Origin of the sequence: Streptomyces sp. ADI96-02 (assembly GCF_003846185.1) — a bacterium.
In the GTDB taxonomy this organism is placed as follows: domain Bacteria; phylum Actinomycetota; class Actinomycetes; order Streptomycetales; family Streptomycetaceae; genus Streptomyces.
In genome coordinates this window covers 5951100-6008770 of the sequence record NZ_ML123034.1, presented here as the reverse complement: position 1 = coordinate 6008770, position 57671 = coordinate 5951100, and the positions used below count along the sequence as shown (strand labels likewise).

Annotated in this window: 44 protein-coding genes and 1 pseudogene (1 of these 45 only partly in view); 13 read left to right on the top strand and 32 right to left on the bottom strand. The window is 74.0% G+C overall.

Going from position 1 to position 57671, the window contains the following annotated elements:
- Positions 1 to 878, top strand: partial view of a DUF2254 domain-containing protein gene (locus EES43_RS26315; protein WP_124271046.1) — the 3' portion only. It extends 427 nt beyond the left edge of the window; only the last 878 of its 1305 coding nucleotides appear in the window; the start codon falls outside the window, past its left edge; the stop codon is at positions 876 to 878.
- Between the two features lie 101 nt (positions 879 to 979).
- Here the strand turns inward: EES43_RS26315 and EES43_RS26310 are convergent, their stop codons facing one another.
- From EES43_RS26310 to EES43_RS26235, 16 genes are all read right to left on the bottom strand, one after another.
- Positions 980 to 2056, bottom strand: coding sequence for a sugar phosphate isomerase/epimerase family protein (locus EES43_RS26310; RefSeq protein ID WP_124271045.1), 1077 nt, complete (start codon positions 2054 to 2056; stop codon positions 980 to 982).
- Between the two features lie 59 nt (positions 2057 to 2115).
- Complete coding sequence (locus EES43_RS26305; RefSeq protein ID WP_124271044.1) at positions 2116 to 3537, bottom strand: nucleotide pyrophosphatase/phosphodiesterase family protein; 1422 nt, start codon at positions 3535 to 3537, stop codon at positions 2116 to 2118.
- Positions 3534 to 4709, bottom strand: a complete 1176-nt coding sequence (gene eboE / locus EES43_RS26300; protein WP_124271043.1) for a metabolite traffic protein EboE — start codon at positions 4707 to 4709, stop codon at positions 3534 to 3536. The genes EES43_RS26305 and eboE overlap by 4 nt, the downstream gene beginning before the upstream one ends.
- A gap of 4 nt (positions 4710 to 4713) precedes the next feature.
- Positions 4714 to 5562, bottom strand: a complete 849-nt coding sequence (locus tag EES43_RS26295) for a TatD family hydrolase (RefSeq protein ID WP_124271042.1) — start codon at positions 5560 to 5562, stop codon at positions 4714 to 4716.
- Positions 5562 to 6233: an EboA domain-containing protein gene (locus EES43_RS26290; protein ID WP_124271041.1), complete on the bottom strand. Its 672-nt coding sequence runs from the start codon at positions 6231 to 6233 to the stop codon at positions 5562 to 5564. Before EES43_RS26290 ends, EES43_RS26295 begins: the two co-directional genes overlap by 1 nt.
- Positions 6227 to 7084, bottom strand: a complete 858-nt coding sequence (locus EES43_RS26285; protein WP_124271040.1) for a sugar phosphate isomerase/epimerase family protein — start codon at positions 7082 to 7084, stop codon at positions 6227 to 6229. The genes EES43_RS26290 and EES43_RS26285 overlap by 7 nt, the downstream gene beginning before the upstream one ends.
- Complete coding sequence (locus tag EES43_RS26280) at positions 7081 to 8223, bottom strand: SCO3242 family prenyltransferase (RefSeq protein ID WP_241192729.1); 1143 nt, start codon at positions 8221 to 8223, stop codon at positions 7081 to 7083. Before EES43_RS26280 ends, EES43_RS26285 begins: the two co-directional genes overlap by 4 nt.
- A gap of 95 nt (positions 8224 to 8318) precedes the next feature.
- Positions 8319 to 9467 carry an inositol-3-phosphate synthase gene (locus EES43_RS26275; protein WP_124271039.1) on the bottom strand — a complete coding sequence of 383 codons (1149 nt, stop codon included), beginning with the start codon at positions 9465 to 9467 and terminating at the stop codon, positions 8319 to 8321.
- Positions 9468 to 9558: 91 nt separating this feature from the next.
- The gene (locus EES43_RS26270; protein ID WP_124271038.1) at positions 9559 to 13278 is read right to left on the bottom strand and encodes a ThuA domain-containing protein; all 3720 of its coding nucleotides are present in this window, start codon (positions 13276 to 13278) and stop codon (positions 9559 to 9561) included.
- 299 nt (positions 13279 to 13577) lie between these two features.
- Positions 13578 to 14582: a sugar phosphate isomerase/epimerase family protein gene (locus tag EES43_RS26265; protein ID WP_124271037.1), complete on the bottom strand. Its 1005-nt coding sequence runs from the start codon at positions 14580 to 14582 to the stop codon at positions 13578 to 13580.
- A 127-nt stretch (positions 14583 to 14709) separates the two neighbouring features.
- Positions 14710 to 15939: a Gfo/Idh/MocA family protein gene (locus EES43_RS26260; protein ID WP_124271036.1), complete on the bottom strand. Its 1230-nt coding sequence runs from the start codon at positions 15937 to 15939 to the stop codon at positions 14710 to 14712.
- A gap of 70 nt (positions 15940 to 16009) precedes the next feature.
- Positions 16010 to 17047 carry a substrate-binding domain-containing protein gene (locus tag EES43_RS26255; protein ID WP_124271035.1) on the bottom strand — a complete coding sequence of 346 codons (1038 nt, stop codon included), beginning with the start codon at positions 17045 to 17047 and terminating at the stop codon, positions 16010 to 16012.
- A 78-nt stretch (positions 17048 to 17125) separates the two neighbouring features.
- Positions 17126 to 18178 carry an ABC transporter permease gene (locus tag EES43_RS26250; protein WP_124271034.1) on the bottom strand — a complete coding sequence of 351 codons (1053 nt, stop codon included), beginning with the start codon at positions 18176 to 18178 and terminating at the stop codon, positions 17126 to 17128.
- Positions 18175 to 19698: a sugar ABC transporter ATP-binding protein gene (locus EES43_RS26245; RefSeq protein WP_124271033.1), complete on the bottom strand. Its 1524-nt coding sequence runs from the start codon at positions 19696 to 19698 to the stop codon at positions 18175 to 18177. The genes EES43_RS26250 and EES43_RS26245 overlap by 4 nt, the downstream gene beginning before the upstream one ends.
- A 353-nt stretch (positions 19699 to 20051) precedes the next feature.
- Positions 20052 to 21233, bottom strand: coding sequence for an ROK family transcriptional regulator (locus EES43_RS26240; RefSeq protein WP_124271032.1), 1182 nt, complete (start codon positions 21231 to 21233; stop codon positions 20052 to 20054).
- Positions 21234 to 21369: 136 nt separating this feature from the next.
- Complete coding sequence (locus EES43_RS26235) at positions 21370 to 22329, bottom strand: beta-ketoacyl-ACP synthase III (protein ID WP_124271031.1); 960 nt, start codon at positions 22327 to 22329, stop codon at positions 21370 to 21372.
- A gap of 259 nt (positions 22330 to 22588) precedes the next feature.
- Here EES43_RS26235 and fdhD point away from each other — a divergent pair, with 259 nt between their 5' ends.
- The 3 genes from fdhD (at position 22589) to EES43_RS26220 (ending at position 26432) form a co-directional block, all read left to right on the top strand.
- Positions 22589 to 23476, top strand: a complete 888-nt coding sequence (gene fdhD / locus EES43_RS26230) for a formate dehydrogenase accessory sulfurtransferase FdhD (protein ID WP_124271030.1) — start codon at positions 22589 to 22591, stop codon at positions 23474 to 23476.
- Between the two features lie 228 nt (positions 23477 to 23704).
- A complete protein-coding gene (locus EES43_RS26225; protein ID WP_124272162.1) occupies positions 23705 to 25504 on the top strand; it encodes an AMP-dependent synthetase/ligase in 1800 nt (599 codons plus the stop codon).
- A 91-nt stretch (positions 25505 to 25595) separates the two neighbouring features.
- Positions 25596 to 26432 (top strand): aldo/keto reductase, encoded by an 837-nt coding sequence (locus tag EES43_RS26220; RefSeq protein ID WP_124271029.1) that lies wholly within the window; start codon positions 25596 to 25598, stop codon positions 26430 to 26432.
- Positions 26433 to 26529: 97 nt separating this feature from the next.
- On the opposite strand, the gene EES43_RS26215 is transcribed toward EES43_RS26220, so the two are convergent.
- On the bottom strand, positions 26530 to 27492 hold the full coding sequence (locus EES43_RS26215) for a class I SAM-dependent methyltransferase (RefSeq protein ID WP_124271028.1): 963 nt from the start codon (positions 27490 to 27492) through the stop codon (positions 26530 to 26532).
- Positions 27493 to 27699: 207 nt separating this feature from the next.
- Here EES43_RS26215 and EES43_RS26210 point away from each other — a divergent pair, with 207 nt between their 5' ends.
- Positions 27700 to 28659 carry a LysR family transcriptional regulator gene (locus EES43_RS26210; RefSeq protein ID WP_124271027.1) on the top strand — a complete coding sequence of 320 codons (960 nt, stop codon included), beginning with the start codon at positions 27700 to 27702 and terminating at the stop codon, positions 28657 to 28659.
- 50 nt (positions 28660 to 28709) lie between these two features.
- Here EES43_RS26210 and EES43_RS26205 read toward each other — a convergent pair whose 3' ends face one another.
- On the bottom strand, positions 28710 to 29015 hold the full coding sequence (locus EES43_RS26205) for a 4a-hydroxytetrahydrobiopterin dehydratase (RefSeq protein ID WP_124271026.1): 306 nt from the start codon (positions 29013 to 29015) through the stop codon (positions 28710 to 28712).
- 92 nt (positions 29016 to 29107) lie between these two features.
- On the opposite strand from EES43_RS26205, the gene EES43_RS26200 reads away from it, so the two are divergent.
- Entirely contained in the window at positions 29108 to 29917 is an 810-nt protein-coding gene (locus EES43_RS26200; RefSeq protein WP_124271025.1) for a helix-turn-helix domain-containing protein, read from the top strand.
- A gap of 471 nt (positions 29918 to 30388) precedes the next feature.
- Here EES43_RS26200 and ligA read toward each other — a convergent pair whose 3' ends face one another.
- Both ligA and EES43_RS26190 read right to left on the bottom strand, forming a co-directional pair.
- Positions 30389 to 32503 (bottom strand): NAD-dependent DNA ligase LigA, encoded by a 2115-nt coding sequence (ligA, locus tag EES43_RS26195; RefSeq protein ID WP_241192538.1) that lies wholly within the window; start codon positions 32501 to 32503, stop codon positions 30389 to 30391.
- 130 nt (positions 32504 to 32633) lie between these two features.
- A complete protein-coding gene (locus EES43_RS26190) occupies positions 32634 to 34922 on the bottom strand; it encodes a phage holin family protein (protein WP_124271023.1) in 2289 nt (762 codons plus the stop codon).
- 342 nt (positions 34923 to 35264) lie between these two features.
- Here EES43_RS26190 and EES43_RS26185 point away from each other — a divergent pair, with 342 nt between their 5' ends.
- Positions 35265 to 36047, top strand: a complete 783-nt coding sequence (locus tag EES43_RS26185) for an MBL fold metallo-hydrolase (RefSeq protein WP_124271022.1) — start codon at positions 35265 to 35267, stop codon at positions 36045 to 36047.
- The gene (locus tag EES43_RS26180; RefSeq protein ID WP_124271021.1) at positions 36044 to 36691 is read left to right on the top strand and encodes a DedA family protein; all 648 of its coding nucleotides are present in this window, start codon (positions 36044 to 36046) and stop codon (positions 36689 to 36691) included. Before EES43_RS26185 ends, EES43_RS26180 begins: the two co-directional genes overlap by 4 nt.
- A gap of 100 nt (positions 36692 to 36791) precedes the next feature.
- Here EES43_RS26180 and EES43_RS26175 read toward each other — a convergent pair whose 3' ends face one another.
- Positions 36792 to 37997, bottom strand: a complete 1206-nt coding sequence (locus tag EES43_RS26175; protein ID WP_124271020.1) for an aminotransferase class I/II-fold pyridoxal phosphate-dependent enzyme — start codon at positions 37995 to 37997, stop codon at positions 36792 to 36794.
- A gap of 270 nt (positions 37998 to 38267) precedes the next feature.
- Here EES43_RS26175 and EES43_RS26170 point away from each other — a divergent pair, with 270 nt between their 5' ends.
- The 3 genes from EES43_RS26170 (at position 38268) to EES43_RS26160 (ending at position 41105) form a co-directional block, all read left to right on the top strand.
- Positions 38268 to 39773 carry a bifunctional phosphatase PAP2/diacylglycerol kinase family protein gene (locus EES43_RS26170; protein ID WP_124271019.1) on the top strand — a complete coding sequence of 502 codons (1506 nt, stop codon included), beginning with the start codon at positions 38268 to 38270 and terminating at the stop codon, positions 39771 to 39773.
- Between the two features lie 103 nt (positions 39774 to 39876).
- The gene (locus tag EES43_RS26165; protein WP_124271018.1) at positions 39877 to 40686 is read left to right on the top strand and encodes a methyltransferase domain-containing protein; all 810 of its coding nucleotides are present in this window, start codon (positions 39877 to 39879) and stop codon (positions 40684 to 40686) included.
- 65 nt (positions 40687 to 40751) lie between these two features.
- Entirely contained in the window at positions 40752 to 41105 is a 354-nt protein-coding gene (locus tag EES43_RS26160; protein ID WP_124271017.1) for a VOC family protein, read from the top strand.
- A 24-nt stretch (positions 41106 to 41129) separates the two neighbouring features.
- Here the strand turns inward: EES43_RS26160 and EES43_RS26155 are convergent, their stop codons facing one another.
- From EES43_RS26155 to EES43_RS26110, 10 genes are all read right to left on the bottom strand, one after another.
- Positions 41130 to 43121, bottom strand: coding sequence for a DUF5107 domain-containing protein (locus EES43_RS26155; RefSeq protein WP_124271016.1), 1992 nt, complete (start codon positions 43119 to 43121; stop codon positions 41130 to 41132).
- A 163-nt stretch (positions 43122 to 43284) separates the two neighbouring features.
- Positions 43285 to 43854 (bottom strand): GNAT family N-acetyltransferase, encoded by a 570-nt coding sequence (locus EES43_RS26150; protein ID WP_124271015.1) that lies wholly within the window; start codon positions 43852 to 43854, stop codon positions 43285 to 43287.
- A gap of 36 nt (positions 43855 to 43890) precedes the next feature.
- A complete protein-coding gene (locus tag EES43_RS26145; protein ID WP_124271014.1) occupies positions 43891 to 44130 on the bottom strand; it encodes a LapA family protein in 240 nt (79 codons plus the stop codon).
- A gap of 143 nt (positions 44131 to 44273) precedes the next feature.
- A complete protein-coding gene (locus tag EES43_RS26140; RefSeq protein ID WP_124271013.1) occupies positions 44274 to 46076 on the bottom strand; it encodes a CocE/NonD family hydrolase in 1803 nt (600 codons plus the stop codon).
- 128 nt (positions 46077 to 46204) lie between these two features.
- Entirely contained in the window at positions 46205 to 47170 is a 966-nt protein-coding gene (locus EES43_RS26135) for a S66 peptidase family protein (protein ID WP_124271012.1), read from the bottom strand.
- Positions 47167 to 49179 (bottom strand): S9 family peptidase, encoded by a 2013-nt coding sequence (locus tag EES43_RS26130; protein WP_124271011.1) that lies wholly within the window; start codon positions 49177 to 49179, stop codon positions 47167 to 47169. Before EES43_RS26130 ends, EES43_RS26135 begins: the two co-directional genes overlap by 4 nt.
- 25 nt (positions 49180 to 49204) lie before the next feature.
- Entirely contained in the window at positions 49205 to 50548 is a 1344-nt protein-coding gene (locus tag EES43_RS26125; protein WP_124271010.1) for a M20/M25/M40 family metallo-hydrolase, read from the bottom strand.
- On the bottom strand, positions 50541 to 51374 hold the full coding sequence (locus EES43_RS26120; RefSeq protein WP_124271009.1) for a M55 family metallopeptidase: 834 nt from the start codon (positions 51372 to 51374) through the stop codon (positions 50541 to 50543). Before EES43_RS26120 ends, EES43_RS26125 begins: the two co-directional genes overlap by 8 nt.
- Positions 51375 to 51527: 153 nt before the next feature.
- Positions 51528 to 53960, bottom strand: a complete 2433-nt coding sequence (locus tag EES43_RS26115; protein ID WP_124271008.1) for an MFS transporter — start codon at positions 53958 to 53960, stop codon at positions 51528 to 51530.
- Between the two features lie 218 nt (positions 53961 to 54178).
- The gene (locus EES43_RS26110) at positions 54179 to 54622 is read right to left on the bottom strand and encodes an SRPBCC family protein (RefSeq protein WP_124271007.1); all 444 of its coding nucleotides are present in this window, start codon (positions 54620 to 54622) and stop codon (positions 54179 to 54181) included.
- Positions 54623 to 54794: 172 nt separating this feature from the next.
- Between EES43_RS26110 and EES43_RS31595 the strand changes: the two are divergent.
- Together EES43_RS31595 and EES43_RS26100 are read left to right on the top strand one after the other, a co-directional pair.
- Positions 54795 to 55234, top strand: a pseudogene (locus EES43_RS31595) (hypothetical protein); the annotation flags it as partial.
- Positions 55235 to 55372: 138 nt separating this feature from the next.
- The gene (locus EES43_RS26100; RefSeq protein ID WP_124272161.1) at positions 55373 to 56971 is read left to right on the top strand and encodes an alpha/beta hydrolase; all 1599 of its coding nucleotides are present in this window, start codon (positions 55373 to 55375) and stop codon (positions 56969 to 56971) included.
- Positions 56972 to 57040: 69 nt separating this feature from the next.
- Here EES43_RS26100 and EES43_RS26095 read toward each other — a convergent pair whose 3' ends face one another.
- Positions 57041 to 57637, bottom strand: coding sequence for an adenylosuccinate lyase (locus EES43_RS26095; RefSeq protein ID WP_124271006.1), 597 nt, complete (start codon positions 57635 to 57637; stop codon positions 57041 to 57043).
- Positions 57638 to 57671: the final 34 nt, after the last annotated feature.

The window sequence follows — 57671 nt, the reverse complement described above, 5'->3', positions numbered from 1 at the left end:
GCGATCCGGTCCGGGCCGTCTCGGTGCCGCTGGTGCAGAGCATGCTCACCCTGGCGCTGCTGGGGCTGAGCCTGCTGCTGTTCGTCCTCTACGTCAGCTCGACGCTGCGGCTGCTCCAGGTGGGGCCCGTCGTGGACCGGATCGCCCGCGACTCCTTCCGGGTGCTGCGGCGGATGCCCGGGGGGCCTCGCGAGGCGGAGCCGCTGGGGCCGGAGACCGCGCGCGTCATGCACGAGGGGCGGGCCGGCGTGCTGCGGGACGTGAACACCGCCCGGCTGGTGCGGGCCGCGCGGCGGCAGGACGTCGTACTGCGGCTGATCCCGCGGATCGGCGACTTCGTGGTGCCGGGCACTCCGGTGCTGGCCGTCCACGGCGGGGCGGTGCCGCCGCCGCACGCGCTGCGGTACACGGTGCACGTCGGGGTGGAGCGCACCCTGCACCAGGACCTCACCTTCGGCCTCCGCCAGCTCTCGGACATCGCGCTGCGGGCCCTGTCCTCGTCCGTGAACGATCCGACGACCGCCGTCCAGTGCCTGGACCGGATCGTGCAGTTCCTCGCGGCGGTGGTCCGCCTGCCGCTGGGCGCGGTGCACCACCGGGACCGGGCCGGGCGGGTACGGCTGGTGCAGGACGGGCCCGGGTGGGAGGACCTGGTGGATCTCGCCTTCGAGGAGATCCGCTGGTGCATGGCCGGCAGTCCCCAGGTGATGCGCCGGCTTCTGGCGGGGCTCGACGATCTGCTGCTGCTCGCTCCCGAGGACCGCAGGAAACCCCTGGTCAGACATCGTGCGCTGCTCGTCCAGGCGGTGGAGCGCACGGTGCCGGTGGCGGCGGACCGCGGCTTCGCGCTGCTGCCCGACCACCAGGGCATCGGGTGAGTAGGGATGACCGGGCCCGGCCCGCCCCGCGGCCACGGGTGTGCGGGCCGTGGGCGCGAGGCCGGGTCGGGTCGGGTCGGGTCGGGGCGTTCTCCCGTACGTCAGTCGCCGCAGCGCGCCTCGCGCAGGGAGTGCAGGTGTGCGCTGGACTTCCGGGCGAAGGCCAGCGACTCGACCGGGTTGTCGTGCTCGGTCTGCCAGTGGTGGTAGCTGCGGCCGTGGTGGGTCCGGTCCGTGACCGTGGACAGGAACGTCCGGTAGTCGATGTCCCCGTCGCCGACGTCCGACATCCGGTAGCCGTCGCGGGTGGTCTCGTCGCGGACGCCGTCCTTGACGTGGAAGAGCGGGTAGCGCTCCGGATGCTTCAGGACGTACCCGAGCGGGTCGAGCGGGGCCGGGGAGCCGTCCGCCCGCTTGCTGAAGCGGAACTGGGCGCAGTAGGCCCAGTAGACGTCCATCTCCAGGTGCACCAGGTCGGGGTCGGTCTCCGCGAGCAGCACGTCGTAGAGCCGGATCTTCGGCTGGTCGGTCGCGAAGGAGAACTCCTCGGCGTGGTTGTGCTGGTAGAACTTCATGCCGCGCTTGCGGGCGGCGGCCCCGTACGTGTTGAACTCCTCCGCCGCTCGCTTCCAGCCGTCCACCGTGGCGCCGTAGCGGAAGGGGCCGGAGGCCGTGCCGATGTGCTTGAGGCCGAGGGCCTGGGCGTCGTCCAGGACCTTCTCCAGGTTCTGGGCGAAGGTGTAGGCCGCGGGGTTGCCGTCGTCGTAGTAGCCGACGTGGCTGCCGATCGGGTTCAGGCCGTGGTCCCGGGCCAGCCGCTTGAGCCGCGCGAGGGTGATGGGGCCGGCCGAGCCCTGGGTGTAGCCGGCGAACTCGATCTCGTCGTAGCCGTACTTCTCCAGCTCGGCGAAGACCGGGGCGAAGCCGAGGGTGGAGACCTTGTCGCGGAGGCTGTAGAGCTGGATGCCGAGGCGGCCGGGCGGCAGGACGAGACGGCCCCTGCCGTGCCCGTGGCGCGTGCCGTGGCCCTTGCCGTGGACCCGGTCGCGGCTGTCGGCCTGGGCGGTCGCCGCGCCGACGACGGTGGCCGCGGTGGCTCCCGCGGCTACGCCGAGGACGTTGCGGCGGCTCAGTCTGCGGGCGAGTTCGGTGTCCTTCGGGGTGCGGCTCGTGTTCACGTGACTCCCTCGATGTGACCTGGTGGTGCGGACGGGCGCCGGTACGCGACGGAGGACCGTCAGCGCAGTCCGGCGAGCTGGAGGAGCAGGGACTTCACTTCGGTGGCCCTGACCCGGCCGGTGAACGCTCTCGGAGTGGAGCAGAGGATGAGCGGACCTTCGTCGTCGCTCGCCGGGAGGCGGCCGTGGCTGCCGCGGACGGGCGAGGGGTCGAGCGGGACGACCGCCATGCGGTAGCGCAGGCCGAGTTTCTTGCGGGCGACCGCCGTGGCGGCCCTGACCCGTACGTACGGGTCCTGCGGGTCCATGAAGAGTTCGACCGGGTCGTAGCCGGGTTTGCGGTGGATCTCGACGAGCTGTGCGAAGTCGGGGGCGCGGGCGTCGTCGAGCCAGTAGTAGTACGTGAACCAGGCGTCCTGCTCGGCGACGGCGACGAGTTCGCCGGAGCGCGGGTGGTCCAGGTGGTTCGCCTTCTTGCCCGCGTCGTCGAGGAGCAGGTCGATTCCGGGCAGGTCCGCGAGCGCCGCCCGGGTCGCCTCCAGGTCCTCCGGCCGGCGTACGTAGACGTGGGCGAGCTGGTGGTCGGCGACGGCGAAGGCGCGGGAGGCCATCGGGTCGAGGTACTCCATGCCGTCCTGGGTGTGGACCTCCAGCAGGCCCGCCCGGCGCAGCGCCCGGTTGATGTTGACGGGCCGCTCCACGCGGGTGATCCCGTACTCGGAGAGCGCGACGACGGTGCGGCCCTCCGCGCGGGCGTCGGCCAGGAGCGGGGCCACCGCCCGGTCGAGGTCGGCGGCGGCCCGGTGCGAGCGCGGGTCGTCGGGGCCGTGGCGCTGGAGGTCGTAGTCGAGGTGCGGCAGATAGCAGAGGGCGAGGTCGGGCGTGCGGGTGGCGACGATGTGCCGGGTGGCATCGATGATCCACTGTGAGGAGACGAGGTCGGCGCCGGGTCCCCAGAAGTGGAAGAGGGGGAACGTGCCTAGTTTGCCGGTGAGTTCGTCGTGCAGGGCGGGCGGCCGGGTGTAGCAGTCGGGTTCCTTGCGGCCGTCCGCGTAGTAGACCGGGCGCGGGGTGACGGTCCAGTCGGTGTCGGCGCCCATGGCGTACCACCAGCAGATGTTGGCGACCGTGTAGCCGGGGTGGGCGCGGCGGGCGGCGTCCCAGAGCCTGTCGCCCTCGACGAGTCCGTTGTGCTGGCGCCACAGCAGGACGTCGCCCAGCTCGCGGAAGTACCACCCGTTGGCGACGATGCCGTGTTCGGCGGGCATGGCGCCGGTCAGGAACGTGGACTGGGCCGCGCAGGTGACGGCGGGCAGCACGGTGGAGAGCGGCGCCTGCGTCCCCTCGCGCGCCAGGGCGCGCAGGTTGGGCATGTGGGCGAGCAGGCGCGGGGTGAGGCCGACGACGTCGAGGACCAGGAGCGGTGTGGGGCGCTCGGTCGGCGCATCCGCCTCGGTCGTGCCGGTGTCGGGCGCGTTCACGGCAGCTCCTTGAGGCCGAGGTCGACCAGGAGGTCGCGGGCGAGGGTGAGTTCGGCGGCGATGCCGTCGGCGAGCTGGGCGCGGTTGCGGGGGCGCAGGGCGGGCGGGAGCGCCTGCCAGGTGTACGTCTCCACCTCCAGGTGGCGGGTGAGCGGCTCGGGTCCGCCGACCAGTCGGGCGAGTGTGGCGGCCAGCACGGGCAGGGTGGAGGTGAGCGGGGGCGCGGGGGGTGCGTGCAGCGGGACGTGGAAGTGGGCGCGCCACGGGGTGCTGTCGGGGAGGGAGCGGCCGGCGAGCGCTTCGTCGAGGTCGTCGGTCCCGCGCAGTCCGGCGGTGGTGCGGGTGCGCGTCTGGTGGAGGAAGCGGGGTTCGGCGAACGCGGCCAGTGCGGCGCGTACTTCGGGCAGGTGTGGGTGTTCGGCGTGCAGGGCCGCGGAGAGCTGGGACTTGACCACCGGGACGCCGGCCGCCGTCAGCGCGTCGAGGGCGGTGTCGGGGTCCTCGAAGGAGGTGGCCAGGTGGCAGGTGTCGACGCAGACGCCGATGCGGTCGTGGCCGATGCCGATGAGCGGGCCGATGGCGTCGGCGGTGGTCTCCACGGTGCAGCCCGGTTCCGGTTCGAGGCCGATCCGGATCGATCTGCCGGTCAGTTCGGCGAGGGCGTCCAGGCGCTGGGCGAGGGTGGTGAGGGCAGTGCGCGCGGTGCGGGCCGCCCCGGGGTCGGTGTCGTACGGGGTGCGCCAGGCCAGCGGCAGGGTGGAGACGGTGCCCTCGGTGACGTCGTCGGGGAGCAGGGCGGCGAGCAGGCGGGCCAGGTCGGTGGTGTGGGCGAGCCGTTCGGGGTCGGTCCAGTCGGGCCGGTACACGCGGTACTTGACCTCGTCGGAGCCGAACCCTTCGTACGGGAAGCCGTTGAGGGTGACCACTTCGAGGCCGCGGGCGTCGAGTTCGGTACGCAGCGAGCGCAGTTGGGCCGGGTCGTCGGTCAGGGCGCGGGCGGCGTCCCGGGCGAGCCAGAGGCCGATGCCGAGCCGGTCCCTGCCGAGGCGGCGGCGGACCGGTTCGCAGTGGTCGCGGAGTTGCGCGCGTACGCCGTCCAGTGTCTCGGCCGGGTGGACGTTGGTGCAGTAGGCGAGGTGGACCGTGGAACCGTCCGGGTGGCGGAAGCGCATGGCCTCACTCCCCGCCGCGCAGGATGGAGTTGCCCTCGTGGAGGGGTTCCGGGTCGGCGGTGTCGAGCTGGAGCCGGCCGCTCTGCCCGTAGAAGGCCACGGGGTTGCGCCACAGGACCCGGTCGACGTCGTCCTCGGTGAAGCCCGCCGCCAGCATCGCGTCGGCGACCTCGCGGGTCTTGAGCGGATCGCTCTTTCCCCAGTCGGCGGCGGAGTTGACGAGGATCCGCTCGGTTCCGAAGTTCCGCAGGACGGCGACCATGCGGTCCTCGTCCATCTTGGTGTCCGGGTAGATGGAGAAGCCGGCCCAGCAGCCGCTGTCGAGGGCGTCCCGCACGGTCGTCTCGTTGAGGTGGTCGAGCAGTACGGACTCGGGCGGGAGGCTCGACGCGCGTACGGCGTCGATCGTCCGGTGCAGGCCGGCGAGCTTGTCGCGGTGCGGCGTGTGGACGAGAGCGGGCAGTCCGTGGTCGGCGGCGAGCTGGAGCTGGGCGGCGAGGGCGTGGTCCTCCGCCGGGGTCATGGAGTCGTAGCCGATCTCGCCGACGGCGACGACGGAGTCCTTGACGAGATAGCGCGGCAGGGCGTCCAGGACGGGCGTGCAGCGGGGGTCGTTGGCCTCCTTCGGGTTGAGGGCGATGGTGCAGTGGTGGGCGATGCCGTACTGGGAGGCGCGGAACGGCTCCCAGCCCAGGAGGGCGTCGAAGTAGTCGAAGAAGCTGGCGGGCGAGGTGCGGGGCTGGCCGAGCCAGAAGGAGGGTTCGACGAGCGCGCGGACGCCCGCGTCGTACATCGCCCGGTAGTCGTCCGTGGTGCGCGAGGTCATGTGGATGTGCGGGTCGAAGATGCGCATCAGGGCTCCTGGGTGGGCGCGGGCGCGGTGGGCACGGGCGTGGCGGGCGCGGTCTGTTCGCCCGCCGCGCCGGTGAGGTCGAGCACCGTGCTCAGTCCGGCCGGTACGAGGCGGCCGGCCGCGGTGCGTTCGGCGGCGAAGTCGATCAGCATGCGGGCGAGTTCGGCGTCGCCCCGGGCCCGGTCGCCGAGCCTCGCGACCGCCTGGACGGGCACTTCGCTGAACAGGCACTTCAGTACGGCGTGGCGCCAGGCGTGCGCGTCGAGGCGGTCGGCGGCGTACGGGCCGACGGCGGCGGCCACCAGCCGGGTGTCGTTGGTGCGCAGGGCGTCCTCGACGAGCGGGAGGGCCGAGTCGCCGAGGTCGAGGCGGTGCAGGGTGAGCAGGACGGCGCGGCGTTCGGCGGCGGTGCCCTGGCGGTAGAGCCGGGTCACGGAGGCCAGCGGCGCGCGGGCCTCGACGAGCAGCAGGGACCGTACGGAGTCGGCGTGGTGCGGCCCGCAGTGCCGGCCGGCGGCGGCGTACCGCAGCTCCCACGGGGGCGGGGCGCAGGCGCTGTCGTCGCGGTCGTCGCGTGCGGCGTCGTGGGCGGCCTCGGCGAGGGCTTCGTCGAGCCAGGCGCGGGCGGCTCCGCCGAGTTCGGCGTCGAGTTCGTCGCGGGTCCTCAGCATGCCGCGGCTCCCTTCGTCATGGCCTCGCGCAGGAACGCGACGGACGTGCGGGCGAGTTCCGGGCCGGCGTGGGAGTGGCGGGGCAGTTCGACGACGGTGAGGCCGCGGTAGTCCGAGGCGGCGAGGGCGGCCAGGACGGGCGGGAAGTCGATCTCCCCGTCGCCGAAGGGCAGGTGCTCGTGGACGCCGCGCCGCATGTCCTCGATCTGTACGTGGCGCAGCCAGGGCACGGAGTCCTTGACGCACTGCGCGGGCGGGGCGTCCTCCAGGCACTGGCAGTGGCCGATGTCGAGTGTGAGGCCGAGCGGTCCGGGGTCGCCGAGCAGGGTGCGCAGGTGGTGGAAGTCGGCGAGGGTGGCGAGCAGGTGCCCGGGTTCGGGTTCGACGGCGAGCGGGATGCCGGAGCGGTCGGCGGCTTCGAGTACGGGTGCGACCGCTTCGGCCAGGCGCTTCCAGGCGGTGTCCGGCGCGGTGCCCGGTGGTGTGACGCCGCTGAAGAAGTGGACTGCGTGGGAGCCGAGTTCGGCGGCGACGTCGACGGCGCGGACGAGCAGCGCGGCACGGGCGGCCCGCGCGTCGGGGTCCGGGTCGAGCAGCGAGGGGCCGTGCTTGCGGCGCGGGTCCAGGACGTAGCGTGCGCCGGTCTCGACGGTGACGCGGAGTCCGAGCGAGGTGAGCCGGCGGCGGACCCGGCGGGTCCGTTCGGCGAGGTCGGGCGCCGTCGGGTCCAGGTGCATGTGGTCGAGGGTCAGGCCGACGCCCTCGTAGCCGAGATCGGCGAGGAGCCCCAGCGCGTCGTCGAGGCGGAGGTCGGTGAGCCCGTTGGTGCCGTAGCCGAGGTGGAGGGTCATGTGGGGCTCACCTTCCGGGCGAGGGTGCGGGCGAGGGGGACGAGCGCCATGACGGCGAGTCCGGCTGCGGGCGCCTGGGCACGGGCGGCGAGCGCGGCCTGGAGGGGGATCATGGCCCGGATGCCGCCGCCGACCGCCCGCTGGGTGAGGGGCGGGGACGGGTTGAGGGCCGCGTGCAGGAGCGGGGGGCCGGCGGTCCGCAGGTAGGCGCCGGTGAAGGCGGTGAGCAGGAGCCGGGTGGCGGCGGTCCGGCCGGGCCGGCCGGTCGCGGCGTGCCCCGGGCTTCCGGGGTGCTCCCGCAGTACGGCGGCGGCCAGCGCGGCGGTCGCGACCAGTGCGGCGAGGGGTGCCGCGGTGGAGCCGCCCTGGGTCTCGTGGCGGGACACGGCGGTGACGCCGTAGGTGTGCGCGCCGAGGGCCAGGGCGGAGGGCAGCGCGGCGGCCAGGGCGGCGCGCGCCGTGGCGGCGGTGGCACGGGGCGCGCCGGGGCGGCCCGCGCCACCGTCGGCCGCGCGGCCCGGGACCCCACCACCACCGACCGCGCGCCCCGGGCCCGCGCCACCGTCGGCCGTCGCCGTCGCCGTCGCGCCCAGGAGCAGGTCCAGCGTGCGGGCCGCCGCCATCGCCGCCGGGCCCGCCTTCGTGTGCTTCAGGCGCAGGTCGTAGGCCCAGACCGTGGCCGCCAGGCCGGTGGCGACGGCCAGCGCGGGGCGGCCGGCCCGCGCCGCGAGGGCCAGGCCGGCCGCGGTGAGCGCTCCGGCCGCGCCCAGAGCGGCCCGCGGGCTGATCCGGCCCGACGGGATCGGCCGGTGCGGCCGGTCGATCGCGTCCTCCTCCCGGTCCGCCCAGTCGTTGAGGGCCATGCCCGCCTCGTACAGACACAGGGAGGCGCCCATCGCGAGCAGAGTCCCCCGGCCCGGCCCGCGGCCCGCCGCCGCCGCTCCGGCCAGGGCGTCGCCCGGTACGGAGAACAGCGCGGAGACGCGGAACAGCTCGCTCCACGCCTTCACCCCGCCGCGCCTTCCGGCCTCGGGCCGGGGCGCGCGCCTGTCCGGTGCGGGCGCAGTCCCACCCGTACCGGACAGGCCGTCATCGTGGGCGGCCCTCCGCCGCCCGCGGCCCGCCGCCGCCGACCGGATCGCCGCGGCCGGTGGGGTCCGCAGTCCGGCGGGACCGTTCAGCCGCCCCGCCGGAGCGGTGCGCAGCGCCGCCGGCAGGTCCGGCAGCCGCCACCTCACGCCTCGCCCCGCAGCCGCTCGGCGAAGGCCAGCAGGTCGGCGTACTGATCGGCGAGCGCCGCCGAGCCTCCGCCGTCCGGGTCCTTGAAGTAGAAGCCCAGCTCGGGCCGGGGCCCGCTGAGGCCGGTTTCGTGGGCGCGGGCGAGCAGCCGGGCCAGGTCCAGGACCAGCGGGGCCGCCAGGGCGGAGTCGCAGCCCTGCCAGATGGTCTGGAGGATCATCCGGGAGCCGAGGAAGCCGTCGAAGGCGATGTGGTCCCAGGCCGTCTTCCAGTCCCCCATCGCCGGTACGTCGTCGATGTGGACCTCGCCCTCGGGTGCGGCGCCGAAGGTGTCGGCCAGGACGCGTTCCTTGCCGGCGTTCTTGGCGGCGGCGGCAGCGGGATCGGCCAGCGCGGCCCCGTCGCCGCCGCCGAGCAGGTTCGTACCGGACCAGGCCCGTACGGGCAGGGCGCGCTGGACGAACATCGGGGCGAGGACGGAACGGAGCAGCGTCTGGCCGGTCTTGCCGTCGCGTCCGGCGTGGGGAAGACCGCAGGAGGCGACGGCTTCCGCGAGGGCGGGGCTGCGCAGGCCGGTGGAGGGGGTGAAATCGACATAGGGGCAGCCGGCCCGCAGCGCGGCGGCGGCGTAGAGCGAACTGGCGGGCAGTCGCGGGTCGTCGGGCCCGGGGGCCGGTTCGGTGGAGGAGACGTTGACGACGACGGTGCGGGCCAGTTCGTGGCGGCGGGTGAAGCCGGCGAGGTCGGCGGCGAACGCGGTGATGAGCTCTTCGTCGGTGCGGGCGTCGCCGGGGAGGGGTCCGCCGGGCCGGATCTCGGCGTCGGCCGCGTCGAGTTCGGCGCGCACGGCGGCGGGCAGGCCGTGCGGCAGGACGCCGCCCTCGGCCAGTGCCTCGGCGCGCTTGGCGAGCGGGCAGTCGAGGATGTCGTGGCCGCCGAACACGAGAGAGGCCAGGGGCGGCAGGCCGCTGCGGGCGAAGGGCGGCGTCTCGGTGGCCATGCCGCTCGGCGGGTGGAGGCCGGCCGCGATGGCGGCGCATCCCGCCGTGGCGGTGGTGGCGACGGAGCCGCGTGCTCCGATGAACCAGACTCCGGTGCGTACGCGGGCGTCCGGAGAACCTTGACGAACGGCAAGTGCGGTCACGGGCTGCCTCCCTGGGAGATGAAGAGGTGGAGGACGACGGGCGGGGGCGGTGGCGCTCCTCCCCCGCCCGTCGTCGGCAGAGGTGTCCGCCCTACGTGGAGGGCAGCTCCTTCAGTTGGATGTCGCGGAAGGACACCTGGTCGTCGGCTCCGTGGTTCTGGAGTCCGATGTAGCCGTCCTTCAGGCTGCGGGCCGGGTCGGTGTTGGTGAAGTCGTTGATCTTCACTCCGTTGAGGAAGACCCGCACCCGTTCGCCCTGGACCCTGATCTCGTAGCTGTTCCACTGGCCGGGCGGTCTGAGGACGCGGTCACGGGCTTTGACGTCGGCAGATGTGAAGGTGTAGACGGCGCCCGTGGTGCGGTCGGGGGCGTCGGTGGCGTCGATCTGGATCTCGTAGCCGTTGTTCACCGCGGACCAGGGGTCGTCGGATGAGGGGAAGCCGATGAAGACTCCGGAGTTGTCGTCGCCCGCCATCCTCCAGTCGAGCTTGAGCGAGTAGGACTTCAGTTCCTTTGCCTGGTAGGTGAGCAGCCCCATGCCGCCCTCGGAGTGCAGGGCGCCGTCCTTGACGGAGAACTTCCCCGGGCCCGCCTGCTTCCAGCCCTCCAGCGTCCTGCCGTTGAAGATCGGCCGGTAGTCGCCGTCGGGTGCGCAGTCGGCCTTGACCTGTCCGGTCGCGTAACGCAGGCCGCCCAGCACGTGCTGCCGGAAGGCCGGCTCGGCGTAGGACTCCTTGGTGTGGCCGAGGCCGGTGTAGAAGGAACGGCCGCCCTGGTAGGTCTGGCACCAGGAGATCGGGTGATCGCCCTTCATGTTCCCGCCGGTGTAGGTCGTCTCGTCCAGAGTGGCGAGAACCTTGCCCTTGTCCCGGGGGTTGGTGCGGTAGTTGTACCACTCGTCGGTACGCTGCCACTCCTCGCCCAGGTGGGCGGTGGCGGGGTGGTCGCGGTCCTCGACGCGGACGGTGGCTGGCTGGATCCGCGGGTGCGAGTCGAAGTAGGCGCCGACCAGGCCGCCGTAGAACTCCCAGTCGTACTCGGTGTCGGCCGCCGCGTGGATGCCGACGTAACCGCCGCCGGTGGCGACGTAGTTCTCGAACGCCTTCTGCTGGTCGGCGTCGAGGACGTCCCCGGTGGTGGAGAGGAACGCGACGGCGTCGTAGCGGGCCAGGTTGCTGGTGGTGAACTGGGCGGCGGACTCGGTGGAGTCGACCGTGATGCCGGTCTCCTTGCCGATCTCCTTGAGTGCGGCGACGCCGGCGGGGATCGAGTCGTGGCGGAAGCCGGCGGTCCTGGAGAAGACCAGGACGCGCTTGGCGGTCCTGTCGGGCGGGCTGTCGGACAGCTCGAAGTCGTCGACGTCGAAGAGGGGCCCGTCGCCGCCCTTGAAGACCAGATAGAGGTCCGTGGCCTTCTTCGGTGCGCCTCTCAGCGGGATGTCGATGTCCTGGAAGGCGTCCCAGCCGCCGGTCACCGGTATGGGTCCGGAGCCGAGGATCTTCCCGGTCGGGGATCCGGCGCGGATCTCCAGGAAGCCGCCGGAGCCGGCCGAGGAGATGCGGGCGGTCAGCTTGGTGGCGCCGCCGAGGACGTAGGTGTCGAAGGAGATCCAGTCGTCGTTGTGGATGTCCCCGACCGTCTTGCCGCCGTTCGCGGTCGGCTTGCCGGGGGTGGTGATGCCGGAGGAATCGTCGAAGTGCTCGGCCTGGCGGTGCTCGGGCTGGAGCCGGGACTGGTCGCGTCCGGCCAGCTGGGCCTGGCCGCCGCCGCCGTTGTCGGTGTACGAGGCCGAGATGCCACCGTAGATGTTGGCGTTGGGGTCGTGGCCGCCTTCCATGGCGGTCTTGATGGTGCCTTCGCACCCGTGTTCGGTGGTGATGTCGTGTCCGTGGCTGTCGTGGCCCAGGGTGAACTTGACCTCGACCCTGGAGCAGTCGACGGTCCCGTCCTCCGGGTCGCTGACGTTCACCTTGAACGGCACGGAGTCGCCGAACGCGAAGAGCTGACCGTCCTGGGGCAGGACCAGTTCGACGGTGGGGGCGGTGTTGCCGACGGTCACGTGGACGCTCGCGGAGCCGGTGCGCCCGGTCGGGTCCGCGACGGTGAGCGTGGCGGTGTAGGTGCCGTTCTTCTTGTACGTGTACGCCGGGTCCGCCGCGGTCGAGGTGCCGCCGTCGCCGAAGTCCCACGCGTAGGTGAGCGGGTCGCCGTCGCCGTCCGAGGTGCCGGCCGAGGAGAACCTCACCTTCAGCGGCCCGGTGCCGGACGTCCTGTTCGCGGACGCCTCGGCGATGGGCGAGCGCCCGCCGGTGGCGTTCTCGATGCGGTAGAGGGCGGAGTTCTCGTCGCCGCCGAACCAGGCGAGGCCGTAGTCGAGGACGTACAGCGCCCCGTCCGGGCCGAAGGCCATGTCCATGATCTGGGTGCCGGACCACGGCACGTCGTTGACGGACTGGACGGCGCCGTCCGCGTCCTGCTCGACGCGCTTGATCCACTGGCGGCCGAACTCGCCGGCGAAGAAGTCGCCGTCGTAGGACTCGGGGAACTTGACCGGGGAGTCGAGGCCGGCGTCGTAGCGGTAGACGGGGCCGCCCATCGGGGACTCGGAGCCGGTGCCGAACTCGGGGACCGACTCGCCGTCGTACGGGATCCAGGCGGCTTCGGCGGGCGGCAGGTCGACGAGTCCGGTATTGTGCGGCGACTCGTTCCTCGGCGCGCCGCAGTCGAAGGTCTCGCCGGAGGTCCTGGTGGCGAAGTCGTAGTCGACGAAGGGCTGGTTGGCTCCGGTGCAGAAGGGCCAGCCGAAGTTGCCGGCCTTCGTGATCCGGGCGAACTCGACCTGCCCGGCCGGCCCGCGCTTCGGATCGGCCGCGCCCGCGTCGGGTCCGTAGTCACCGACGTACAGGACCCCGGTGGCCTGGTCCACGGAGAAGCGGAAGGGGTTGCGGAAGCCCATCGCGTAGATCTCGGGGCGCGTCCTGTCCGTCCCGGGCGCGAAGAGGTTCCCCTCGGGGACGGTGTACGAGCCGTCATCGGCGACCTTGACGCGCAGGATCTTGCCGCGCAGGTCGTTGGTGTTGCCCGAGGTGCGGCGGGCGTCGAACGCCGGGTTTCGGTCGGGGCGTTCGTCGATCGGCGTGAAGCCGTCGGAGGCGAAGGGGTTGGTGTCGTCGCCGGTGGAGATGTAGAGGTTCCCCTCGGCGTCGAAGTCGATGTCGCCGCCGACGTGGCAGCAGGTGCCGCGCGAGGTGGGGACGTCCAGGACCTTCTTCTCGCTGGCCGTGTCGAGGGTGCCGTCCTCGTTCAGCACGAAGCGGGAGAGGCGGTTGACTCCGTCGAACTTCGCGAAGTCGGCGGCGGTCCCGGTCTCGGGCGCATCCCCGGGCGGGGTGTCCAGCGGGGGCGCGTAGAAGAGGTAGACGGCCCGGTTCTCGGCGAAGTCCGGGTCGACTCCCACTCCTTGGAGACCTTCCTCGTCGTGCGTGTACACGGGGACGGCTCCGGAGATGCGGGTGTTTCCGGCGCTGTCGGTGATCCGCAGCTCGCCGTTGCGCGAGGTGTGCAGCACGCTCCGGTCGGGCAGGACGGCGAGCGACATGGGCTCGCCGGTCTCCGCCGCGCCCTTGGCGAGGGTGACCTGCTGGAAGTCCTCGGCCGCGGGCTCCTCGTGGCCGGGATGGCCGGGGTGGGCGACCGCGCCGGGTGCGGAGCCCAGGGTGAGGGTGGCGGCGGCGAGGAGGGCGCCGGTGAACAGCGCGAGGGACTTGCGGACGCGGGCTCTGGCGCGGAGCCGCTTTCTGGTTCGGTGCACGAAGGTCCTCCGGAGAGTGCCGGTTGTACGGGCGGTTGGTGCGTGCCGTGCCGCGCGGGGACTGCCGCGCGTGTGTCGCCGGGGCCGCACGTGGCCCCGGTGACGCGAGTCAACTCGTGTACACCTGCGAGACGGTAGACCTGTTCGTCCGGGACGGAAAGCCCTTGCGCAACAGTTGGGGCCGACTTCCGCTTCCCGCAGGACAAAGGGCGTCCCGGGCAGCGCGAGGCGGCCCCGGGGGCTGGGGCTCGCAACCCCCGGGGGCCTGTGGCCTGTCCGGCAATCCCTGGGCGGTCGCGCTACGCGCCGCCGCCGAAGGCCGCGTCGAAGGAGGCCGAGGGCGGGTCGAAGTCGAACCGCTTCAACTGGGCAAGCGCTTCCGGCGCACCGGTCAGCCGGTCCATGCCGGCGTCCTCCCACTCGACGGAGACGGGCCCCTCGTACCCGATGGAGCGGAGCATCCGGAAGACGTCCTCCCAGGGCACGTCTCCGTGGCCGGCGGAGACGAAGTCCCAGCCGCGCCGGGGGTCGCCCCAGGGCAGGTGCGAGCCGAGGCGGCCGTTGCGGCCGTCGAGCCGCTTGCGGGCCTCCTTGCAGTCCACGTGGTAGATCCGGTCCCGGAAGTCGTAGAGGAAGTTGACCGGGTCCAGGTCCTGCCAGACGAAGTGGCTCGGGTCGAAGTTCAGCCCGAACGCGGGCCGGTCGCCGACCGCTTCCAGAGCACGCTTGGTCGTCCAGTAGTCGTACGCGATCTCACTCGGGTGGACCTCGTGGGCGAAGCGCACGCCCTCGGCGTCGAAGACGTCCAGGATCGGGTTCCAGCGCTCGGCGAAGTCCTCGTAGCCCCGTTCGATCATGTGCGGCGGGACCGGCGGGAACATGGCGACCAGGTGCCAGATGGAGGAGCCGGTGAATCCGACGACCGTGTCGACCCCGAAGGCGGCGGCGGCGCGCGCGGTATCGGCGATCTCGGCCGCCGCCCGCCGCCGGACGCCCTCGGGTTCGCCGTCGCCCCAGATGCGGGCCGGCAGGATGCCCTGGTGGCGTTCGTCGATCGGGTGGTCGCACACGGCCTGGCCGACCAGGTGGTTGGAGACGGCGAAGCACTTCAGCCCGTACCTGTCGAGCAGTCGGCGCCTGCCGTCCAGGTACCCGGGCTCGGCGAGGGCCTTGTCGACCTCGAAGTGGTCTCCCCAGCAGGCGAGTTCGAGTCCGTCGTAGCCGAAGTCGCGGGCGTGGCGGCAGACCTCCTCCAGCGGAAGGTCGGCCCACTGGCCGGTGAACAGGGTGAAGGGGCGGGGCATGGGCGGCTGCCTCCTGGTCGGTCGGGGCGGATCGGTCTGCGTGTCCGGTGCGTTGGCGTGTGGGGCGCGAGGCGCGGGGTGAGGGGCGACGGACGTGGGCGAGGGAGCGGGCGGGCTCGGCGCGTTGCTACGACGGGACCGGGGTGTGGACGGAGTTCTTCGCGGCGCTCTCCTCCACGGCGGCGAGCACCCGCTGCACCTGGAGCCCGTCGGCGAACGAGGGCCGGGGCACGGCGCCTTCGGCGATGGCGCGGACGACGTCGCGGGCCTGGTGGACGAAGGTGTGCTCGTAGCCCAGGGCGTGACCCGGCGGCCACCACGCCTCCAGGTAGGGGTGTTCGGGCTCGGTCACCAGGATGCGCCGGAAGCCCGCGGTGGGCGCGGGTTCGGTGTGGTCGTGGAAGGAGAGTTCGTTGAGGCGTTCCAGGTCGAAGGCGAGCGAGCCGAGTTCGCCGTTGATCTCCAGCCGCAGGGCGTTCTTGCGGCCGGCTGCCATCCGGGTCGCCTCGAAGGAGGCCAGCGCCCCGGAGGCGAGCCGGCCGGTGAACAGGGCGGCGTCGTCCACGGTGACCTCGCCGCGCCGGACCGTACCGGGGCTCGCGGAGAGGCCGCTCGATGCTCCGGCGGGCAGCGGGCGCTCGCGCACGAAGGTCTCGCTGACGGCGGAGACCCCGGTCAGCAGCTCGCCGGCGAGGTACTGGGCGAGGTCGACGATGTGCGCGCCGAGGTCGCCGAGCGCTCCCGATCCGGCGTGTTCGCGCTGGAGCCGCCAGGTGAGCGGGGCGGCCGGGTCGACCAGCCAGTCCTGGAGGTAGGTGGCGCGCACATGGCGCAGCGCGCCGAGCCTGCCCCGGGCGATGAGCTGCCGGGCGTAGGCGATGGCGGGCACCTTGCGGTAGTTGAAGCCCACGATCGCGCTCTGGCCGCGTGCCGCGGCGGCCTCGGCGGCGCGCACCATCGCCTCGGCCTCGGCCACGGTGTTGGCGAGCGGTTTCTCGCACAGGACGTGCTTGCCCGCTTCCAGGGCGGCGATGGCGATCTCCGCGTGGCTGTCGCCCGGGGTGCAGATGTCGATCAGATGCACGTCGTCCCGGGCGATCAGGGCCCGCCAGTCGGTCTCGGCGGCGGCCCAGCCGTGCCGGGCAGCCGCGGTGTCGACGGCCGCACGGTCGCGTCCGCAGATTGCGGCGAGCACCGGTCGCGTCGGCAGGTCGAAGACGTGTCCGGCGGTGCGCCAGCCCTGTGAGTGGGCGGCTCCCATGAACGCGTATCCGACCATGCCGACTCCGAGCGTTCCTCTCGCCTGCCGCGGCGGCGGCGCTGCGGTCGGCGCTTCGGTCTCGTGACTACGGGCCATGCGGACTTCCTCCTCGTCGGTGGTTCGGTGGCGGGGCGGGGGAGCCGGTCCGGCTCCCCCGGCGGCCCGGTCAGCTGAAGCCCGTCGGCAGGTACTGGTCGACGTTCGCCTTGGTGACGACGGCGGAGTAGAGGGTGAGCGAGGTCGGGATCTCCGTCTCGGAGAGTCCGCTGACGCCCTTGCCCTGGCCCAGTGCGCGCGCCAGGTCGATGGCGGAGGCGGCCATCGTCGGCGGGTAGAGGACGGTGGCCTTGAGAACGCCGTCGTCGGCCTTGATGGCGTCCATGGCGGACTTGGCTCCGGCGCCGCCGACCATGATGAACTCGTCGCGTCCCGCTTGCTGGATGGCGCGCAGGGCGCCGACGCCCTGGTCGTCGTCGTGGTTCCACAGGGCGTCGAACTGCTTCTGAGCCTGGAGGAGTTGGGCCATCTTCGCCTGGCCGGACTCCACGGTGAAGTCAGCGGCCTGACGGGCCACCAGCTCGATGTCGGCGTAGTTCTTCAGCGCGTCGGCGAAGCCCTGGCTGCGCTGCTTGGTCAGCTCCAGGCTGTCGACGCCGGCGAGTTCGACGACCTTGGCGCCGGCCTTGCCCTTGAGCTGCTCGCCGATGTAGTGGCCGGCGTTGAGGCCCATGCCGTAGTTGTCGCCGCCGACCCAGCAGCGGTAGGCCTGCGGGGAGGCGAAGACCCGGTCCAGGTTGACGACGGGGATGCCCGCCCTCATGGCCTCCAGGCCGACCTGGGTGAGCGCCTTGCCGTCGGCGGGAAGGATGACGAGGACGTCGACCTTCTTGTTGATGAGGGTCTTGACCTGGCCGATCTGGGCGGCGGTGTCGTTGGAGCCCTCGGTGATCTCCAGCGTCACCTCCGCGTACTTCTCCGCGCGGGACTTGGCGTTCACGTTGATGGCGTTGAGCCACCCGTGGTCGGCCTGCGGACCGGCGAAGCCGATGGTGACGGGCGCGCCGGGCTTGTCGTCGGCGGCGGGGGCGCTGTCGGCCGCCGGTCCGCTGTTCTTGGGCTCGTTGCTGGTGCAGGCGGTCAGGAGCGCGCCCGCGGAGACGGCTGCGGTGCCGAACAGCAGTCCTCTGCGGCTGGTTTCTGGCATGGCGGTGGGACCCTTCGTCCGGTGGTGGAGTGTGCGGGGCGGTCGGCGGTGGGGCCGGGTCGGGTGTCGGCGGCGGGATCAGGTGTCGGCGCCGCGCAGGGTGCGGCGCTGGACCAGGACGGCGGCGACGATGATCGCGCCCTTGGCGATCTGCTGGACGTCGCTCTGGAGGTTGTTCAGGGCGAAGATGTTGGTGATCGTGGTGAAGACGAGCACGCCGAGGACGGAGCCGACGATGGTGCCGCGACCGCCGCTCAGCAGGGTGCCGCCGATGATCGCGGCGGCGATGGCGTCGAGCTCGTAGAGGTTGCCGTTGGTGTTCTGGCCGGAGCCGGAGAGCACGACGAGCATGAAGGCGGCTATGCCGCAGCACAGTCCGGAGAGCAGGTAGAGGTAGAGCCGCTGGCGGCGGACGTCGATCCCGGCGAGCCGGGCCGCCTCGGCGTTGCCGCCGACGGCGACGGTGCGCCGGCCGAAGGTGGTCCGGTTCAGGACGAGCCAGCCGACGACGGTGACGGCGGCGAACATGATGACCAGCGGCGGGATGCCGAGGAGGTAGGAGTCGGGCAGGCCGAGGTCCAGGACTGATTCCACGGTGACCATCTGGGTCTTGCCGTCGGTGATCTGGAGGGCCAGGCCGCGGGCCGAGGCGAGCATGGCCAGGGTCGCGATGAACGGGACCATGCCGCCGTAGGCGATGAGGACGCCGTTGACGAGTCCGGCGGCGAGTCCGACGATCACGGCGGTGAAGGCGATGCCCGCGAAGCCGTACTCCTGCGTGGCCAGGGTCGTCGCCCATACGGAGGCGAGGGCCACCATCGCCCCCACGGAGAGGTCGATGCCGCCGCTGGTGATGACGAAGGTCATGCCGACGGTGACGACGCCGATGACGGACGCCTGCGTCAGGATCAGCTGGAGGTTCCCGGTGTCGAGGAAGGCGTCGGGCTCGGTGACACCGCCGACGGCGACGAGGACGGCGAGGACGCCGAGGAGCGACAGGGTGCGGACGTCGGCCCGCAGGCCGAGTGCGCGCGGGCCGCCGCGCGTCTTCGAGGCGGGCGCGGCCGAGGGGCCGGCGAGGGTCCCCTTGTCCGGCCCGTTGTGCTGCGCCGACGGGGCGGGCTGCGTCATGGCGTCGGGCTCCCTTCCATCACGAGGTCGAGTACGCGGTGCTCGTCGAGCTCCCGGGCGGCGGCGGTATGGACGACGCGGCCTTCGCGGAGTACCAGCACCCGGTCGGCGAGGCCGAGGACTTCGGGCACTTCGCTGGAGACGAGCAGGACGGCGAGGCCGTCGTCGGCCAGCCGTCGGATCACGGCGTAGAGCTCGGCGCGGGCGCCGACGTCGACGCCGCGGGTGGGTTCGTCGAGCAGCAGGACCCGGCAGCCGCGCAGCAGCCAGCGGGCCAGGACGGCCTTCTGCTGGTTGCCGCCGGAGAGGGTGCGGACGGCGGCGTCGGGGTTGTCGGGCCGCATCTGGAGTTCGCGGGTGGCCTGCCGCGCGGCGCTCCGCTCGCCGCCCCGGTCGAGCCAGCCGCCCCGGGAAAAGCGGGAGAGGGAGGAGACCGAGACGTTGCGGGTGACCGATTCGGTCATCAGCAGGGCCTGGGCCTTGCGCTCCTCGGGGGCGAGGCCGATACCGGCGGCGACGGCGGCGCGGACGCTGCCGGGGCGCAGTCGCTTCCCGGCGACGGTCACGGTGCCGGTCGTGGCCTTGCGCGCGCCGTAGACGGTCTCCAGGATCTCCGAGCGGCCGGAGCCGACGAGTCCGGCGAGGCCGACGATCTCGCCGGGCCGCAGTTCGAGGTCGACGGGGGCGAACTCGCCCTTGCGGGAGAGCCCTTCGATCCGGAGCACGGGTTCCGCGGCGGTGGAGGGCGGGGCTTCGGGGCGCGGCGGGAAGACGTACGCGACGTCGCGGCCGGTCATCATGGCAACGATGTCGCGGGTGGGTGTGTCGGCCGCCGGAAGGCCGACGGCGACGGCACGGCCGTCCTTCAGCACGGTGACCCGGTCGCCGATGCGGCGGATCTCCTCCAGGCGGTGCGAGATGTAGACGACGGCCACGCCGTCGGCGGTGAGTTGGTCGACGATCCGGAAGAGGTTGTCGACCTCGTCGGGGTCGAGGGCGGCGGAGGGCTCGTCCATCACGATGAGCCGTACGTCGTGGGAGAGCGCCCGCGCCATGGAGACGATCTGCTGCTGGGCGGCGGAGAGGTCGCCGACGGGTCGGCCGGGGTCGATCTCCGGGTGGCCGAGTCGGGCCAGCAGGGAGCGGGCGGCCGAACGCCCGGCGCCGGTGCGGACGATGAAGCCCGCGCTGGTGGGTTCGTGTCCGAGGAAGACGTTCTCGGCGACCGAGAGTCCTTCCACCAGGTCGAGTTCCTGGTAGATGGTGGCGATACCGAGGCGCATGGCGGCGATCGGCGAGGTGAGCCGGACGGGATCGCCGCGCCAGGTGATCTCTCCGCCGTCGGGCGGGTGCGCCCCGGCGAGCACCTTGATGAGGGTGGACTTGCCCGCGCCGTTCTGACCGAGGAGGCAGTGGACCTCGCCGGCCTGGACCTCCAGGTCGACGCCGTCCAGGGCGCGTACGCCGGGGAAGGACTTGGTGATGCCGGACATGGTGAGCAGGGGTGGTTCTGGTGCCATGACGAATCCCCTCGGCGAATGGGTCTCCTCTGCTCGGCGGTGGGGGCCGGGAGCGCGGGAGGGCCGGAGAGCGGGCTGGGCTCGGGGCTGGAGGTGCCGTGGAGCCGGCGGCACCGCGAACGGATGCGGGCCAGTGGCTGACGGGTACCTGACTCATACGGTCGTGCGTTCGATGGCGGGGCGGTGTGCGGGCGGGTGCGGTGCCGTGTTCGGGCCGTACGGTGTGGTGTTCGGTGCGGTGCCGTGTTCGGGCGGTGCGGGGTGGTGTTCGGCGGTGCGGTGCGGCGTTCGGGCGATGCGGTGGTGCGGGCGTGCCGTCGACGGCGCCGGAGCGCCGCTCACCGGTCCGGTGGTCAGGCCGGTGAGAAGAGGTGGTCGCTGATGAGCCGGGCGGCGCCGATGACTCCGGCGACGGGACCCAACTCGCCCAGCACGATGGGGAGATTGCCGGTGGCCAGGGGCAGGGACTGCCGGTAGACCTGGGTGCGGACACTGGCGAGGAGGTTGTGACCGAGGCCGGTGACCCCGCCGCCGATCACCACCAGACCGGGATTGAAGAAGCTGACGAGACCGGCGATCACCTGGCCGACCCGGTTGCCGCCCTCGCGTATCAGGTCGAGCGCGGTGGCGTCCCCGGCTGCCGCGGCGGCGGCCACGTCGACGGCGGTGAGGCGGCCGGCCGCCTCCAGCCGGGCGGCGAGCTCGGGCGAGCGCCCCTCCCGGGCCGCGTCCTCCGCGTCCCGGGCGAGGGCCGCCCCGCTGAAGTGGGCCTCCAGACAGCCCCGGTTGCCGCAGGCGCAGGCCCGCCCCTCCGGTTCCACCTGGATGTGCCCGATGTCTCCGGCGCTGCCCGTCGTCCCCCGGTAGACGTCACCGCCGACGACTATGCCGCAGCCTATGCCGGTGCCGATCTTGACGCATAGGAAGTCGCCCACGGAACGGGCGACGCCCGCGTGCTGCTCCCCCATGGCCATGAGGTTGACGTCGTTGTCGACCATGACCGGGCAGCCCAGCTCCTGGCTGAGCGCCTCGCGCACCGGGAAGCCGTCCCAGCCGGGCATGATCGGCGGCGCGACTGGCACGCCCTCGGGGAAGCGGACGGGTCCGGGGACCCCGATGCCCGCGCCGTCGAACCCCTCGGCGAGCCCGGAGGCCCGCAGCTTGGCGGCCATCGACAGGACCTGGTCGAAGACGGCGACCGGGCCCTCGCGCACGTCCATCGGGTGGTTGAGGTGTCCCAGCACCTCCAACTCGGCGTTGGTGACGGCCACGTCGACGGAGGTCGCGCCGATGTCGACGCCGAGGAAGCGCAGTTCCGGCGCGAGGCGGATGTTGTGCGAGCGGCGTCCGCCGCGGGAGGCGGCGAGCCCGTCGGCCACCACCAGTCCCGTCTCCAGCAGCCGGTCGACCTCGACGGCGAGCTTGGAGCGCGAGAGGTCGACCTGATCGCCCAGCTGCGCACGGGAGTTGGGCCCACCGTCGCGCAGCAGTCGGAGCAGCCTCGCCTGATGCGCGTTCGCGGGTCGTGCCGTCATACGTCTCACGCGTCCCTCCCCGCCACATCGGCCAGTCCGTCGGGCTTTCGAGGGGAACGTAGCAGCGCTTTCCCGGAGTGGGAAGAAGTTGCGCAGGAATCACCCCCGACTTTCTCCACACTCAGGACAAAGCCGTTCAGGGGCAGCGGATGACCTGCCCGGCGTACGAGAGGTTCCCGCCGAACCCGAAGAGGAGGACGGGCGCGCCGGAGGCGATCTCGCCGCGCTCCACCAGCTTGGAGAGGGCCATCGGGATGGAGGCGGCGGAGGTGTTGCCGGAGTCGACCACGTCCCGCGCGATGACCGCGTTGACGGCGCCGATCTTCCGGGCGACCGGCTCGATGATCCGCAGGTTGGCCTGGTGCAGGACGACGGCGGCCAGGTCCTCGGGGGCGACGCCCGCCTTCTCGCAGACCTTGCGGGCGATCGGCGGCAGCTGCGTGGTGGCCCAGCGGTAGACGGACTGGCCCTCCTGGGCGAACCGCGGCGGCGTCCCCTCGATGCGTACCGCGTTGCCCATCTCCGGCACCGAGCCCCAGAGCACCGGTCCGATGCCGGGGCCGCCCGGGGCGTCCTCGGCGGCCGGGTCGGCGGTGACGACCGCCGCGCCCGCCCCGTCGCCGAGCAGGACGCAGGTGGAGCGGTCGGTCCAGTCCGCGATGTCGGCCATCTTGTCGGCGCCGACGACCAGCACCCGCGTCGCCGCCCCGGCCCGGATGGCGTGGTCGGCGGTGGCCAGGGCGTGCGTGAAGCCCGAGCAGACGACGTTGATGTCCATCACGGCGGGCGAGCCCATGCCGAGCCGCGCGGCGACCCGGGCCGACATGCTCGGCGACCGGTCGATCGCGGTGGAGGTGGCCACCAGCACCAGATCGATGTCCCCGGGCTGGAGCCCGGCCGAGGCGAGCGCCTTGGCCGCCGCGTGCGCGGCCATCTCGTCCACCGGCTCGCCGGGACCGCCCACGTGCCGGGTCTTGATGCCGACCCGGCTGGTGATCCACTCGTCGCTGGTGTCGACCAGGGCCGCGAGATCGTGGTTGGTCAGCACCTTGGCGGGCTGGTAGTGGCCGAGCGCCACGACGCGTGAGCCGGTCATTGCGGGTTCCCCTCGTTGCGTAGGGCAGGAAACATCCAGTCTTGGTCGCTACCGCCGGGTACGAGGGCACGTGATCCCACAGGAATCCGGCCCGCGCGTTGGAGCATTGACAACAGACTCCGCCCGTGCTGCCCTCTTCCGGCGGTGCGCCCCGCACCGGCGCGGCCGGGTCCCCCGGGTGCAGGACAATGGCAGGGCCAGGTCTCCGCTCCGCGCACGGGCGGAGGCTCCGCACACCGACATGATCGGAAGTCGCCTCATGGGACGGGCCACCGAGCGCCGCCGCACCCTCCGCATCCGGGACGGGGCCGTCTCCTCCCGCGCCGACACGCTCGTCGCGGAGGAGCCGCTGGAGATCCGGCTGAACGGCCGGCCGCTGGCCATCACCATGCGAACGCCGGGCGACGACTTCGCGCTGGCCGCGGGGTTCCTGGTCAGCGAGGGCGTGATCGCCGACGGGGACGAGGTGCGGTCGATCGTCTACTGCGCCGGGGCGACGGAGGACGGCGTCAACACCTACAACGTGGTGGACGTGAGGCTCGCGCCCGGTGTGGAGGTCCCCGACATCACGCTGGAACGCAACGTCTACACCACGTCCTCCTGCGGCCTGTGCGGCAAGGCCAGCCTGGACGCGGTCCGCACCACGACCAGGCACCCGGTGTCCGACGCTCCCCCGCTGCGCGTCACGCCCGCGCTGCTCTCCGCCCTGCCGGACCGGCTGCGGGCCGCGCAGCGCGTGTTCGACCGGACCGGTGGCCTGCACGCCGCCGCGCTCTTCTCCGAGGCGGGCGAGCTCTGGGACGTCCGTGAGGACGTCGGGCGGCACAACGCGGTCGACAAGCTGGTGGGCCGCGCGCTGACCGACGGGCGGCTGCCGCTGTCGCGGGCGATCCTGCTCGTCTCCGGCCGGGCCTCGTTCGAGCTGGCGCAGAAGGCCGTGATGGCCGGGATCCCGTTGCTCGCGGCCGTCTCGGCGCCGTCGTCCCTGGCCGTCGACCTCGCCGCGGAGACCGGCCTGACCCTGGTCGGCTTCCTGCGGGGCCCTTCGATGAACGTGTACGCGGGCGAGGAGCGGATCGCGCTGGAGGAGCCGGCCCCTCTCCGCGAGGCCCCTCTCCGCGACCGGGGATCCCTCACCTCGGAGTGACCCCGGCGGGCGGATTCGGCGGAGAGTGCGGCGCGAGCCGCCCACTCGTCCGGCGGAAGCGCGCCCGAGCCCTGCCCATCTGGCCGGATTTCGACGGTCCACCGCTGCGGAAGCCACGCTCTCGGGCGGCTCCGCCCCTCCCGCCGGACCTCTGCTCGGGGTAACGTCGCGGCGCTGTGCGGAGCGCCCCCGAGGAGCAGGTCATTGCGCGAATTCACTGTCCCGCCCCTGGCGGCGGCGCCTCACGTCGGCGGCCTGGCCGACGTGGTCTTCGACCATGCGGAGACCGATCCGCACCGGGTCGCGCTCGGCCGCAAGGGTCCCGACGGACAGTGGCGTGATGTCACCGCCGGGGTCTTCCGCGACGAGGTGCTGGCCTTGGCCAGGGGACTGATCGCGCACGGGGTGCGTTTCGGCGACCGGGTCGCCCTGATGTCCCGTACGCGCTACGAGTGGACGCTCTTCGACTTCGCGCTGTGGGCGGTCGGCGCGCAGTCCGTGCCCGTCTACCCGACCTCGTCGGCCGAGCAGGTCCTGTGGATGCTGCGCGACGCCGAGGTGGTGGCCGTGCTGGTCGAGCACGAGGACCATGCGATGACCGTCGGCTCGGTGATCGACCGGCTGCCGCGCCTGGAGCGGCTGTGGCAGCTCGACGCGGGGGCCGTGGCCGACCTGGTCGCGGCGGGCGCGGGCGTCGACGACGAGACCGTGCACCGGCACCGCCGCGCGGTGACGCCCGACTCGGTGGCGACGGTGATCTACACCTCGGGGACCACCGGCCGCCCCAAGGGCTGCGTCCTCACGCACGCCGCCTTCATGTTCGAGAGCGACGCGATGGCGGGCCGCTGGGACGCGGTCTTCCGCGCCGGACCCGGCGAGGAGGCGGCCACGCTCCTCTTCCTGCCGCTGGCCCACGTCTTCGGCCGCATGGTGGAGGTCGCGGCGGTCCGGAGCCGGGTCAAGCTGGGCCATCAGCCCGAACTCTCGGCGAGCGCGCTGATGCCGGACCTGAGGACGTTCCGCCCGACGTTCATCCTGGCGGTGCCCCACGTCTTCGAGAAGATCCTCGGCGCCGCCCGGCGCACGGCGGAGACCGAGGGCCGGCTGGGCGCGTTCGACAAGGCGCTCGACGTCGCGGTGGCGTACGCGCGGGCACGGGAGGACAAGGCGTTCGGCGCGGGCCCGGGGCCGTCGGCCGGGCTGCGGATGCGGCACCAGCTCTTCGACCAGGTCGTCTACCGGAAGGTCCGCGACGCGATGGGCGGCCGGGTGCGGCACGCCATGTCGGGCGGCTCGGGCCTGGACCGCCGGCTCGGGCTGTTCTTCGCGGGCGCGGGGGTGAGCGTCTTCGAGGGGTACGGGCTGACCGAGACCACGGCCGCGGCGACCGCCAACCCGCCCGACCGCACCCGGTACGGGACGGTCGGGCAGCCCGTCCCCGGCACGTCCGTGCACATCGCGCGGGACGGCGAGGTGTGGGTGCACGGACCGCATCTGTTCTCCGGGTACCTGGGCGATCCGGAGGCCACCCGGGCGGTGCTCCGCGACGGCTGGCTGGCCACCGGCGACCTCGGTTCGCTGGACCGCGACGGCTATCTGACGATCACCGGACGGAAGAAGGAGATCCTGGTGACGTCCGGGGGCAAGAGCGTGGCGCCGAACGGTCTGGAGGAGCGGGTGCGGGCCCATCCGCTGGTCTCCCAGTGCATCGTGGTCGGCGACGACCGCCCGTACATCGCGGCTCTGGTGACCGTCGACCAGGAGGCGGTGGACCACTGGCTGTCGATGCGGGGCCGCGCTCCCCTCGGTCCCGTCGAGTCGGTGCGGGACCCGGATCTGGAGGCGGAGGTCCGCCGGGCGGTGGTGGCCGCCAACACGGCGGTCTCGCAGGCCGAGTCGATCCGGACGTTCCGGATCCTGGCCCACCGGTTCACCGAGGAGCGCGGCCTGCTGACCCCGTCGCTGAAGCTGAAGCGGAAGGCGATCGAGGCGGCCTACGAGGCCGAGGTGAACGCGCTGTACCACTGATCCGACCGGTTCGCCCGGGAGCGGGAATGCCTGAGCGGACTCGCTCGTTGTGGTGGGGAGTACCAACCGACGACGTAAGGATCGACCGCTCGTGAGCCAGGTCCCCTCCATCACCCTCAACAACGGCCTCGAAATGCCGCAGCTCGGTTTCGGTGTCTGGCAGGTGCCGGACGACGAGGCGGCTGCGGCGGTCGCCCAGGCCATCGAGTCCGGGTACCGGAGCATCGACACCGCCGCGATCTACGAGAACGAGACCGGCACCGGCAAGGCCATCGCCTCCTCCGGCGTCGCCCGTGACGAGCTCTTCGTCACCACGAAGCTGTGGAACGGCGACCAGGGGTACGACAGCACCCTGCGCGCCTTCGACGCCTCGCTGGACAAGCTCGGGCTGGACTACGTCGATCTCTACCTGATCCACTGGCCCGTGCCCGCCAAGGACGCGTACACCGAGACGTACAAGGCGTTCGAGAAGATCTACGCCGACGGCCGCGCCAAGGCCATCGGCGTGTCCAACTTCCTTCCGGAGCACCTGAAGCGGCTTCTCGGCGAGACCTCCGTGGTGCCCGTCCTCAACCAGATCGAGCTGCACCCGCAGCTCCAGCAGGCCGAGTCCCGCGCCTTCCACGCCGAGCACGGCATCGCCACCGAGGCGTGGTCGCCGCTCGGCCAGGGCAAGGGCCTCCTGGAGGTGCCGACGGTCGTCGCCATCGCCCAGAAGCACGGCCGCACGCCCGCCCAGGCGGTTCTGCGCTGGCACCTGCAGACCGGCAACGTCGTCATCCCGAAGTCCGTGACCCCGTCGCGGATCGCGGAGAACATCGACGTGTTCGGCTTCGAGCTGGACGCCGACGACCTCGCCGCGTTCACGGCGCTGGACGAGGGCAAGCGGCTCGGGCCGAACCCGGCCGAGTTCAACATCGAGGCCTGAGCACCCGGCACTCCCGCGCCCCCGTCGCCTCAGCGGCGGGGGCGTCGTCGTCGCACACCGTGCCGGCGGCGGTCGGCCTTGTCTCAGCCCTCAGCCCTCAGCCCTCAGCGCGGACAGTGCGGGCGGTGCGGGCGGTGCCACCCACGTGGACCGTACGGGCGGTGAGCAGGTGGACGTCCGCCCGGCGGTGCAGACCGGCGGGGTCCTCCGGGTCCAGCAGCCGGTCCAGTACGGCGCGGTCCTCGCCGTCGAGCAGTTCGCCGAAGACCTCGCGCTCCCGGGACACCGTCGCGATGACGTGCTCCCGGGCGGCCGGAGCGAGCGGCGCGGGCAGGTCGAGCAGGAAACTGCGCGTGCCTCTCGGGGTCAGGCCGACGGCGCTGAACAGGGCGTTCCAGTCCTCGGTCTCCCGCTTGGCATCGGGCAGTTCGGACCGCATCCGCTCGAAGCGGGTGGCGGCAGCCGCGTCCATCCGGGCCTCCAGACCCGGCCGCCCCAGACCGATGTCGCGGGGCAGTCGCCGCATGGGCAGTCCGCCCTCGACGAGAACGACGCGTCCGCCGGGCCGCAGGAGCGCGGCGAAGGTGGCGAGGGCGGCGCGCTGGTCGCCGATGTGATGCAGGGAGTTGCCGGCCCAGATCAGATCGGCCTCACCCAACCGGGCTGCGTCCTGAGGCAGTTCGGCCTCCAGGGTACGGACGCGGTCGCCCACGCCGCGGCGGCGGGCTCGGTCGCGGGTCCGTTCCAGCAGCACCGGGGCCGGGTCCACGGCGACGACCTCCGCGCCGGGGAAGACCTCGGCCAGCAGGCAGGTGACGACGCCGGGTCCGCTGCCGACGTCCAGCACCCTGCGCACCTCCGGTGCGGCGGGCAGGGCCGCCAGCCACCGGGCCGCCTCCTCGTACTGCGCGAGGCTGAGTTCGGCGTTCCGCTCCAGCATCGGGCCCATGACGTCCCAGTCGAACTCCGTGCCCGGGTCGCCGCTCGGCCCATGGGCGTGGCCGTGCGTGCGGGCGGTCGCGTGGGCTTCGGGGTGGCCGTGACCGGCGTGGCTGCTCATGGGCCCACCCTCGCCGGGGCCGGGTCAGGGAGCAATTCTTGTTGCCGTTACGGCAAAACACCGGAAAGCCTGCGGGCGGAGCCGGGCACGAGCCGCGGCGGAGGCGGAAGCGGGGGCGGAGACGGGGCGAGCGGCTTCGGCAGGGCGAAAACCACGGAAAGCGGACGGCATATTGCCGGGATGCTTCAGTGGCCATAACTTTCCCTTATGGAGCTGGAGTTGCGCCACCTGAGAACGGTTCGCGCCATCGCCGACACCGGCAGCCTCACCAAGGCCGCCGCCGCGCTGGGGCTTGCCCAGCCCGCCCTCAGCGCCCAACTGCGGCGGATCGAGAAGGCCCTGGGCGGCGCGCTCTTCGACCGGGACCACCGGGGAGCCCGCACCACCCCGCTCGGCGAACTGGTGCTGGAACGGGCCCGGGTGGTACTGCCCGCCGTCAGCGAACTCCAGGCGGAGGCCGTACGGTTCGCGAACGCCGACGGTGCGCTGGACCGGTTCCGGCTGGGCGGTACGCACGGCCCGCTGCTCGGTGGCCTGGTCGACCGGATGGCCGCGGCCCATCCGGCGGTTCCGGTGTCCACGTGCACCTCGTGGTCGGTCTCCGAGATCGCCTCGCAGGTCATCGACGGGCGGCTCGACTTCGCCCTGATCGGCACCTGCGGCGAGAGTCCGCCACCGCTGGCGGACCGGCTGGTCTGGGAGGTGGTGGGGGTGGATCCGGTGTTCGTGATGCTGCCGGAGAGCCATCCACTGGCCGACCGGGAGGAGTTGGAGCTGGCCGCGCTGGCCGGCCAGTACTGGGCGCATGTGCCGGGGGACGGATGCTTCGCCGACTGCTTCGCCACGGCCTGCGCGCGGGCCGGTTTCACCCCGGTCTCGGTGTACGAGACGGACACCGCCTCCGTCGTCCATCTGGTGCAGGTGGGACGGGCGATCGGGCTGTGCCGGGCGACCTTTCCGCCGGCCCCCGGCGTGGTGACGCGACCGCTGGCCGGCTCACCGCTGACCTGGCGTCACCTGCTGGGCCGGCACCCGCACTCCCCCGCCGCCGACGCCGCGGCGGAGGTGGCCGGGCTGACCCGCGCGGCGTACGCCGAGGCCGTGTCGCGCAGCCCGAGATACGCCCGGTGGCTCACCGCGCACCCCCGGTTCGGCGCGGTGCCGTGAGCCACCGCGCCGTACCGGGGCAGGGAGAACGGCGGCCCGCGAGGCGGGCCCTACCGGGCGTCGTGGGCCGGGGCGATGGCCGACACCCGCTCCGCCAGCGCCAGGTCCTTCTCGGTCACCGCGCCGCCCGCGTCGTGCGTGTGGACGGCGAGGGCGACGGTGTCGTAGCCGAGCGTCAGGTCGGAGTGGTGGTTCAGCTCCTCCTGGACGCGGGCGATGTGGACGGTCAGCGCGGCGGCGGCGAGGTGGGAGGGCAGCCGGTAGGTCCGGGTGATCCGGTCCCCTTCCAGCGCCCAGCCGGGCAGCGCCCGCAGTCGGTGTTCGGTCTCGGTCGGCGACAGCGGCTCACTCGACATGGAACGGCTCCCGTGCGTCTCGGCGGTCAGGATCTCGGTGGACGGCGCCGGGGTCGTGTGCCCCGGCCCGCCGGTGACGTTACGGTCTTGCCATGACGACTGTCCCGACCGACACGGGAGTGGGCCCGCTGCTGCGGGGCTGGCGCGAGCGGCGGCGGATCAGCCAGCTGGACCTGGCGCTGCGCGCGGACTCCTCGGCCCGGCACATCTCCTTCGTCGAGACGGGCCGGGCGCGGCCCAGCGAGGACATGGTGCTGCGGCTGGCCGAGCACCTGGACGTGCCCGTCCGGGAGCGCAACGCCCTTCTGGTGGTCGCCGGTTACGCGCCCCGCTACGCGCAGACCCCGCTCGGCGACCCGGCGCTGGCCCCGCTGCGCGAAGGGCTCGACCGGCTGCTCGCCGGTTACGAGCCGTACCCCGCCCTGGTCCTGGACGGCACGTACACCGTGGTGGCGGCCAACCGGGGCATGGCGCTCCTGATGGAGGGCGTGTCCCCGGAGCTGCTCGCGCCGCCGCTCAACGCGATGCGCGTCACCCTCCACCCGGACGGTCTGGCCCCGCGCATCGTGAACCTGGACCAGTGGCGGGCGGACCTGTTGGCCCAGATGGAGCGTCAGATCGCGCTCGTGCGCTCGCCGGAGCTGCGGGCGCTGTACGACGAGGTGGCGGCCTATCCGGTGCCGCGCCGGGCCGGCGGCGGACCGGCGGGCGCGGACCGGGAGCGGGCCGCGCCGTTCGCGCTGCCGATGGTGATCGAGCACCGGGGCCGGGTGCTCTCCTTCCTCTCGTCGATCGCGACGTTCAACACCCCGATGGACGTGACGGTGGCGGAACTGGCGATCGAGACGTTCCTCCCCGCCGACCGGGAGACCGCGGCCCACCTGCACGCCCATCTGTCCTGACCCCCCACGGCCCGGCACCCGGGCCCGGGGCCCGGGAGCCGCCGAGGTCGAGGGCGAGTCCCCGGGCGGCCACGGCCCCGCCGCCGAGCCGACGGCGCCCGAGGTCCGCCCGGGGCTCGCGTCCTGCGGAACGCGGACCGGCACCGCCTCCGTCACGAAGCGGACCGGCGCCCTCGCGCAGGGTCCCCCGGCCGCGGGCGGCCGGAAGCTCACGGCTCCGCCGGTCGTCCCCGCCCGACCCTGCGGTGGGGCGGGCTCCGCGTCGTCCGCCGTACACGGAACGCATGAACTCCCTCACCCCCGGACGGCCGTCGCCTGCCGTCCACGCACCCATGACCCGCCGATAGCGAGGCATGACCGAGCCCTCACTATGCAATACCGGGTGGGGGAACGCCACTTCACACCGATTCGCAGGCGTGGGCCGATGACAGCCCGGCGGGGACGAACCGGTGCGGAGGAAGCCCGAGCTGATCAGGCGTCGACCGCGAGGAAGGCAGCGACCATCTCCGCGAACTCCCCCGGCTCCGCGACCCTGATGCCCAGGTCCTCCGCCTTGGCCCGCTTGGACCCGGCCTTCTCCCCGGCGACCAGCAGACTCGTGCGCCGGGAGACGCTGGAGGACGACTTCCCGCCCGCCCGCTCGATCAGCTCGTTCATCTGGTTGCGGGAGAGCTTCTCCAGTGCTCCGGTCATGGCGCCCGTGACGACCACGGTGAGCCCGGCCAGGGGCAGTTCCGACCCCGGGCCCCGGGCATCGCCGTCCGCCGCGTCCGCCGCGTCCGCCTCGGACTCCTCGGTGCCGGGCTCCGGGGGCGGGGTCGCTCCGGGCTCGGTCATCGCCACCCCGGCGCGGACGAGCTTGTCGATCAGCGGGGCCAGCTCCACCAGCTCGGCGACGACCGCCGCGGCCTTCTCCGGGCCTATGCCGTCGACCCGCTGCAACTCCTCGGCGTCGGCGGCGACGATACGGTCCATCGTGGCGAAGTACCGGGCGATCCTGCGGGACATGGAGCGCCCCGTGCCCCGGACGCCCAACGCGCAGAAGACCCGGGACAGCGGGCGGGAGCGGGCGGTCTCGATGGCGGCCAGGAGGTTGTCCGTCGAGGTCTCGCCCATCCGGTCCAGAGCGAGCAACTGCTCCCGCTCCAGGGTGAACAGGTCGGCGAAGTCCGTGACGAGGCCCGCGTCGACGAGCTGGACGACCCGGGTGGCGCCGAGCCCTTCGATGTCGAGCTGGTCGCGCCCCGCCGCGTACGAGACGGAGGCGACCAGGCGGCAGTCGCGGCCCCGGGTGCAACGCCAGCGCTGCTCGCTCGTGTCGATCGCGGAGCCGCACCGGGGGCACAGGTCCGGGAACGCTATCGGTGTCTCCTCGCCCGTGCGCAGATGGGCGACGGGCGCTTCGACGCGCGGGATGACGTCCCCCGCCTTGTAGACCATGACCTGGTCCCCGATGCGCAGGTCGCGGCGGGTGATGTCGGCCGGGTTGTGGAGGGTGGCGTAGCCGACGGTCGATCCGTCGATCTCGACGGGCTCCAGGACCGCGCGCGGCGCGATGATGCCGGTGCGTCCGACGTTCCACTCGACGGCGAGCAGCCGGGTGATCTTCTCCACGGCGGGGAGCTTGTAGGCGATGGCCCAGCGCGGAGCGCGGGTGCCCGATCCGGCGTCGCGCCGGTCGGCCGCGAGGTCGGCCTTGATGACGATTCCGTCGATGCCGAACGGCAGCGAGGCGCGCAGCGAACCTATGGCGGCCACCCGCTCCTGGACCTCCTCGACGCCGGTCGCCCGCACCGGCTCCACCGGCGTCCCGGCGGCCGTGTGGACGCCGAGTGCGGCGACGTACGCGAGGATCTCGCTGTGCGGCGAGTCGGTGAGGGCGGCGGGCTCGCCGGACTCCGGCAGCGGCAGGGCCCCGTAGGCGTAGAAGGTGGTCTCCACCCGGTACGCCCGGTCCTTGGCGCGCAGGGTGCCCGCCGCCCCGTTGCGCGGGTTGGCGAAGGGGGCGCCGCCGTGCTCCGTACGGACGGCGTTCCCCCGCTCGAACTGCTCGTCCGTCATGAGGATCTCGCCGCGCACCTCGATGGTGACCGGCTCCGACAGCCGCTCGGGCAGTCCGACGACGGCCGCGGCGGCGTGCGAGACGTCCTCTCCGGCGATGCCGTCCCCCCGGGTGATCAGCCGCTCCAGCCGCCCGTCGCGGTACCGGGCGGCGACGGCCAGGCCGTCCAGCTTCGGCTCGACGCTCCAGGCCGCCACCGGTCTGCCGATGCGCCGCTCCAGCGACGCAGTCCAGGCCGCGAACTGCTCGGCCGAGAAGACGTTGTCCAGGGAGAGCATCGGCTCCGTGTGCGGTACGTCGCCGACGGCGGCCCCGCCCGCCACCTTGCCCGTCGGCGAGGAGTCCAGGGTCTGTTCGGGATGGTCCGCCTCGTAGGCGGCTATCCCGCGTGCCAGACGGTCGTACGCGTCGTCGTCCAGGGTGCTCTCGCCCGTGGCGTAGTACGCGGCGGCGGCCTGGGACGCCTCCTCGACGGCGGCGGCGTAGGCGGCGGCATCGGCGAGCACGGCGGCTGAGTTCGTCATGGCCACCATCCTGCCGCCCACCACTGACAACGCCCCCGCGACCGGTCATCCGGCCGGCCTCTGGCCCTCCGCGGTCTTCCCGCCGTCGCCCGTCCGGCGGCAGTCGGCCTGACGGGAGCCGGGCGGCCGGTCAGCCCGCGGTCGGGCCGGGCGCGTCCGGGCGGCCCTCGCGCGCCGTCGCCCGGCCCGGCCGCGGGGCCTCGGCGGGCGGCGGCAGCAGCGTCCGAGCAGGCGGCGCGGGAGAGGCGCGTCCTGGGTCCCCGCCCCGCTGCGCCTGTCCCGGGAACGGCTCGTCCGCGCGGGCGACGCCCCCGAAGCCCTGCGGGCGCACCGGCACCTGCGGCCCGGAGTGCTCCAGCAGCCAGCACGTCAGCACCCGGTGCACGGCCTCGGCCCCGACCAGTCCGCCGCCGGGAGGCGGTGGAGCGCCCTCGGCCGTCTCGGCGGCCACGATGTCCAGCGGGTCGGCCATGCCGCGCGGCCAGAGCAGGAACGCCCGGGACTGCTCGCCGCCGAGCCCGCCGTGCGAGCCGATCTGCTCCTCGAAGGCGTGCACGGTCCCGGTCTCCGGGTCGTACATCGAGTTGATCATGACATCGGCCACGTGCGGGAAGGTGTCGGTGCGCCGCACCGCCGCCGCCGCACCGGGGCCGAAGTCCGCGAGCGGCCCCTCGCCGTCCGCCAGTTCGGCCACCGGGACCTCGGTTCCGCCCGGCCCCATCACCACCGAGCCGTGCTCCTCGCTGCGTACGAGGAGGAAGCCGATGCCTGGGTGGTTGGCGAGGGTGCCGAGCAGGGCCGGGTGGCGGCGGTCCATCTGCTCGCGGGAGGCGCGGCCCTCGATGTCGGGGAAGGAGAGCAGGCCGAGGTTGCCGGAGGCCAGCACGACGGGGTCGGAGGGTTTGGCCGGGTGCTCGGCCTCCTGCCCCTCGACCGGGCGGCGCAGGGCGATGCGGACGGCGTCGCGGGCCTCGGAGGCGCTGCCGGTGCGCTGGGCGCGGCGCGGTACGGGCAGCCCGCAGCCCGCGCGTACCAGGTCCTTGAGGGTGAGCCCGTACTTTCCGGCGAACGTCTCGCCGTGGCTCTGGCCGTGGTCGGAGAGGAGCACGATCCGGTAGTCGCGCGGGGTGTGGTCGGCGATCTCGGCGATCAGCGCCAGGGACCGGTCGAGGCGTTCGAGGACCTTCTCGGCGTCGCGGCTGTGCGGCCCGGAGTGGTGGGCGACCTCGTCGTAGGCGACGAGGTCGGCGTAGACGGCGGTCCGCCCGGCGAACATGTCGCCGAGGACGGCGGCGACGACCACGTCGCGCTCCACGACGGTGGCGAAGGCCCGGATGAAGGGGTAGAGGCCGCCGCGCTTGACTCGCGGGGACGTCCCGCGGGCGCGGGCGCGGGTCGACTGGACGATCTCCCGGACGACCTCCGCGACGAACGAGAGGGCGGTGCGCACGGCGTTGGCCGGGTCGGAGAAGTACGCGAAGTAGCCGGCCCGCGAGCGGCGGCCCTTGCCGCGCCGGGCGGCCATGGACAGGACCAGGGCGAGCTGGCCGGCCCCGCCGCCGAAGAGGTTGCCGCGGCTCGCGCCGTCGACGGCGAGCAGGCCGCCGTCGCGGGTGCGGGCGATGGCGCGGCGCTGCATCTCCAGGGCGCTGGCGGGGCGGCTGGAGACCATGACGGTGCCGGTCTCCTTCTCGTACCAGCGGAACGCGGGCACGTCGTGGTTGGTGCCGTGCAGGATGGCCAGCTGGCTGGCGCCGGTCTGGCTGGACCAGTCGGTGCGCCAGGGCGTGAGGCGGTGGCCAAAGGAGTCGGCGAGCCAGCCGGCGACGGTCGGCATGAGGCCGTCGGCCGCGGCCCTGGTCAGGACGTCGTGGCCGACGCCGTCGAGCTGGAGGAAGACGGTGCCGGGCGGCCCGTCGCGGCCGGGTTCGGCCCCGGCCCGGGAGGCGCCGCGCCTGCGGCGGCGGTAGGCGAGGCGGGAGAGCCGGCGGCGGTAGGCGTCGTCGTCGCGTACGGCGAGGGCCGTGGAGGTGGCGGAGGCGACGGCGGACATGACGGCCGCGACGACGACCGCGGTCTCCGGGTTGGCGGCGCCGCGGTCGTCCGGGATCAGGCTGAGCGCTATCAGCAGCAGCGAGCCGTTGAGGAAGAACACCAGCGCGCCGAGGACCAGTGCGGGCACGACGAGCAGTGCCCGCACCAGGACGGGCCACACCAGGGCGGAGAGCAGGCCGAACGCGCCCGCGCCCCAGGCCGCGGTGAAGGCGGTCCTGGTGATCGAGTCGCCGTCGTGGGACTGGAGCCGGAAGTCGGGCAGGATCCCGGCGAGCACGAGCATGGTGAGCGTGGACACGGCCCAGACCGCGATCACCCGCAGCACCGCCCCGCCCGCCGTACGCCACCATCGCCCCTCAGCCACGCCGGTCCCCTTCACGCCCTCTCGGTCCGGGCCCGGACGTCCGGGCCCCAGCCCAGCCTTTCACAGCGGCGCACCCCGTCCGGCGGTGTCGCCGGACGGGCGGTGGTGCGCTCGGGAAGGGTGGTGGTGCGCCCGGGACGGATGGTGGTGCGCCCGGTGCGGATGGTGGTGCGCTCGGGAAGGGTGGTGCGCCCGGCGGCCGTCGCGGAGCGCGGCGGGCCGGGAGAGCCGGCAGGCGCTCCACGGCTGTCCCTTAGGCTCGTACCCGGGAGCGCCCCGGTGCCGCATGGGGTGCGCCGCCCCGGGGCAGGGGGCCTTCCGGGACCTGGTGAGGAGGCGGACGTGCCGGTGGACGTCACGTGGTGGGGTCATGCCACCTGCACGATCGAGGACTCGGGGGTCCGGGTGCTGACCGATCCCCTGTTCGTACGGCGCTTCGCGCATCTGCGCCGCCGCCGGGGCGCGGTGCCGCCGCCGCAGGCCGCGGTCGCCGAGGCGGTGCTCGTCTCCCATCTGCACTCCGACCATCTGCATCTGCCGTCGCTGGCCAGGCTGGCGCCCGGCACCCGGCTGATCGTGCCGTACGGGGCGTCGGCGGCCGTGCCGGGGCTGCGGGCGCTGCGGCGGGCCCGGCGGCTGCGCGTGACCGAGGTGCGGGCGGGCGACGAGGTCCGGGTGGGGGCGGTGCGGGTGCGCGCGGTTCCGGCGCTGCACGACGGCCGGCGGCTGCCGGTCGGGCCGCAGCGGGCGCCCGCGCTCGGCTATGTGGTCGAGGGCGAGGCGCGGACGTACTTCGCCGGGGACACCGGGCTCTTCGACGGGATGGCGGAGGCGGTGGGCCCGGTGGACGTGGCGCTGCTGCCGGTGGGCGGCTGGGGTCCGTACCTCGGGCACGGCCACCTGGACCCGGCCCGCGCGGCGGAGGCGCTGGCCCGGCTGGCGCCGCGCTCGGCGGTGCCGGTGCACTACGGCACCTACTGGCCGATCGGGCTGGACGGGGTGCGGCCCCACGAGTTCCACGCGCCGGGCGACGAGTTCGTCCGGCAGGCGGCGAAGCGCGCTCCGGAAGTGGCGGTGCACGTGCCGGCGCACGGCGAGCGGGTCCGGCCGGAGGCCGGGCGGTGATCGAGGAGATCCAGTCGGTGGTGCGGGAGCTGCCCACCGAGTCGGCCCGGCAGGCCGTCGGCTATCCGACGCTGTTCACGCTGGTGGCGCTGGGCTCGCTGGTCCCGGTGGTGCCGACGGGGGCGCTGGTCAGTTCGGCGGCGGTGGTCGCCTTCCATCAGACCTCGCCCCTCGCGCTGCTGGTGGTGTTCGCGGTGGCGTCCACGGCGGCGTTCCTCGGCGATGTCTGCCTGTACTGGCTGGGGCAGCGCGGGGTGCGGTCGAAGAACGGGTCGAAGTGGCTGGCGGCGATCACCCGCCGGGCCGCGCCGGAGCGGCTGGAGCAGGCGCGGGCCAAGCTGGACGAGCACGGCGGGATGGTCCTGGTGCTCTCCCGGCTGGTGCCGGCCGGGCGGATTCCGGTGATGCTGGCGTGCCTGCTGGGGCGGATGCCGCTGCGGCGGTTCGCCCGGGGGGATGTGCCGGCCTGCCTGGCGTGGGCGGCGACCTACCAGCTGATCGGGATACTCGGCGGTTCGCTCTTCCCGGAGCCGTGGCAGGGCGTCGTGGCGGCGGTCGGGCTGACGCTGCTGATCAGCGGTGCTCCGGCGCTGTGGCGCAGGCTGCGGTCGCGGTGGGGCGACGAGTCGGGCGCTACGGGCTGAGCGTCCGGGAGCACTCTTCGCTCGACCTCTTCGCTCGACCTGTTCGCTCGCACTCTTCGCTCGCCCTGTTCCGTCATCGGCGGGCTCCTGCGGGGCGGGTTCACCGCAGTTCGCCGAGCGCCGCCGCGAACCTGCTCAGCGCCCGTGCCACGTGCGGCGATTCCAGGGGCTCCGGGGCGGTGAGGGACGCTGACCGCTCCTGCGGCGTGGCGCCCAGCAGCGGTCCGGTGCCCAGCCGTACGCGCAGCGCGCCCAGTTCGTCGCCGAAGCGGTGCCCGCCCGGTGTCGGGGCGCGGAGCCGGTCGGTGAGGTACTCCTCCAGTTCCATGGAGTCGGTGACGCCCAGGGCGGCCAGCCGGGGGCGGAGCGGGCCGAGGTCGGCGTAGAGGTGCCGGCCCGCCTGGGGCGGCCGGGCGAGCGCGCCGCAGGCCAGGACCGCGCGGTGGGCAGCCGCTGCGACGGCGCTGTGCAGCCCGGCGGCCCGGCGGATCCGGTCGCGGACGGCGTCCGGCTCCCGCAGCGCGTGCGCGGCGGCCTGGGCGAGCGGGCCGGCGACGAGGGCGCCCAGCGCGGTGAGGATGTCCAGGGTGCGGGCGTGGCGGGCCGCCGACCGTACGGTGTCCGGGAAGCGGGCGACGGCGACCGGCCAGGCGGCGGGGGTCAGGGCGCCGGAGAGGTCGCTGATCACGGTGACGTCGTCGGGGCACATCTCGGCCGGGCTGAGCAGCACGGTGTCGCGGGGGCGGTGGACGGTGTCGCGCCAGGTCTCGTCGCTGACGACGTGCATCCCCTCGCCGATCGCGGCCTCGCACGCCTCGCGGACGAGTTCGGGCGGGGCGACGGTGGCGGTGGGGTCGTCGGCCACGGAGAGCAGCAGCAGCCGGGGCCGGCCGCCCTCGGCGCGCACCCGGCGCACGGTCTCCAGGAGCGCGTAGGGGTCGGGGACGCCGCCGCACTCGGCCGGGGTCGGTACGTGGTAGGCGGGCCGTCCGAGCAGCCGGGCCTGCGGCATCCAGGCGGCCGGGCAGGGGCGGGGCATGAGGACGTCGCCGCCGTGCGAGCCGATCAGGGCGAAGAGGAGCGGCTGCGCTCCGGGGGCGGCGGCGATGTGCTCCGGCCCGCCGTGCAGCCCGCGCCGGTCCCAGTAGGCGCGGGCTGCCTCGCGCAGCGCGCTGCCGCCGCCGGGCGGCTCGGGGCGGGTGCGCCCGGCCGCGCCGGAGAGGACGGCGGCCAGTTCCGGGAGCACGGGCAGGCCGGGGTCGGGGGCGGGCGGCCCGTAGCGTACGGGGCCGTGGTCCTCGCGCATGACGGTCCTCCTCAGCGGCTCGCCAGGCGACGGGACCCGGCCCCGGGGCGGCACCCGGCCGGGCCGAGCGGCCCGACCACCCCCGCGCGGCCCTGCGCCGCCTCGTGCGGCCCCACCGCCTTTATACGGAGGTTCGAGCCGGGCCGCCCGCCCAATGGCGCAGCCGGGCGCACGCGCGGCCGGCCCGGCCGGACGGTCCGCGCCGACGGGTGGCGAGGCTCTCAGCGCGCCTCCTGGTTCAGCGCGGCCGGGACGGGTATTCGCTGAGCCATGTCGTCACCGAACACCTCGCCGGCCGCCCCCGCCTCAGCGCGGCTGCGGAGCTGGCTGCAAGCACGGGACCTGGCCGTCTTCCAGAACGTCGCGGGCCGGCACTGGCCCGGAGCCGACCCGCTGCTGCCGAAGCTGAGCCGGAGCGCCAACCACGGGCTGCTCTGGTTCGGGGCGGCGGCGGGCATGGCGGCGCTCGGCAGCAGTGCGCGGTCGCGCCGTGCGGCGCTGCGCGGCGTCGCGTCCCTGGCCGTGGCCTCCGCGGCGATCAACACGGTCGGCAAGGGCGCGGTGCGCAGGGAGCGGCCGATCCTCGATCTGGTGCCGATGGTGCGGCAGCTGAAGCGGCAGCCGGTGACCACGTCCTTCCCCTCCGGTCACGCGGCCTCCGCGGCGGCCTTCGCCACCGGGGTGGCCCTGGAGTCCAAGGGCTGGGGCGCGGTCGTCGCCCCGGTCGCGGTGGCGGTCGCCGCCTCCCGCGTCTACACCGGGGTCCACTATCCGAGCGATGTGCTGGCCGGTGCGGCGCTCGGCGTCGGGGCCGCGTTCGCCCTGCGCGGGCTGGTGCCGACGCGGGGGCAGCTGCCCGCGCCGGGCCGCCCGCCCGGCGAGGCTCCGGCGCTGCCCGCGGGCCAGGATCTCGTGGTGGTGGTGAACCAGGAGTCGGGCACCGCGCTCGCCACCGCGTCGCTGGTGCGGGACGTGCTGCCGCGCGCGGAGGTGGTGGAGTGCGCGCCGGGCGAGCTGTCCACGGCTCTGGAGCGGGCGGCGGGCCGGGGCCGGGCGCTGGGTGTGTGCGGCGGTGACGGCACGGTCAACCTCGCGGCGTCCGTCGCGGCGACCCACGGGATGCCGCTGGCGGTCTTCCCGGGCGGCACGCTGAACCACTTCGCCTACGACGTGGGCATCGAGACGGTCCACGACACGGCGGCGGCGCTGACCGCGGGCGCCGCCATACAGGTGGACCTCGGGCGGTTCCGTCCGGGCCCGAACGGTCCGGACGGGGCGGACGGCTACTTCCTCAACGCCTTCTCGCTGGGCGTCTATCCGGAGCTGGTGCGCACCCGGGAGCACTGGTCGCCCCGGATCGGCGGCTGGCCCGCCGGGGTGCTCGCCGCGTTGCACGTGCTGCGCGGCCAACGGCCGCTGGAGGCGGAACTCCAGGGCCGCAGGCGGCCGTTGTGGCTGCTCTTCGTCGGCAACGGCCTCTTCCAGCGGGTGGGTCCGGCGCCGGGCCGCCGCCACAACCTGGCGGACGGGCTGCTGGACGTCCGGGTGGTGCACGGCGGGCGGACGCCGGGTCTGCGGCTGCTCGCGGCGGCGGTCGCGGGTCCTCTGACCCGCTCCCCCGCGCACGCGGCGGTGCGGCGGCGCAGGGTGCGGATCTCCGGGCTGAGGCCCGGCACGACGTACGCGTACGACGGCGAAGTGGCCCATTCCGGGACGGAGTTGCTGATCGACAAGCTGCCGGAGGCGCTCACCGTCTACTGCCCGATGCCTCTCTGACGTCCGCATCGCAAGACGCGTATCTCATCATCCGACATGGCGGCGTACGGTGTGCGTACCGCCGCACCGGCGGCGCGAGCGACGTCGAGAGAGGATGCCCGCCATGGCGGAGGAGAGCGCCGTCTACACCCACGGCCACCACGAGTCGGTACTGCGCTCGCACCGCCGGCGGACCGCCGCCAACTCGGCCGCCTACCTGCTCGGCGAACTCCGGCCCGGAGCACGGGTGCTGGACGTCGGCTGCGGCCCCGGGACCATCACCGCGGACCTGGCGGCGCTGGTCGCGCCGGGCCGGGTGACGGCCGTGGACGCCGCCGCCGGGATCCTGGAGCAGGCACGCGCGGTGTCCGCCGGACGCGGCCTGGACAACGTCCGCTTCGCCGTCGCCGACGTCCACGCGCTGGACTTCCCCGACGACTCCTTCGACGTGGTCCACGCACACCAGGTGCTCCAGCACGTCGGCGACCCGGTCCGGGCGCTCCGCGAGATGCGGCGCGTCTGCCGGCCCGGCGGGATCGTCGCGGCGCGCGACAGCGACTACGCGGCCATGGCCTGGTATCCGGAGTCGGCCGGGCTGACCGCGTGGCAGGAGGTGTACGGCCGGGTGGCCCGCGGCAACGGCGGTGAGCCGGACGCGGGGCGCAGGCTGCTCTCCTGGGCGCGCCGCGCCGGGTTCACCGACGTCACCCCGACCGCGGCGGCCTGGTGCTTCGCCACTCCGCAGGACCGGGCGTGGTGGAGCGGGCTGTGGGCCGACCGCACGACCGGCTCCGTCTACGCCCGGCACGCGGTCGCCGGCGGCCACGCGAGCGCCGGGCGACTGGCGGAGATCGCCGCCGCGTGGCGGGCCTGGGGCGAGGAGGACGACGGCTGGTTCCTGGTCCCGCACGGCGAGGTGCTGTGCCGGGCCTGAGGGGCCGCCCTCCCGCACGACGGAATCGATCACGTGCGCGGCGAGCGCCAACTACCCTGGTGGGCATGGAGATCCTGGGAACCACGCTGCGTATCTGCGTCGACGACCTGGAGGCCTCGGTGGCCTTCTACGAGGGGCTGACGGGCACGCCTGCCCAGCGCTACGAGCGCGGCGGTGTCTCCGTCGCCGCGATCGGCTGCTTCCTGCTGATGAGCGGGCCCGCCTCGGAGCTGGAGGTGCTGCGCAAGGTGAGCGCCACCATCGCCGTCAAGGACGTGAACGAGGCGAACGAGGCCCTGACCCGGGCCGGGGCCCGGATCGTCGCGGGGCCGGTGCCGACCCCGGCGGGCCGCAACCTGATCGCGCTGCACCCGGACGGCTCGGTCTTCGAGTACGTCGACCGCAACATCGCCGCCTGACCGGCCGTCCGGGCGGGCCCCGCCTCAGCCGGACGGCCTCATGCGGAAGTCGTAGGCGTGCGGCAGCGGTTCGTCGCTGACGGCGGCCCACAGCTCGTCCAGGATTTCGGCGCCCTCGTGGAGGTCGGCGACCTCGAACCCGGCGTCGAAGACCTCGCGGGCCGCCGCCGTGTCCCCCTCGGCGACCAGGCAGCGCACCAGCAGCAGCCGGAAGCGCCCGAGAGCGCCGAGCCGTTCGGGCAGGGCGACCAGCAGAGCGCGGGCGGTCCGGTGGCTTCCCGCGTCCAGGTGCGCCTCGATCGTCTCGCGGGCCAGCGCCGCGTGCGCCGCCGCCGTCTCCTCCGCCCCGCCGGGGCCCGTCGCGGAGTCGCGGGCTTCGAGGTCGGCGTAGGCCTCGGCGTACAGTTCGGCGGCCCGCTCGGGCCGGCCGCTCTCCCGGGCGGCGACGGCGAGGCAGCGCAGCAGGGGCCAGCGGGGCGCGGGCCGGGCGGCCAGGCCCCGTTCCCAGCTGCGGACGGCCTGCGCGCGGTCGTCGGCGTGCCACTGCGCGATGCCCAGGTGGTACTCGGTGTGCGCGTCGGCGACCGCGGTCTCCAGCATGTCCCGCCAGGCCGGGGAGACCAGGGTGGGGCCGGGCGGTCCGGCCGGCGCCGGGGGCAGAGCGCCCTGCTCCAGCAACTCGCGCCACGGGGCCTGCTGTTCGCCGAGGGTGTCCGCGGGGAAGGGCGTTCCGGGCAGCAGGTGTCCGCCGCGCCGGACCTCCAGCGCGCCCCAGCCGGAACCGGTGGCCAGCCTCTCGCCCGGTTCGGTGTCGGCGCACGGGAGCCAGGCGGCGTACGCCTCCTCGGCCGTGGCGCGGGGCAGGGCACGGGCCAGCAGGCCGTCGGCCTCGGCCACGGCGGCGGCCCAGTCGTCGCCGTGCACGACGGCGGGATCGGCGTGCAGCGGACCGTAGGACTCCAGCCAGCTGAAGGCGGCTCCGGGTTCGAGGGGCACGTGTTCCAGCTGGGTGCGGGCGAGTCCGGCCTGGATCTCCGCGTATCCGCCGCCGTCCGGTCCGTTCAGCCACTCCTGCCAGCGCCGCCCGCCCGGACCGTGGCCCCAGCGGAACAGCTTGCGTCCGCGCAGCAGATCGGTGGAGGTCTGCACGAGTCCGCGTCCGTCCTCGTCGAGCGCGGCGATCCAGCGCCGCCCGCCGTCGGACAGTTCGTAGAAGTAGTCGGCCGGGTGCTCGCCGCGCAGCGGGTAGGTGGCGTCCGCGCCGTCGCCGGGGCGCGGCACCGGCACCGGCACCCGGGTGAGGCCGCGTTCGTAGCCGAAGTGCCAGGCGGTGTCGGCGGGGACGAGGACGCGGGTGCCCGGGGTCTCGGGGACGGCGGTGTTGGACCACCAGTAGACGGGCACGGGATGGTCGTGCGGATTGCGCACCCGTACGCCGACGTGCAGGAACTCGCTGTCGTCGGGGAGCCAGAGGTCCACCTGGAAGGGCAGGTCGCGCAGCCGCTCCCACTCCCAGAGCCGGAGCATCGTCCCGCCGTCGGGGGCCGGTACGACGGCCGCGTGCAGCGGGGCGCAGGACAGGGTGGTGTGGCCGGTCGCCCCGATGTTCCACTCGATGCCGCCGGAGAACCAGGCGCCGTTCAGGGCGAAGGCGGCCGGCTGGAGGACCGGGTTGCGGTGGAGCAGTTCGCGGCCGGTGGGTTTGTGGCGCAGCGCGTGGACGCGTCCGCCGAGGCCGGGCAGCACGGTGACGCGCAGCAGGTCGTTCTCGATGACCACCGCGTCGAGGGCGGTGGGGGTGCGCTCGCGCCCGTATCCGTCCAGCAGCCGGACCGGCAGGACCGTGCGCGGCGGCCGGTGGCCGAGCTGCCGGGCCATGTCGCGGGGCAGGTCGGACCGCTGGGCGTCCACCGCGACGGGCGGCGGGCCGGGGGCCCGCAGCGGCGGCAGCGGGTTCTCCGGTCCGGGCGGCGCGGCGGGCAGGTTCAGTACGGCACGTCGTACGGTCGTGGCCAAGGCAACCTCGTTCCCTCGCGCGGGCCGCCGCGGTTCCGGGCGGTCTCGGTGACCATGGAACACGTGGCCCGCCGCCCGGACCAGAGGCGCGGCGGGCGGACTTCGGCGGTGGGAGCGCGGGAGCGCGAGGGGGCGGTCGGAGAGCGGCGCGGGTCCGCCCGCCTCACCCGGTCGCCGGGTCCGGCGCCGTGATCGCCCAGCGTTCGTGGTCGCGCCAGGCGCCGTCGATGAAGAGGAAGTCGGGCGAGAACCCTTCGAGGCGGAATCCGGCGCGTTCGACCAGGGCGACGGAGGCCGCGTTGGCGGGCTGGATGTTGGCCTCCAGCCGGTGCAGGCCGAGCGGTCCGAAGGCGAGGCCGAGGACGAGCCGGAGGGCTTCGCTCATCAGCCCGCGCCCGGCCGCGTGGCGGAAGGCCCCGTAGCCGAGTGCGCCGGAGCGGAAGCCGCCGAGGACGATGTTGTTGATGTTGATGAATCCGGCGATGGCCCCGCCGGCGTCCCGCTCGCAGACGAGGAAGCCCTCCCGGGCCGGATCGCGGGCGAGGGTCCGGGCGTAGGCGGCGTAGGCGGCGGGGTGCTCCGGCGGGAACAGCCACGGACGGTGGTGGGCGCGGCTCTCGCGGGCCCGGGCGGTGAATTCCGCCGCGTCGGCGGCCGTGAAGCGGCGCAGCGTCGTCCTCGGCCCTTCGGCCATGTGCGTCGGGGGCGGCCGGTGATCGTTCGCTTCGGGCATCGGCCCAGCGTACGACGGGTGCGGGGGCCGGGGGTGTCACCTGCCCCGGCGGCGGAACAGGTAGCCGCCGCAGATCAGTCCGACGATGAAGACGCCCAGCAGGGCGGCCCAGAGGGGCATGGTCACCTGGGGGATCAGCACCCGGATGGTGACCTGCTGGGTGTTCACGCAGATGAACACGACCACCAGCACGACCAGCACGGCGACCGCGACGCGGCCCGGGGTGATCATGCCCTTTCCGCGGTCGGTGTCGCTCGACACGTTCTTGGGGCTCATGGCCGGCCCTTCCGTTCGCTCCTCGTGTCCGGCGCGCCGGAGTGCCGCGCGACCGCCCCCGGGTCCCAGCATGGCTGCCCCGCCGGGTCCCGGGGGCGGTGGTGTGGACCGTTCGGGTGAATCACGGGCCGGGGCGGCGGCGGTCAGCTCGCGGGGACGACCGGGAGCCGGAGCACGCCCGCGTCCTCGGGGGCGAGGGCGACGGTGACGGGCCTGATGCCCCGGTTGCCGAAGTACGCGGTGTCGCCGGCGGCGATCACGAAGGCGAGCCGGTGCCCCTTCTCGTACCGGTGGACGATGCCGGGCAGCTCGACGGTGAAGGGCCGGGTCACGTCCGGCACCCGTACGGGGGCGACCAGCCGGTTCACCAGCGTCCTGCCGCCGTCCGGGGCGACGTCGTACACCTTGGCGAACAGGACGAGCCGGTCGGCGGCGTCTCCGCTGTCCTGGACCTTCGCGGTCTTCGGCGAGCGCACTTCCAGGGTCGCCCGCGGCGCGCCGACGACGTCGAGGGGCGCGGTCAGCGGGGCGCTGGTCCAGTCGAGGTGGGCGCCCTCGGTGTCGTACGGCTCGGGGTCGGGCAGCAGCGGGATCAGACCGGCGAGCGAGTTCTCCGAATGGCTGCTCGGCAGCGGCAGGTTGGTGTAGTGGCGGGTGCCGGGCACCACCTCGGAGCGGCTGCCGACCAGCTTGCCGTCGCCGGAGAGGTACAGGGTCCGCGAGAGGCCGGGCAGGGTGGCCGCGGTGCCGTAGCCGCTCTCCCAGTCGCGGTAGTAGGCGAACGCGGGGCCGGTGTCGGCGGCTCGGTTCCCCCGGAGGTACCGGTCGAACCAGGCCAGCGCCCGCCGCCCCACATAACTGGTCTCCAGGTTGCCCTGTTCCAGGTCGAGTTCGCCGGGGACCATGCCGCCGCTGTGCCCCCAGGACTGCCAGATCATCTTGGCGGTCGTGCCCTGGGCGGTGAGGGTGCGGTAGGTCGCGGTGGCCTCGTTGAGGTTGAAGAGGGTGTCCGCCTGGCCCTGGACGATCAGGGTGGGGGCGCGGACCCGGTCGAGGTGGGAGACGGGCGAGACGCCGCGCGTGTAGGCGAGCATCGCACCGGTCCGGTCGGCCGGGTAGCGGCCGGAGTTGAGCAGCCGGATGGTCTCGCAGGCGCGGGCGGTGAAGTGCAGGCAGTCGAGACGGTTGAAGCGGGAGGGGTCCAGGCTCGGGTTGAGGAGCGGCTGCCCCTCGCCGATCAGGTAGAAGCCGTTGGTCCACTGCCACTTGAAGACGCCGAGGGTGTCGGAGGTGACGCCGGTGCGCGCGCCGGTGTTGTTGGGTGCGAGGGCGTAGGATAGGTCGTTCCAGGTGATCAGCGGCACGAGCGCGTCGACGCGGTGGTCGACGGCCGCCGTGGCGAACTGGATGGCTCCTCCGTAGGAGCCGCCGAACATGCCGGCGCGCGGGTCGCCGGCCCCGTCGAGGGTGACGTAGTCGGCGCGGGTCCCGTCGTCGGCGGCCCGGACGCCGCCGAGGAAGTCGAGGAGCCGGCTCGCGGCCTCGCCGTCGACGGCCGGGTCGTCGAGCGAGATCAGGCAGCCCGACTCGCCGAAGCCGAGGCCGGAGTAGACGAGTGCTACGTAGCCGCGGGCGGCGAACGCCTTGCCGATGGTGTCGGTGGAGCCGTCGGACTTGCTGCCGCCGAAGCCGTTGGTGGCCAGGACGGCGGGCGCGGGGTTCGCGGCGTCGGCCCCGGCGGGGCGGTAGAGGTCCGCGTCGACCGTGCAGTCGCCGTCGCCCGCCCGGACGGTGAACGTCAGCGGGGCGACGGTGTACGGGGCGGCCCCGGCCCCGGCCGGGCCGGAGAGGGCGAGCGGAGCCAGCAGGGCGAGAAGGGCGGCCCCCGCGAACGCCGCGAGCGGGTTGCGCGAGCCGGATACAGCAGCTGTCACGAAGACCTCCACACCGAGGACACCTTACCGGCCGGCGAGCAAGGGGCCGCGCTCATGCTGTGACACGTGTCACGGCCGTGTCAAAGCCGAGGCGGCGGTTCTTGACGGCGGGTCACCCGCCGACACGGGGGCCGGGGCCCTCAGCGGAGCGCGGGCTCCTCGACGGTCAGCGTGCACCGGCCGCCGTCCGCCGGGGCGTCGAGCACGGCGGGCACGCCCAGCGGAATCGTGAGCGGGCCCGGACCGTGGCCGAAGCCCAGCTCCTCGACCACCGGTATGCCCAGCGGGCCGAACCGGTCGGCCAGCACCGCGCGGACCCTCGCGTACGGTCCGCAGTCCTGCCAGGAGCCGCACACCACGCCGGCCGGCCCGTCCAGGGCGCCGGAGCGGAGCAGGCGGGTCAGTGCGCCGTCGATCCGGTAGGGGGCCTCCCCGACGTCCTCGATCACCAGCAGTCCGCCCCGGGCGTGGGTGCGGGCGTGCGGGGTGCCGGCGTCGGCGGCGAGCAGGCTGAGGCAGCCGCCGAACAGGATGCCCCGGGCCCGTCCGGGGACCAGGGCGGCGGCGGAGTCCGACGCGAGCGTGCGGACCGTCTCCGGTGCGAAGAGCGTGGCGCGCAGGTGCTCGCGGGTCGCCGGGTCCGCCAGGAAGCTCTCGGTGGCCGGCATCGGGCCGTGCAGCGTGGCGTATCCGGCCCGCAGCGCGAACGCCTCGTGGAGGACGGTGGCGTCGCTGTAGCCGACGAACGCCTTGGGCCCGGCGGCCCGGATCGCCGACCAGTCCAGCAGGTCGACCACGCGGTGTGCGCCGTATCCGCCGCGGGCGCAGATCACGGCGTCGACCGAGGGGTCGCACCACGCCGCCTGGAGGTCCGCCGCGCGGTCGGCGTCGGCTCCGGCGAGGTGGTCCAGCTCCGGGTGGGTGTCGCGGGCGTGCGGGGCCACGACCGGATCGAGGCCCCACGCGCGCAGGACCGCGACGCCCGCCGCCAGCCGCCCGGCCGGGACGGGACCGCTGGGCGCGACGACGGCGACCCGCGCTCCCGGCCGCAGCCGGGGCGGGCGGACCGGCCGGCCGCCGGCCCGGCCGCGGTCCCGGTGCGTCACTTCACCAGCTCCAGCGGCGGCACGTCGGAACGGTCGAAACCGAACGTCTGCGCGTAGAGGGAGAGTTCGGCCTCCAGTGCGCGGACCAGGGTCTCCGTGCGCCGGAACCCGTGGCTCTCCCCCTCGAAGGCGAGGTAGGCGTGCGCGACGCCCCGGCCCGCGACGGCGGCGAGGAACCGCTCGCACTGGACCGGCGGGCAGATCACGTCGTCCAGCCCCTGGAGCAGCAGGAACGGCGTGGTGAGCCGGTCGGTGCGGTTCATCGGCGAGCGCTCGCGGTAGCGCTCGGGCACCTCGCTGAACGGTCCCACGAGCGAGTCGAGGTACCGCGACTCGAAGTCGTGGGTCTCGCCCGTCGCCCACCCCTCCAGGTCCAGGACCGGATAGCTGATGGTGCCGCAGGCGTAGAGGCCGGTGCCGGTGAGCGAGGCGGCGGCGGTCCAGCCGCCCGCGCTGCCGCCGCGCACCGCCAGCCGCCGCGGGTCGGCCGCCCCCTCGGCGACCAGGGCGCGGGCGACCGCCGCGCAGTCCGAGACGTCGACGACGCCCCACTGCCCGCGCAGCCGCTCGCGGTAGCGGCGGCCGTAGCCGGTGGACCCGCCGTAGTTGACCTCGGCGACACCGACGCCGCGCGAGGTGAAGTAGGCGATCTCCAGGTCCAGGGCGAGGGGCGCGTGCCCGGTGGGTCCGCCGTGCGCCCACACGACGTACGGAGGGAGTTCGCCGGCGGGCCCGGTGCGGTCGGGGCTGTGCGGCGGGTGGATGTGGGCGTGGATCTCCTCGCCGCCGGGCCCCGTGAAGGTGCGTTCCCGCGACGCCGGGTAGTACGCCGGATCGACCGCGTCCCGGTGGGCCGACCCGATGACGCGGGTGTGCCCCGTCGCGCTGTCCAGCTCGACGACCTCGTAGCCGCTGTGCGGGCTCGCGGCGACGCCGACGACGCGCGTGCCGTGCACGGCCAGGGTGTCGGCCCAGGCCGTCCACGGCCCCGGCACGTCGGCCAGCTCTCCCGTCTCCGGGTCGAGGATGCCGAGCCGGTTGCTGCCGCGGCCGTGCAGGACGGCGATCAGTCCGCCGTCCAGCGGGTGGAACCAGCGCAGCCCGATCTTCCACAGCGGCCCGCCGAACTCCTCGCCCCGGGACGGGCAGAGCCGGCTGCTGGGTACGGCCGCTCCGGCCACCGCGTCGGGGCGGATGCGCTGGAGCTCCCACCAGTCGGCGAGGTCGGAGACGAACAGCAGGCTGCCGTCACGGTCCCACTCGACCTGGCAGACCGACTCGTCGACGTCCCCGACGAGCGGCCGTACGCCGGTGAGACCGCCCTCCTCGGTGATCTCGGCCAGCATCACCACCGTGCCGTCCCACGGCATCCGCGGGTGGTCCCAGGCGATCCAGGCGGCCCGCCGCCCGTCGTGCGAGACGCGGGGGCCGGTGACGAAGCGGTGCCGGTCGTCGGAGAGCTCCCGGACGGCCGCGCGGTCCCCGGCCGCCGAACCGTCCAGCGGGACGGCGGCTATGACGCGGCGCACGTCGGTGGGGGCCGGGCCGGTGGACTCCTCCAGCACGCACCAGACCTCGCCCCGCGCGCCCCGGTCCAGGTGGACCTGCGGGTCCACCCAGCGCAGCCGGCCGCCGGACGCGGGCGTGAGCGGCCGGGGCGGCTCCTCGGGGGAGTCCGGGGCGTAGGCGTACAGCCGCTGGTCGTCGAAGTGCACGAAGACGACCAGCGGGCCGCCGCTCGCGCGCGCCGCGCCGGCCCACGGCTGCCCGCCGTACTCGATCACCCGGCTGCGGGCGTTCCACGGAGCGGGCAGCACGGTTACGGTGCTTCCGTCGGGGCGGCGTCGCACCAGGGCGCGGCGGCCTCCCTCGGCCGGGCGCGGCTCGGTCCACCACACCTCCTCGCCGACGGTGGCGAGATGGTCGGGGCGGCCGTCGTGCGAGGCGGCGAGCGCCGCGTCGATCGGCGACGGCCACGATCCGTACGGGGCTGCGGGCACGGTGTTCACGTTGGAGGTCCCCCCTGGGTCCGGGTCAGGCGGTGCGCAGGTAGTGGTCGAGGACACGGACGCCGAAGTGGAGCGCGTCGACGGGGACGCGCTCGTCGACACCGTGGAAGAGCGCCTGGTAGTCGAAGCCGACGGGCAGCTTGAGCGGCGAGAAGCCGTAGCCGGTGATGCCGAGGCGGGAGAACTGCTTGGCGTCGGTGCCGCCCGACATGCAGTACGGAACGGTGTGCCCGTCCGGGTCGAACCGCTCGACGGCCGCGCGCAGCTTGGCGTACGTCGGCGCGTCGACGGGTGCCTGGAGGGCGACTTCGCGGTGGTGGTACTCCCAGGAGACCTCGGGGCCGGTCAGCCGGTCCAGGGTCTCGCGGAACTCGTCCTCGCCGCCGGGGACCATCCGCCCGTCGACGAAGGCGGTGGCGTGGCCGGGGATCACGTTGACCTTGTATCCGGCGTCCAGCATGGTCGGGTTGCTGCTGTTGCGGATGGTGTTCTCGACGAGTGCGGCGGCCGGTCCGAGCTTGGCCAGGAGCTGGGCCACGTCGAAGCCCGGCTCGTCGAGGTCGGCCGTTATGCCGTGCAGGGCGGCGATCTCCGTGATGGCCGCCCGTACCGTCGGAGTGATCCGGATCGGCCACTCGTACGCGCCGATCCGGGCGACGGCTGCGGCGAGCGCGCTGACCGCGTTGGCCCGGTTGACCTTCGACCCGTGCCCGGCCCGGCCCTCGGCGGTGAGCTTGAGCCAGCCGGTGCCGCGCTCGCCCGCGGCGATCGGGTAGAGGGAGAGGCCGTGGCCGGCGTGGAAGGTGAACGCGCCGGACTCGCTGATGCCCTCGGTGCAGCCCGCGAACAGCTCGGCGTGCCGGTCGGCGAGGAAACCGGAGCCGTCCTCGGCGCTGTCCTCCTCGTCGGCGGTGAAGGCGATGACGATGTCGCGCCGGGGGCGGAAGCCGGTGCGGGCCCAGCCCCGGACGACGGCGAGGATCATCGCGTCCATGTTCTTCATGTCGACGGCGCCGCGCCCCCACACCACGCCGTCGCGCACCTCTCCGGAGAAGGGGTGCACGGTCCAGTCGGCGGCCTCGGCGGGCACCACGTCGAGGTGGCCGTGGACGAGCAGCGCCTCGGCCGACGGGTCGGTGCCGGGGATCCGGGCGACGACGTTGGTCCGGCCGGGGGTGCGCTCCAGCAGGGTGGGCTCCAGGCCGGCGGCGGCCAGCCGTTCGGCGGCGTACTCGGCGGCGGGGCGCTCCCGGCAGTCGCCGCCGCCCCGGTTGGTGGTGTCGATCCGGATGAGTTCGGAGGTGAACGTCACCACTTCGTCGAGTGCCTGCTGGTCCACGGGGCCGAGCAGGCCGGGGGCGTCAGCCATATTGTTCCTCCACGGCGGACGACACGATGGTCGTCACGGCCTTGAACGTGCGGATTCCTTCGTACATCGTCGCGCTGGTGTAGGCGACGCGCCTCTCACCGGAGATCGCCACGCCCGGCACCACGGTCGCCGCGGCGGCCAGGTGCTCGGCGTCGAACTCCAGCTCCACCGTGTGCGTCCCGCCGGTGACGGGCGACCGGCGGACCGCGAGCGCGGTGGCGTCCTTCGCCGCGGCCCTGATGTCGGCGGCGGTGCGGGCCGGGGTGCGGCACACCGCCGCGTACCGGGAGACGTGGTCCTTGACGGCGACCTTGCGGGCGGCGGGAGCGTATCCCTCGGCGTCCACGCAGGTCAGGTCGTCACCGGTGACGAGGACGACGGGTACGCCGTACTCGGCGGCGACATGCGCGTTGAGCAGGCCCTCGCTCGCGCGCACGCCGTTCAGCCAGACCCCGGTGATGGAGTTGGCGAGGTAGGTGTGGGCGAGGACGCCCTTCGCGCCGGCGCCCGTGTGGTAGCCGACGAAGGCCACCGCGTCCACGTCGCCGTGCTGGACGCCCTCGACCATGGAGAGCGACTTGTGACGGCCGGTCAGCATCTGCACCCGGTCGTCGAGCTGCTCCAGCAGCAGGTTGCGCATCGACCAGTGGGCCTCGTTGACCAGGACCTCGTCGGCGCCGCCGTCGTAGAACCCGAGGGCCGCCGCGTTCACGTCGGAGGTGAACATCGGCCGGCAGCGCTCCCACTGCGGGGTGCCCGGCAGCACGTCGGCCGGCCAGGTCACTCCGGTGGCGCCCTCCATGTCGGCGCTGATGAGGATCTTCATGCCGCCACACCGTACGCTCCCCCGCCGGGCCGGGCCAGGGAGGGGCCCGGTGCCAGTGGTCCGGTCCGCCGAAGGTCCCTCTCCCGGCCCCGTCCGGCCCGGGAGGGCGGTACGGGGCCAGGGCCCGGCGTACGGCGTCGTGGCGCGGTGGGGTCAGTCCTCGTGGCCGAGCTGGAGGTCGCGTTCGGTGCGTCCGCCGCCCGCGACCCTGAGGACGGTGGCGACGGGCGGATAGCCGGCGGCGATGACGGTGTACTCGCCGGACGAGAGGTCGACGAAGCGGAACGATCCGTCGGGCCCGGTGGTGAGGGTGTCCACCACGTTGCCGGCGGCGTCCAGGAGGGTGACCCGGGCGTCCTCGACGAGGCGACCGCCGGTGGCCCGGACGACGCCGCGCAGCACCGCGCCGCCGGCGAGTTCGATGTCCTGCCGGGTCTCGCGGGCGGCCTGCACGCTGACCGGCAGGGCGGCGGGGCGGAAGGCGGGGGCACTGGCGGCCAGGGTGTACTCGCCCGCGACGAGTTCCTTGATGACGTAGCCGCCCTCCCGTCCGGAGCGGGTGGAGGCGACGACCTCGCCGCGTACGTCGGTGAGTGTGACGGCCGCGTCGCGGACCGGGAGGCCGTCGGCGCTCAGGACGGCCCCGGCGAGGCGTCCGGCGCCTCCGAGCACCACGTCCAGTTCGACGGGGCGCTCGCCGACGGTGACGCTGACGGCCTGCGGCTGGTGGCCGCCCGCCGCGGCGATCAGCACATAGGAGCCGCCCACCGGGGCGCTGAGCGCGTACCGGCCGTCGTCGCCGCTCGCGCCGCGTCCGACCTGGCGGCCCTGGGCGTCGATGAGCGTGAGCGCCGCGCGCGGGACGGTGGTGCCGTCCGGGTGCTGGACGCTGCCGCGGACCGGCACGCCGGGCAGGCGCATGGCCGTCGGGCCGGGCGGCTGGGCGGCTTCGGCGCGGGCGGCGGGGATGTTCGAGGGCTCGGTGGCCGCTTCGGGGCTGTGGTGGGACACCAGCGGTTTCTCCTTGAGGAAGAAGGCGAGGATCAGGCCGAGGACGAGTACCGGCACGAGGTAGAGGAAGATGCGCGGCATCGCGTCCACGTACGCCCGGACGTAGGCGTCGCGCAGCGCGGGCTCCATGGCGTGGACGACCTGCGGGGTGATGGACGCGGGGTCGGGCAGCGCCACGCCGGTCGGCAGCCGCACCGCCAGGGCGTCGGCGAGCCGTCCCGCGAACAGGGTGCCGAAGACGGCCGCGCCGACGCTGCCGCCGATCTGCCGGAAGTAGTTGTTGGCGCTGGTGGCGGTGCCGAGGTCGGCGGGGCGCACGGAGTTCTGCACGGCCAGCACGAGGACCGACATGACCAGGCCGATGCCGGTGCCGAGGACGGCCTGCCAGAGGCTGTACGTCAGCCGGGAGGTGCCGGCCTCCAGCCCGGAGAGCAGCCACATGCCGACGGCGGAGACCGCCGTGCCGAGGACGGGGTAGATCCGGTAGCGGCCGGTGCGGGTGATGAGCCGGCCGGAGACGATGGAGCCGCCGACGATGCCGAGCATCATGGGCAGCATCAGCAGGCCGGACTCGGTGGCGCTGGCCCCGTCGACCATCTGGAGGTACGTCGGCAGGTAGCTGGCCGCGCCGAAGAGCGCGACGCCGACGACGGCGCCGACCAGGCCGGTGACGTTGAAGACCGAGTCGCGGAACAGCCGCAGCGGGATGATCGGTTCGGCGGCCCGGTGCTCGACGGCGACGAAGAGCGCCGTCGTCACGACGGCTCCCGCGGCGAGGCCGAGGATGGTGGCCGATCCCCAGGCGTACTCGGTACCGCCCCAACTGGTGAGCAGCACCAGGCAGGTGGAGGCGGCGGCCAGCAGCACGGCGCCGGTGACGTCGAGCCGCGGGCGGGCGGCCGGCTTGGGCAGCTTGAGCACGAGAGCGATCACGACGAGCGTGACCAGTCCGAACGGCACGTTGATGTAGAAGCACCAGCGCCAGGAGGCGTGGTCGGTGAAGAAGCCGCCGAGCAGCGGGCCGGCGACCGAGGCGAGGCCGAAGACCGCCCCGATGAGGCCCATGTAGCGCCCCCGCTCCCGGGCCGGGACGATGTCGGCGATGATGGCCTGGACGCCGATCATGAGGCCGCCGCCGCCGATGCCCTGGACGGCGCGGAAGGCGATCAGTTCGTCCATGGTCCTCGACCAGCCGGCCAGCGCCGAGCCGATGACGAAGACGACGATCGCGAACTGGAAGACGCCCTTGCGGCCGAAGAGGTCGCCGAGCTTTCCGTAGAGCGGCAGGCCGATGGTGGAGGCGAGGAGGTAGGCGGTGACCGCCCAGGACATCTTCTCCAGACCGTGCAGCTCGCCGACGATCTTCGGCAGGGCGGTGGCGACGATCATCTGGTCGAGCGCCGCGAGCAGCAGGGTGAGCATGAGGCCGAGGAAGACCATGCGGACCGTGCGGGGGCTGATCTCCTCGACGGGGTGCTGAACCGGTTCAGCGGGCGGGAGCGGCGGCGCGCCCGGTACGGCGGTCGTCGCGACGCCGTCCGGCTCGTCCTTGTCCAGCGTGATCCCACCCACCACGAAACGCTCCCCTCGTCGCACCTGCGCCGCCCCTTTGTCGCATCGCGCGGCAAGGCTGGGCAAACGTCAGTGGGGGCGCGCGGGGAGCGGACAACGGCTTAGGTGCCGGTGGGAGCCGCTACGGCGCACAACCGGCCACTCCGGAGAACCACTCGTTCCGGTGAGGCCGGCCGTCGCGGCGGGGGCCGGGCCGGGCGGGGCCCGGCACAGGGCAAGGGCTACTTCTCGACCTCGGTGGCGAGGTTCTGGAGCAGTTCGTCGTAGATGCGGCCGAGGCCCTTGGGCGCGAAGGCGCGCTCGAAGAAGCCGCCGATGCCGCCCGCGCCGTCCCAGACGGTGGTGACGACGGCCTTGGAGCGGCCCTCGCCGGCCGGGGTGACCGTCCAGGTGGTGACCATGGAGGAGTTGCGGTCCTTCTCGACGAGCTGCCCGTCGGTCGGCTCGGTCACCTCCAGCAGGCAGTCGCGGACCCGCTTGCTGGTCGCCTGGAGCTTCCAGTGGACGAGGGTGCCCTCGCCGTCACCGCCCTCCCGTACCTCGTACTCGCTGAAGTGTCCGGGGAGCACCTTGCCGCGGACGTCCTTGTAGTCGGCCAGCGCGTCGAACACCGCCTCTGCGTCCGCCGCGATGATCCGCTCCGTCGTGGCCTCGACCTGCGCCATGGCTGTTCCTCCAGCACTCGGTTGTTCGGGGGCTGAGGTGAGCCAACCACCTCGGGTACGGCCCATCAAAATCGGGGTCGGATAGCCGGTCCACACGACCAAGGGGACACATGTTCTATTCTGTGGCCAGTGCTACCGAGGAGGCGTCCCTGCGCTGGGACAATCCGGTCGAAAACTGCTCCAGCGCGAGCTGGCCTCGCGCCACTGGCGGGGCGAGCACGTCGCGATGGGCACGAACGTCGACTGCTGCCGGCGCGCGGAAGGACGCTACCGGCTGATGCCCGGCATCATCGGCGCGCTGCGCGACCGGGCGCGATCGCGGCGGCCGGGGCCACGTCGGTGACGCCGCTCGTCCTGCATCTGCGCCCCGGCGCGCGCGAGTGGTACACGGCCTGGCTCGGCCGGCGCCACCCTCACCTGGTCCCCCGGTACGAGCGGATGTACGCCGGGGGCTCGTACCCGCCCACCTGGTACCAGCGGCGGATCACCCGTCAGGTGCACGAGCCGGCGGACGAGTTCGGGATCGGCCCGGCGCACCGGGGCGCGGGCCGCCGGATCGCCCCGGCGGCGGCCGAGCCGGAGCCCGGGCCCTCGGCGACCCAGCTCACCCTCCGGTGCGCCCGTGCGGGGCCGATGGCGTGGCCGTTCGGGTCGACTCCGCGCGGAACGGGCCGCGTACCGGGTGAATTCGGGGAGCATGCGGCCGGGACGGGCCGTCCGCCGCCGCGTTCCCCGACCACGGGAGGCCCCATGACGAAGCCCGCAGGAATCCTTCTCGCCGCCGGCGTCACGGTCGCCGGCCTGCTGACCGCCGCCCCGGCCCCGGCCGCCGCCGGGACGGGCGCGCCGCCCGCCCCCGTGGCGAGGGCCGCCCCGCTCGCCTGGACCGACTGCCCGACGGAGAACCACCCGAAGCTCCAGTGCGCGAAGGTCCGCGCCCCGCTGGACCACGACCGCCCGTCCGGCCGCACGGTCACACTCGCGTTGTCCCGTATCCCGCACACCGCGAAGACGTTCCAGGGGCCTCTGCTGGTGAACCCGGGCGGGCCGGGCGGCAGCGGCCTGTCCATGGCGGGTTTCGTGGCGTCCTCGCTGCCGAAGAAGCTCGCCGCCCAGTACGACGTGATCGGGTTCGACCCGCGCGGCGTCGGGAGGAGCACGCCGGCGCTGAACTGCGTGCCCGGCCACTTCGCCCCGGTGCGCCCGGACTCGGTGCCGGCGTCCTGGCGCCGGGAGCGGCACGACCGCGACCGGGCCGAGGGCTTCGCGCGGGCCTGCGGCGAGAAGTACGGCGACCTGCTTCCGTACATCGACACCGTCAGCGCCGCGAAGGACCTGGACGTGATCCGGCGTGCGCTGGGCGCGCGTCAGGTCAGCTATCTCGGCTACTCGTACGGCACCTACCTCGGCGCGGTCTACGCGAAGCTGTACCCGGAGCGCGTACGGCGCCTGGTGCTCGACTCCGTGGTGGACCCGGACGCCGTCTGGTACGACGCCAACCTCAGCCAGGACCGCGCGTTCGACCGGCGCCACAAGGCGTTCGCGGCGTGGGTGGCCGAGCACGACGCGGCGTACGGACTGGGCACGGATGCGGCGCGGGTGGAGGCCGCCTGGTACCGGATGCGGGCCGACGTCGTCCGCCGGCCGGCGGGCGGGAAGGTGGGCGGCGGCGAGTTGGAGGACACCTTCCTGCCCGGCGGGTACTACAACGGCTACTGGCCCTATCTCGCCGAGGCGTTCGCCGCGTACGCGAAGGACGGTGACGCCGACGCGCTGGTCGAGGCGTACGAGACGTTCGCCGCGCCGAGCCCGGCCGGGGAGAACGGCTACTCGGTCTACACCGCCGTCCAGTGCCGCGATGCCGCCTGGCCCCGGCTCTGGAGCACCTGGCGCAACGACACCCGCCGGATCCACGCCGAGGCGCCGTTCATGGCGTGGAACAACACCTGGTACAACGCGCCGTGCGCGGACTGGCCGGTGGAGCCGCTGACCCCGCTGCCGGTGGCCAACGACCGGCTTCCCGCGACGCTGCTCCTCCAGGCCACCGGCGACGCGGCGACCCCGTACGAGGGCGCGCTGGGCATGCACCGGGCGCTGGCCGGTTCCAGCCTCGTGGTGGAGCGCGGCGGGGCCAACCACGGCGTCTCGCTGAGCGGCAACGCCTGCCTGGACAAGCACCTGACGGCCTATCTGACCGACGGAACGGTCCCGCGCGGCCGGGGCGAGGCGGACGCCGTCTGCCGGGCCCTGCCGGACCCGAAGCCGCTGCCCGCCGAGAAGGCGGCGGCCCAGTCGGTCCGCAACAGCGGGGGCAGCCGCCTGCACAGCCTGCTCGGCTTCCGCCGCTGACGCCCCGGCGGCCCGGGCCGCCGCAGGGGCTCGGTCCGGCCGGCGAGACGGGCGAGCGCGCCCGGCCGCTCAGTCCTCCGGCAGCCGGCGGAGGGCCTCGGCCGCCGCGCCGCCGAGGCGCGGATGCGGCAGGGCCGCCGTCAGGACCTGGCGGGCGCGGCCGTCGCCCAGTTCGCCGAGCCCTTCGACGCAGGCCAGCGCCACGCGCCAGTGCGGATCGCCGGGGACCAGCAGCCGGTGCAGCGTGCCGACCAGGGCGGGCACGGACTCGGGGGCCCGCAGGGCGGTGAGCAGGCGGACCGGGTGCAGGGCGTAGGCCGTGCGCAGGGTGTTGGTGGCGAGCGCGGCGGCGGCGCGGGGCGTGCGGGGGTCGCCCAGCCGGGCCAGGGCGTGGGCGGCGGAGACGCAGCGCTCGGGGTCGCGGTGGTTGAGCAGCAGGACCAGGGGCTCGAAAGCCCGCCGGTCGCCCGCGCAGCCCAGCCGGAAGGCCGCCATCTCCCGTGCCCACAGCGGCCGTTGCGGTTCCACCAGGACCCGGGCCAGCTCCTCGGCGTCCTCGGTGGCGGCGAGCCGGCCGCAGGCGGCCGAGCCGCCCGCCTCGTGCGCCAGCCGGTCCACGAGCGAACACAACTCCTCGTTCATGACGCTCAGCGTATCCCCGGACACGCTGCGTGGGGACTGCCTCGTACCGGGCCGGCCG

Excerpts from the sequence above, each read along its gene's own strand:
- EES43_RS26210 (WP_124271027.1), top strand. The coding sequence starts at position 27,700 with ATGGAGCTGGAGTTGCGCCACCTGAGAACGGTTCGCGCCATCGCCGAC.
- ligA (WP_241192538.1), bottom strand. The coding sequence starts at position 32,503 with ATGACGAACTCAGCCGCCGTGCTCGCCGATGCCGCCGCCTACGCCGCC.
- EES43_RS26150 (WP_124271015.1), bottom strand. The coding sequence starts at position 43,854 with ATGCCCGAAGCGAACGATCACCGGCCGCCCCCGACGCACATGGCCGAA.
- EES43_RS26125 (WP_124271010.1), bottom strand. The coding sequence starts at position 50,548 with ATGGCTGACGCCCCCGGCCTGCTCGGCCCCGTGGACCAGCAGGCACTC.
- EES43_RS26160 (WP_124271017.1), top strand. The coding sequence starts at position 40,752 with ATGGAGATCCTGGGAACCACGCTGCGTATCTGCGTCGACGACCTGGAG.
- EES43_RS26120 (WP_124271009.1), bottom strand. The coding sequence starts at position 51,374 with ATGAAGATCCTCATCAGCGCCGACATGGAGGGCGCCACCGGAGTGACC.
- eboE (WP_124271043.1), bottom strand. The coding sequence starts at position 4,709 with ATGCGCTTCCGCCACCCGGACGGTTCCACGGTCCACCTCGCCTACTGC.
- EES43_RS26175 (WP_124271020.1), bottom strand. The coding sequence starts at position 37,997 with ATGCGCGAGGACCACGGCCCCGTACGCTACGGGCCGCCCGCCCCCGAC.
- EES43_RS26215 (WP_124271028.1), bottom strand. The coding sequence starts at position 27,492 with ATGAGCAGCCACGCCGGTCACGGCCACCCCGAAGCCCACGCGACCGCC.
- EES43_RS26265 (WP_124271037.1), bottom strand. The coding sequence starts at position 14,582 with ATGCCCCGCCCCTTCACCCTGTTCACCGGCCAGTGGGCCGACCTTCCG.
- EES43_RS26250 (WP_124271034.1), bottom strand. The coding sequence starts at position 18,178 with ATGACGCAGCCCGCCCCGTCGGCGCAGCACAACGGGCCGGACAAGGGG.
- EES43_RS26255 (WP_124271035.1), bottom strand. The coding sequence starts at position 17,047 with ATGCCAGAAACCAGCCGCAGAGGACTGCTGTTCGGCACCGCAGCCGTC.
- EES43_RS26290 (WP_124271041.1), bottom strand. The coding sequence starts at position 6,233 with ATGCTGAGGACCCGCGACGAACTCGACGCCGAACTCGGCGGAGCCGCC.
- EES43_RS26205 (WP_124271026.1), bottom strand. The coding sequence starts at position 29,015 with ATGTCGAGTGAGCCGCTGTCGCCGACCGAGACCGAACACCGACTGCGG.
- EES43_RS26295 (WP_124271042.1), bottom strand. The coding sequence starts at position 5,562 with ATGCGCATCTTCGACCCGCACATCCACATGACCTCGCGCACCACGGAC.
- EES43_RS26235 (WP_124271031.1), bottom strand. The coding sequence starts at position 22,329 with ATGACCGGCTCACGCGTCGTGGCGCTCGGCCACTACCAGCCCGCCAAG.
- EES43_RS26110 (WP_124271007.1), bottom strand. The coding sequence starts at position 54,622 with ATGGCGCAGGTCGAGGCCACGACGGAGCGGATCATCGCGGCGGACGCA.
- EES43_RS26240 (WP_124271032.1), bottom strand. The coding sequence starts at position 21,233 with ATGACGGCACGACCCGCGAACGCGCATCAGGCGAGGCTGCTCCGACTG.
- EES43_RS26285 (WP_124271040.1), bottom strand. The coding sequence starts at position 7,084 with ATGACCCTCCACCTCGGCTACGGCACCAACGGGCTCACCGACCTCCGC.
- EES43_RS26200 (WP_124271025.1), top strand. The coding sequence starts at position 29,108 with ATGACGACTGTCCCGACCGACACGGGAGTGGGCCCGCTGCTGCGGGGC.
- fdhD (WP_124271030.1), top strand. The coding sequence starts at position 22,589 with ATGGGACGGGCCACCGAGCGCCGCCGCACCCTCCGCATCCGGGACGGG.
- EES43_RS26170 (WP_124271019.1), top strand. The coding sequence starts at position 38,268 with ATGTCGTCACCGAACACCTCGCCGGCCGCCCCCGCCTCAGCGCGGCTG.
- EES43_RS26260 (WP_124271036.1), bottom strand. The coding sequence starts at position 15,939 with ATGGCCCGTAGTCACGAGACCGAAGCGCCGACCGCAGCGCCGCCGCCG.
- EES43_RS26245 (WP_124271033.1), bottom strand. The coding sequence starts at position 19,698 with ATGGCACCAGAACCACCCCTGCTCACCATGTCCGGCATCACCAAGTCC.
- EES43_RS26100 (WP_124272161.1), top strand. The coding sequence starts at position 55,373 with ATGACGAAGCCCGCAGGAATCCTTCTCGCCGCCGGCGTCACGGTCGCC.
- EES43_RS26165 (WP_124271018.1), top strand. The coding sequence starts at position 39,877 with ATGGCGGAGGAGAGCGCCGTCTACACCCACGGCCACCACGAGTCGGTA.
- EES43_RS26145 (WP_124271014.1), bottom strand. The coding sequence starts at position 44,130 with ATGAGCCCCAAGAACGTGTCGAGCGACACCGACCGCGGAAAGGGCATG.